Below are 57289 nucleotides of genomic sequence, written 5' to 3'. Positions count from 1 at the left end.
CCCCGGAAGCCATGGCTTCCGGGGCGCCGTCGTGTGCGACTCAGTTGCGGCCGGGCTCCACGATCTCACCCTCGATGGCCCGACCCCCGTCGACCACGACAGTCGGCTCCGCCACCGGCGCATCCGCCGGTGCGGCCGCGCCCCGGCGCACCCGCACCCGCCGCGGCCCGAACAGGTCACCGGCCACCATCGACGACACCCGCCGCTCCGCCGCACGCTGCACCCCGCCGCGCGCCAACCGGCGCACCGGCGGCACCAGCAACAACACTCCCACCAGGCCACTGAGCAGGCCCGGCAACGCCAGCAGCAGCGCGCCGAGCAGCCCGACGAGACCGTCGGTGACCTGCCGGCCCGGCGGCTGCCCGGCCTGCGCGGACGCCTTGAAGCCCCGCCAGGCCCGCATCCCCTCGCGCCGCAGCAGCACCAGCCCGAGCAGCGACGCCGCGAACACCGCCAGCAGCGTCGCACCGAACCCGATCGCCCGTCCCACCGCGACGAACACCACCAGCTCCAGCAGCACCGCCGCCAACAGGGCCAACGGCACAAACCTCAGTCCTCGGCGCATCTCACCCCACTCACCATCCGCGGCGCCCCGACGCGGGCCACCCCGCGCGGGCACCGGCGCCCCGTCCAGCATGACACGCGCCCGCTCAGGGCCACCGGACCTGACCGGTGGGGGTGCCGTGCAGACCCCGCCGCAACGCCACCCGCCGGTCCTGCACCGCCCACGTCGTGATCCGCCACAGCGCCTCCGCCACGATCAACGGACTCATCTTGCTGCTGCCGCGTTCCCGCTCGGCGAACGTGATCGGCACCTCCACGATGCGCGCCCCCGAACGGTGCGCCAACCGCGACAGCTCCACCTGGAACGAGTAGCCCTGCGAACAGACCGACTCCAGGTCGATGGCGTCCAGGGCCGCCAACCGGTACACCCGGTAGCCGCCCGTGGCGTCGGACAACGGCATGCCCAACGCCAGCCGCGCGTACAGGTTGCCGCACCGCGACAACAGCAGCCGCCGCAGCGGCCAGTTCACCACCCGCGCTCCCCCGGTCCACCGCGAACCGATCACCACGTCGGCGTCGCGGGCCGCCGCCAGCAACGCGGGCAGATCCTCCGGGGCGTGCGAACCGTCGGCGTCCATCTCCACCACCGCGTCGAAGCCACGCTCGCGGGCCCACGCGAACCCCGCCAGGTAGGCCGCCCCCAGACCCTGCTTGCCCGCCCGGTGCAGCACGTGCACCCGCCCGTCGGCGCCCGCCAGGGCGTCGGCTACCGCGCCGGTACCGTCCGGGCTGTTGTCGTCGGCGACCAGGATCTCCACCGCAGGCGCGGCACGCCGCACCCGCGCCACGATCCGCGCCACGTTGTCGGCCTCGTTGTAGGTCGGGATCACCACGAGCACCCGACCCACCCCCGGCTGACCGGTGTCCGCCCGGGTACCGGTCGTCTCGCCCACCGTCGCTTCCCCTCCGCCGGCGTACCGGCTGGTGTCAGCCGCCGTGGTGCCGGCGGCGCAGCACGACCGCGCCCGCCAGGGCCGCCACGGCCAGGGCAGCCAACGCCACCTCCGGCCACAGCCCGACCCGCGTGGCCAGGGTGCGCCCGTCGTCCAGCCGCAGCTGCCGCACCACGACCGCTCGGGTGTTGAACCCGGTGGCGTCGCTTACCCGCCCGTCCGGGGCAACGAACCCGGACACCCCGACCGTCGAGGCCATCAACGCCGGCCGCCCGTGCTCCACCGCCCGCAACCGCACCATGGCCAACTGCTGGCGCGCCTCGGCCACGTCGAACGTGGCGTTGTTGGTCTGCACCACCAGCAGCTGCGCCCCACCGGTCACCGTGTCACGCACCACCTCGTCGTAGGCGACCTCGAAGCAGATCACGTCACCGAGCACCGCCACCCCGCTGTCCAGCACCCCCGGCTCGCTGCCCGGCACGAAATCGGCGCGCACCCGGTCGACCTGCTTGCTGACCATCCGGGCCAGATCACGCATCGGCACGTACTCGGCGAACGGCACCGGATGCCGCTTGGTGTACAACTGCGCCAGATCCGGGCCACTACCGGGCCGCCACAGGATGCCCGCGTTACGGACCTGACCGTCGCCCGGGCCACGCAGCACCGCACCCACCAGGATCGGGGCACCGACCGCGTCGGCGGCCTGCGAGATGCGCGCCCCGGCGTCGGTGTCGCGCAGCGGGTCGATGTCGCTGGAGTTCTCCGGCCACACCACCAGGTCGGGGCGGGACCGCACACCGGCGGCCACCTGCCCGGCCAGCTCGATCGTGGCGTCGACGTGGTTGTTCAGCACCGCCTGCCGCTGCGCGTTGAAGTCCAGGCCGAGACGCGGCACGTTGCCCTGCACGATCGCCACCGTCACCGCGTCGCCGCCCCCCACGGCCGCCACCGGCACCAGCAGCCCCACCACGGGCACCGCGACCGCCCCGGCGCTCAACGCGGCCACCGGCACCCACCAGCGCCGCCGCCCGCCCCACGGCCGCCACAGCGCCGCCACCAGCAGCCCACCGGTCAACGCCACCGCGAACGTCACCAGCGGCGCCCCACCCCACGCGGCCAGCCGCAGCAGCGGCGAGTCACCCTGACTGAACGCCAGCCGCCCCCACGGGAACCCGCCGAACGGCGTACGGTCGCGCAGCGCCTCCTGCCCCACCCACAACACGCCGGTCACCGCCGGCCAACTCCACCGCACCCGGTCCACCAGCGGCGACACGTAGGCGCCCGCCGCGCCCAGCAGCGCCAGGTAGCCGGCCTGCAACAGCGACAACAGCACCCACGGCAGGTAGCCGGTGTGCAGGTTCGTCCAGCTCAACAGCGGCGCGAACAACGCCACCCCGGTCAGGAAGCCCAGCCCCGCCCCGGCGCGCAGCCGACGCCGGTGCGTCGCCGCCGCCAGCAACGCCACCCCCAGCGGCGCCAGCGGCCACAGCCCGTACGGCGGAAACGCCGCCAGCAACGCCAGGCCGGCCGCCACCGCCATCGGCGCGGCCACCCGCAACGGCAGCGCCCCCGCCCGAGCTGCGGGCCGGTCGTCGTCCCCGGTCGCCGCCGGTCGATTCCCCACGATCACGGGCCGAAGGCTACCCGCCCGTACCGCCACAGCCCCGCCACGGCCCACCCGGCCGCTCTGCCGCCCGCAACGGACACCGGACACAAATCGGGGCGCGGCTCGCGCCGCGCCCCGATGCTCCCAGGCCCTTCCCGGCCGGTGGGGCGAGAATGAGCTGCGCCGACCTTCGGACCGACCCGACGCGGACTGGCTGCCCCCGCCTGGCCGTTGTCTACTGGCCGTGCACCTCACCCTGCCCGTACACCGGTAACCGCGGCCGGTTCGCGCCGCCCCGCCGACCCCCGCCCGCTGGACCTGGCCGCCGCGACGCACTGCTCACATGTCGCTCGGCCAGCGGACGAAGGGACGAAGCGAACAACAGCCGCTTCCCGTAGTAGGACTCAAAGACGGTACGGCGTAGACCCCCGCCGCTGTCAACCCACCCGGGCCTGTCGTGTGATGTACCACGGCGTGTCGCGTCGGCGAGTCTCAATCCGTGCCCAGGTGCCGCCGCAGCAACGCCACCGCCGCCACCGGATGCTCCGCCGCCAGCAGCCCACCGGCGGCCAGCACGTAGTCGACGTCGACTACCGGCCGGGCCGCGCGCGGCAACGGCCACCCACCGGCATGATCGGTCAGCACCGCACCCAGCACACCGGCCGCGTCCACCGGCGCGGCGTGCCGCAACACCCCACCCGAGCCCACCAGCAGCCGCACGTCACGCAGGTCCCGGCCGGCCCGCTCACCCGTCGCGGCACCCCGCGCGTGCCGCCGCAACGCCACCGTCGCCGCCAACGCCGCGATCCGGGCATCCACCGCACGCTCCGCCTCCCCCGCGGGCAGGAAACCCGGATCGGCGGCCCGCGCCGCCGCCCCCGCCGCCAGCGCGTCACGCTCCGCGTCGGTGAGCAACCGCTCCTCCGCCGCCGCCCGCACCACCCCCGGCGCGCTCCACCGCATACCCAGATCACCCTCGACCGTACGGGCCCGCCACAGCGACCCCGCCACCTCCCGCCCCGGCCCCGTCGCCCGCTCGTCCGGCGTCAACACCGAGTACACGTCCGTGGTGGCGCCCCCCACGTCCACCACCACCAGATCACCACCCAGCGCGTCGGCCAGCACCTCCACCCCGGTCAACACCGCGTCGGGGGTGGCCGCGCGCACCAGCCGCGCGAACCGCGACCCCCGCGACAACCGCTTGCCACCGATCACATGCCGCAGGAACACCTCCCGGATGGCCGCCCGCGCCCCCGCCGGCGCCAACACCCCGATGCGCGGCAACACGTTGTCGGCCACCGTCACCGGCACCCCCGCCGCCGCCAGCACCGAATGCAACTCCTCGCGCACGTCGACGTTGCCCGCCAACACCACCGGCACCCGCCAGCGGGCCCGCGCCAGCCGCGTCGCGTTGTGCGTCAACGTCTCGGCGTCCCCGCCGTCGGTGCCACCCACCAGCAGCACCACGTCCGGGCGGGCCGCCCGCAACCCGGCCAGGTCCGCCGCGCCGAGCCGGCCCGCCGCCACGTGCACCACGTTCGCGCCCGCCGACAGGCCCACCCGCCGGCCCGCCTGCGCCGTCACCAGCCGCTCATAGCCGACGACCGCCAACCGCAGCCCACCACCGGCCGACGAACACACGTACCACGGCGCGTCGCGCACACCAGCCAACCCGGCGGTCGCCGCCACCACCGCCGCGTCCAGGCCGTGCAGCACGTCCGTACCGACCGTCGTCGGCGCCGACGACGCACCCACCAACGCGCCGACGTCGAGGTCCACCACCGCCACCTTCGTGTACGTGGACCCGACGTCGGCGCAGACCGCGTACCTCACGCCGCGGGGGGAACGACCACCGTGCCGGTCGCCGTGACCGCCACCACCGGCTCGTCGAGCACCTCCGCCGCCGACTCACCCCGATCCGGACGCCCCCGACACACCACCGCCGCCACGAAGTCGATCGTGCGGCTGCGCGTACCCACCCGGGTCACCGTCGCCGTCACCTCCAACACGTCGCCCGCCTTCATCGGCGCCCGGAACTGCACATCCGAGTACGACGCGAACAACCCCTCGTCACCATCGGTGCGGATACACACCTCCGTGGCCACGTCCCCGAACAACCCCAACGCGTACGCCCCGTCGACCAGGTTGCCCGCGTAGTGGGCATGCGAATACGGAACGTACCGCCGGTGTACGACCGTCAGACCCACCCGGGAATCACTCATGCCTTCGCCTTCTTCTCGATCAACGCGTGCACCAGGAAACTCGCCACCTCACCCGGAGTCGTCCCCCGGCCGAAGATCCGATCCACGCCCAACTCACCGGCCATCGTCTCGTCGAAACGCGGCCCACCCACGATCAGCAGCGGCCGACGCCCCGCCGGCATGGCCTCCCGGAACGCCGCCGACATCTCCCGCGTGTTGTGCAGATGCGCGTCCCGCTGCGTCACCACCTGCGACACCAGCACCGCATCCGCCCGCTCCACCCGGGCCGCCTCCACCAACTCCGGCACACTCACCTGCGCCCCCAGGTTGGTGACCTTCAACTCCCGGTAGTACTCCAGGCCCTTCTCACCAGCGATGCCCTTGACGTTGAGGATCGCGTCGATGCCCACCGTGTGCGCGTCCGTGCCGATGCACGCCCCCACCACCGACAACTTGCGCCGCAACCGCCGCTTCACCACCGCGTTGACCTCCTTGGCGCTCAGCAGCGGAAAGTCCCGCTCCACCACCTGCACCGCCGACAGGTCCACCAGATGGTTCACCCGCCCGTACACCACGAAGAACGTGAAGCCCTCGCTCATCGGCTTGGCATGCACCAACATCGCCGGGTCCATGCCCATCTTGTTCGCCAACTGCACCGCCGCGCCCTCGGCCCGCTTGTCGTGCGGCACCGGCAACGTGAACGACACCTGCACCATGCCGTCGCCCGTGGTGTCCCCGTACGGCCGCACGATCTTCTTCCCGGCGGCCCCGCCGCCAGCCTCCACGGCACTCACGCGGCCGCCCCTTCCAGGATCTCCGTGGCCGGATTGAAGTAGCCAGCCTCGTGCGCGGCCACCCCGGACAGGCCCTTGCCCCGATCCGCCGGCCGCTTCATGATCCCGAACGTGCCCTCGGCGATCGCCGTCAACAACGACTGCTCACCGATACGCTCCAACAACTCGACCGCCTCCGAGAGCACCCGGCTGGCCCGCTGCTGGATGAACCCACCCGGCGCCGGCACGAAATCCTCGTGCAACCCACCCGCCGCACCCAGCACGTACCGCACGTTCTGCAACGCGATGTCCCGGTCCGACAACCACGGCGTCACCACCGCCTCGGTCATCATCCCCACCAGCAGGATCCCCTGCCCGGTCATCGTGCCCACCAGGTTGAAGAACCCGTCCAGCAGATTGCCCCGAAACACGTCACCCGTCATGTGCTTCGTCGGCGGCATCCACTTCAGCGGCGCGTCCGGAAACAACTCCCGCGCCAACAACGCGTGCGCCAACTCCAACCGGAAAGACTCCGGCACATCCGGGTTGATCTCGAACGCGTGCCCCAGACCCAACTGCCAGTCCCGCAACCCCGCCTCGTGCGCGAAGAACTCGTTGAGCAGCTGCGACACCGTCACCGTGTGCGCCTCGTCCACCGCGTCCGCCGTGGTCAGGTAGTTGTCCTCACCGGTGTTGATGATGATCCCCGCCCGCGCGTGCACCTGCCGCGAGAACCGCTGGTCCACGAACGTCCGGATCGGATTGATGTCCCGGAACAGGATCCCGTACATCGAATCGTTCAACATCATGTCGAGCCGCTCCAGGCCGGCGAGGGTCGCCATCTCCGGCATGCACAGCCCCGACGCGTAGTTCGTCAACCGCACGTAGCGGCCCAACTCCCGCGACGACTCATCCAACGCCGCCCGCATCAACCGGAAGTTCTCCTGCGTCGCGTACGTGCCCGCGAAACCCTCCCGCGTCGCACCCTCCGGCACGTAGTCCAACAACGACTGCCCCGTCGACCGGATCACCGCGATGACGTCCGCACCCGCCCGCGCCGCCGCCTGCGCCTGCGGAATGTCCTCGTAGATGTCCCCCGTCGCCACGATCAGATAGATCCACGGCCGCTGCTTCGGATCCCCGAACCGCTTCACCAGCCGGTCCCGCTCCGCCCGCCGCCGGTCGATCGCCCGGATCCCCGCACCGACCGCCCGCCGCGCCGCCTTCCGCGCCGCCGTGGCCGCCTTACCCGTCGGCACCTCGAACCGCACCGACCCCGCCGCCGCCTTCTGCGCCAGCAACGTCACGTCACCGAGCTGCTCCCGGGCCAACGCGTCGAACACCGGCAACGCCACCCCGTGCCCCAACCCCACGTCCGCGACCACCGCGTCCACGAGCCGGTTCACCCACGGAATCCCGTCCGGATCGGCACCGGAAACCCCGGCCAGCCGCAACACCGCACGCTCCACCGACACCGTCGTGTGGCTACGCGCCAGATCCACCACCGGCTGACCCGCACGGCGCGCCAACTCCCGCGCCCGCGCCACCAACCGCGGATCCAGACCAAGCTTGCCCGTCACACCGTCACCCCACCCTGCCCCGCGACGGCGCCACACGCCGTACCGATGGATCGCTCGCTCACGAAGACCCTTCCTCGAAGATCACGTCACCACGCAACACGGTGCGCCGACACACCGGCAACGGCGTCGGATCCTGCGGACCACGCGCCTCCGGATCCGCCGCCAACAACACCGGCAAACCCCGCTCCACCCCCGCCGGCGTCGACCACACCGCGAACGTCGCCGGCGCCCCCAACGCCAACACACCCTCGTTGTCCAGCCGCACCGCCCGCCACCCACCACGGGTGTGCGCCGCGAACGCCGCCCGCACACTCATCCGCTGCGCCGGACTGTGATGCCACACCGCCGCCCGCACCGAACCCCACGGATCCAACGGCGTCACCGGCGAATCCGACCCGAACGCCAACGCCACCCCCACCGCGTGCATCGCACCCATCGGATTCGACTCCAACGACCGCGCCAAGCCCAACCGCGACTCGTACATCCGACCCGCGCCACCCCACAACCGGTCGAACGCCGGCTGCATGCTCGCCACGATCCCGTACTCCACGAACCCCGCGATCAACCGCTTGCTCATGATCTCCGCATGCTCGATGCGGTGCCGCGCCGCCCGCACCCGATCCGTGCCCAGCCGCTGCGCCGCCCCCGCGAAACCCTCCAACACCGTCGCGATGGCCGCGTCACCGATCGCGTGGAAACCACCCTGCACACCGTGCGCCGCACAGTCCAACAGATGCTCCCGCACCTGCTCCGCACTCAGATAACCGTGACCACACCCACCGTCACCATCCAGGTAGTCCCGCGACACGTGCGCCGTACGCGACCCCAACGCCCCATCGGCGAACAGGTCACCACCCGCACCCACCGCACCCAACTCCCGCGCCCGCGCCGCACCACCCAACTCACCCCAGTACCCGTACACCTCCGCCACGCCGTCACCCGACAACGCCAACAGGCCCGTGAAGTCCTCCTCGTCGGAGATCTCCGGACCACCACACTCGTGCACCGCCGCGACACCCAACGACGCCGCGTGCCCCAACGCCGCCCGCTGCGCCGCCACCCGCTGCGCCCGCGTCACCGACGCGAACGCCGCCGCCCGCACCACGTGGTGCGCGTCGCGCCGCAACCACCCCGACGCGTCGTACCCCACCGCCGACACCACCTGCGGACACGCCGCCAGCAACGCCGCCGACACCAACGCCGAATGGATCGACGCCTGCGACAGATACACCCGCCGCCCCCCGGCCGCCCGGTCCACCATCGCCGCGTCCGGCAGCTCCGACACCGGCCAACTCGACTCGTCCCAGCCGTGCCCCAGCACCACCGCGTCCGACGGCAACCCCGCCGCGAACCCCGCCACCGCGTCCAACAGCTCCGCCGCCGAACGCACCCCCGACAGGTCCAGCCCCGACAACGCCAACCCCGTGTCCGTGGCGTGCACGTGCGCGTCCACGAACGCCGGCGTCACCAACGCCCCGTCCAGATCCACGACCCGATCGGCGGACGGCGCGTCCGCGTCCACCCCCAGCCAGGAGATCCTGCCGTCGGACACCAGCAGAGCCGTCGCGCTCGGATCGGCCGGGCAGTGCAGCGTCCCGCCGCGGTACAGAGTCGAGGGGTTCGTCATGACCATCAGTCTGCCGCGAGTCGCGCCTCGAACAACGCCCGCACCCCCGACTCCGACCGCAGCAGACCGAGCGCGAACTCCGCGTGCCCCGGCACGTAACCGTTGCCGACCAGCATCGTCACGTCCGCCGCCAGGCCCTCCGCCCCCAACGCCGCCGCCGCGAAACTCGTCGCCATCGAGAAGAACACCACCGTGCCGCCGTCCGCCGTCGCCAGCACCGCGCCGTGCTCACAGCCCGGCACGTCCACGCACACCACCGTCACGTCCGCCGGCGCCCCCAACGCCGTCGTCACCGCCGTCGACAGCGCCACCGGATCCCGGGCGTCGGCCAACGCCACCGCGTCCGCCAGCCCCACCGCCGCCAGCGCGTCCCGCTCCGCCACCACCGGCACCACCCCGACCGTACGGGCGGCACCCGCCCGCCGCGCCGCCGCCAGCGACAGCGACCCGCTCTTGCCCGCGCCACCGATCACCGCCACCCGCACCGGCGTCGGATCATCCGCACGCTCCCGCTCCGCCACGTACCGCGACACCACCCGCGCCGTCAACGCCGGTGCCCCGCACACGTCCAGCACCGCCAGGGACAGCTGCGGGTCCAGGTCCGCCGGCAGCACCGCCGCGATCGACCGGGCGAACAGGATCGCGTACCCGTCACACGGCACCTGCTCGCTGCGCCCGTCCCAGCGGGCCAACCCGTCGAGGACCGCCAGCGGCGTCAACGTCAGCGACACCAGGGTCGCCACCCGCTGCCCCGCCCGCAGACCCAGCGGGGACCGCCGCCCCGCCTCCTCCACCGTGCCGATCAGCATCCCGCCCGACCCCGTCACCGGGTTCTGCATCTTGCCCCGCGCGGACACGATCTCAAGCACCTCGGCGCGCACCGCGTCGCCGTCCCCGCCGTGCTTCTCCCACAACTGCCGGAAGCTCGCCGCGTCCAGGTTCAACCGCTCCACCCGGATACGCACCTCGTTCGGCGCGATCTCCGGACTCGCGTCCAGCCGCCACGCGGCCTGCGGCAGCACCCCCGCCGGTTCGACAACGCGGTGCAGACCCACCGGTGACGTCACGCCGACCTCCCCCTGTCACGCCGCTCGAAGCCCCGGCCAGGGCTCGCGTAGCGGGAAAACTTCCGGCAGACTAATTTCTTCACCGAATATTTTCCAGTAGCCTTCGGGATCGCTGATCAACCCGCACCACTTCGAGGAGGGGCCGTGACCCAGACCCAACCGGTGGAGACCCTGCCCCCGCCCCACCCCGCGCCGGTCGCGGTACCCACCGCCGGACAGCCCTACGAATACCGCCGCGCGCCCCTCGTCGAGCCCGACTGGACCCGCTTCCCCGGCTGGCGCCACATCACCCGCGAGCAGTGGGAGAACGCACAGTGGCAGCGCGTCAACTGCGTCAAGAACATCAAGCAGCTGCGCACCGTCCTCGGCGACACGGTCGACGAGACCTTCTACGCCGACCTCGAGGCCGACCAGAAGGCCCTGGCCACCATGTCCATGCTGGTGCCGCCCCAGATGATCAACACGATGGTGCCGTTCGCGCCGATGACCACCGAGGCGCTCCTCGCCGACCCCATCCGGCGCTACATGATCCCCGTCGCCTCCGACCGGCGCACCGACTGGCCCTCCCACCCGTACGCCAGCCGCGACTCCCTGCACGAACACGACATGTGGGTCGCCGAGGGCCTCACCCACCGCTACCCCACCAAGGTCCTCGCCGAGCTGCTCTCCACCTGCCCCCAGTACTGCGGGCACTGCACCCGCATGGACCTCGTGGGCAACTCCACCCCCGCCGTCGACAAGCTCAAGCTGACCCTCAAGCCCGTCGACCGCTACGACGCCCACATCGGCTACCTCAAGGCCCACCCCGGCGTCCGTGACGTCGTGGTCTCCGGCGGCGACGTCGCCAACGTGCCGTGGAAGAACCTCGAGTCCTACCTGATGCGGCTGCTGGAGATCGAGACCATCCGCGACATCCGGCTCGCCACCAAGGCCCTCATGGGCCTGCCCCAGCACTGGCTCCAGCCCGACGTCGTCGAGGGCCTCGAACGCGTCGCCCGCACCGCCGCCCGACGCGGGGTCAACCTCGCCATCCACACCCACGTCAACCACGCCCAGTCGCTCACCCCGCTGGTCGCCCGGGCCGCCCAGACCGCCCTCGACGTCGGCGTACGCGACGTACGCAACCAGGGCGTGCTCATGCGCGGCGTCAACGCCACCGCCCCCGACCTGCTCGACCTCTGCTTCGCCCTCCAGGGCGAGGCGGGCATCCTGCCGTACTACTTCTACATGTGCGACATGATCCCCAACGCCGAGCACTGGCGGGTGCCGGTCTGGCACGCCCAGCAGCTCCAGCACGACATCATGGGCTACCTGCCCGGCTACGCCACCCCGCGCATCGTCTGCGACGTGCCCTTCGTCGGCAAGCGCTGGGTGCACATGCTCACCGAGTACGACCGCGACCGCGGCATCTCGTACTGGACGAAGAACTACCGCACCTCCATCGAGTCCGCCGACGCCGAGGCGCTCAACAAGCGCCACGCCTACTACGACCCGATCGACACCCTGCCCGAGAGCGGGCAGCAGTGGTGGGCCGAACACCGCAACGACTGACCAGCCCGCGACACCGTCACCCCCGGAGCCGACCACCGGCCCGGGGGTGACGCGTTTCCGGGCCCCGGCCCCACCAGACCGCGTCTCGGCCTCCACCACTCCCCCGGCCGGTACGGACCGCCGGCACGCCGCGTCCGGTCCGCTGCGACCCCCTCCTCGTTGCCGCCGGCCTTGGCCAGCCTTCGAGTCGTTCTCACCTTGCTGCCTTGCCGTCTGTGCGGCGGCCCGCACACCCTCTAAGGCATCCTAGGACACTAGGTGAAGATGGGAACGGATCGTCTGGTTGACTGGACGGATGGGAGAGCTACTGCTGATCCGGCACGGCGAGACCACCTGGAGCGCCAGCCGCCGGCACACCTCGTACACCGACCTCGAGCTCACCCCCGACGGCGAGCGGCAGGCCCGCGCCCTCGGCCGGTTCCTCGCCGGCCGGCGCTTCGCCGCGGTCCTGACCAGTCCCCGCGCCCGGGCGCTGCACACCGCCCGGCTGGCCGGCCTCACCGTCACCGTCACCCTCGACGACCTGGCCGAGTGGAACTACGGCGAGTACGAGGGGCGCACCACCGCCGACATCAGCGACGACCACCCGAGCTGGTCCATCTGGACCGACGGCTGCCCCGGCGGGGAGTCCCCCAACCAGGTCGGCGAACGCCTCGACCGGGTGCTCGCCCGGGTCCACCCGCTGCTCGACCGGGGCACCGTCGCCCTCGTCGGGCACGCCCACAGCCTGCGCGTGCTCGGCGCCCGCTGGGTCGGCCTGCCGCCCTCGGCCGGCGGGCTGCTGCGGCTGGACACCGCCACCGTCAGCGTGCTCGGCCACGAGCACGGCCGACGGGTCATCCTGCGGTGGAACCAGCCGGTTCCCCCGGCGCCCGGGAACGCACCCGAACGTGGGGCTCGGCACTGATCTTCGGCGGCCGGTTCTCGTACGGCGTCGACAGCACCACGGTCGTGCGGGTGGTGACGTTCGCCGCCGTACGGATCTCCTGGAGCAGTCGCTCCAGGTCCGCCGGGCTGGCCACCCGCACCAGCAGGAGGTAGAAGTCCTCCCCCGCCACCGAGTAGCACGAGTCGATCTCCGGCAGGTGGGCCAGCCGCTCCGGCGCGTCGTCGGGCTGCGACGGGTCGAACGGCCGGATCGCCACGAACGCGGTAAGCGGCAGCTCCAGGGCCTCGAAGGAGACCCGGGCGGCGTACCCCTTGATGACGCCGCGCTGCTCCAGGCGGCGCACCCGCTGGTGCACGGCGGAGACCGACAGGCCCACCCGCTCCGCCAGATCGGTGTACGACAGCCGACCGTCAGCGGTCAGCGCGGCGATGATGGCGCGGTCGATCTCCTCCACGGCGTGCAACCTACCGGGAAAACCGCGCCACGGCGACGACGCGGCCCGCCGGCGCGACGCGGCACACGCGCCGGCCGGCGGGGCGACGCCCGTCAGCCCTTCGCCAGCGCCCGGGAGATGACCAGCCGCTGGATCTGGTTGGTGCCCTCCACGATCTGGAGCACCTTGGCCTCGCGCATGTAGCGCTCCACCGGGTGGTCGGCCACGTAGCCGGCCCCGCCCAGCACCTGCACCGCGTCGGTGGTCACCCGCATCGCCACGTCGGTGGCGAAGAGCTTCGCCTTCGCCGCCTCGATCGAGTACGGCCGGCCGGCGTCACGCAGCCGGGCCGCGGCCAGCATCAGCGCCCGGGCCGCCGAGATCTGGGTCGCCAGGTCGGCGAGGGTGAATCCCAGCCCCTGGAAGTCGATGATCGCCGTGCCGAACTGCTGGCGTTCCCGGGCGTAGCCGACCGCGTAGTCCAGCGCCGCCTGGGCCAGCCCCACCGCGCAGGCGGCGATGCCGAGGCGCCCCGAGTCGAGCGCGGACATCGCGATGGTGAAGCCCGCCCCCTCCCCGCCGATCAGCCGATCGGCGGGGACCCGGGCCGAGTCGAAGGCGATCTGCGCCACCGGGGAGGCCCGCAGCCCCATCGTGCGCTCGGCCGCCTGCGGCGCGATGCCCGGCGTGTCGCGGTCGGCCAGCAGGCAGGAGATGCCCTTCGGGCCGGGGCCGCCGGTGCGGCAGAAGATGTTGTAGAAGTCCGCCACCTGCGCGTGGGTGATCCACGCCTTCGTGCCGTCGACCACGTAGGCGTCGCCGTCGCGTACGGCCCGCGTGGTCAGCGCGGCGGCGTCCGAGCCACCCTGCGGCTCCGACAGGCAGTACGCCCCGAGCAGCTCCCCGCCGATCATGTCGGGCAGCAGCTTGCGCTGCCCGTCGGTGCCGAACTGGGCCAGGGGGTAGCAGGACAGGGTGTGCACGCTGACCGCCTCGGCGACCGCGAGCCAGCGGCTGGCCAGGATCTCCAGCACCTGGAGGTACACCTCGTAGGGCTGGGCGGCGCCGCCGTGCTCCTCGGCGTACGGCAGGCCGAGCAGGCCGGCCCGCCCGAGGGTGCGCAGCACCTCGCGGGGGAACTCCGCGCGCTCCTCGAACCCGGCGGCCCGTGGCGCCAGCTCCCGGTCGGCGAGTTCGGTGGCGAGGTCGAGCAGGTCGTGGGCCTCGTCGGTGGGGAGGATCCGGTCGACAGTCATAGCGCGATGAGCTCCGTGGGGGTGGTGTTGAGCCGTTGCACGCCGTCCGTGGTGCAGACGACGATGTCCTCGATGCGGGCGCCGTGCCGGCCCGCCAGGTAGATGCCCGGCTCGACGGAGAATGCCATCCCCGGCTCCAGCGGGCGGGCACTGCCGGCCACCACGTAGGGCTCCTCGTGGCCGTCCAGGCCGATGCCGTGGCCGGTGCGGTGCAGGAAGGCCGCGCCGAAGCCGGCGGCGGCGATCGGCTCCCGGGCCGCCGCGTCGACCTCCTCGGCGGTCACGCCGGGGCGGACCGCGGTCACCGCGGCGCGCTGGGCGGCGTGCAGCACCGCGTAGTAGTCGACGAACTCGGCCGGCGCCGGGGCGCCCGCGACGTAGGTGCGGGTGCAGTCGGAGCGGTAGCCCGAGGGCATCGTCCCGCCGATGTCCACGACGACGGGCTCGCCGGCGCCGATCGGACGCTCGGAGGTGCCGTGGTGCGGGCTGGCGCCGTTCGGGCCGGCGGCGACGATCACGAAGTCCACGCTCACGTGGCCGGCGGCCCGGATCGCCGCGGCGATGTCGGCGCCCACCTCCGCCTCGGTGCGTCCCGGCCGCAGCCACTCCCCCATCCGCCGGTGCACGGCGTCGATCGCCGCGCCCGCCTCGGCCAGCGCCGCGATCTCGGCCGGGGACTTGCGCAGGCGCATCTCGCGCAGCACCTCGGAGGCCAGCCGCTGGGCGGCGCCGGGCAGCGCCGCGCGCAGGGCCAGGACCTGCTCGGCCCACATCCGGTCGGCCAGCCCGACCGCCGCCACCGGTCCGCCGAGGGCGGCGACGAGCAGCGGGTACGGGTCGCTGCCGTCGGCGTGGTCGACGATGCGTACGCCGGTGGCGGGCGCCGGGGACGCCTCGGCGGCCGGCCGCTCCAGGGTGGGCACGATCAGGGTCGGCTCCCCCTGCGCGGGCAGCACCAGGCAGGTGAGCCGCTCCCCCTCGTGGGCGTCGTAGCCGGTCAGGTAGCGCAGGTCGGAGCCGGGGGTGAGCAGCAGCGCGTCCAGGCCGGCGGCGGCGGTGGCGCGCTGGGCGTCGGCCAGCCGTCGGGGCGGATACAACTCGTCGGATGCCACCCGGTCAGCTTAACGGTCGTTCGGGGGTGCCCCCAGCCCGCCCGGCTCCGGGGAGCGCTCTCCGATCCATCGAGCGTCGTCGTTGACGGCACAGTTAACACTCCTTAGGATTTGGCTGCCTCGAGGATGTCCGCCCGTCCCACCCGTACGCCCGCCTTCCGGCGCCGGTCGCCGACGCGGGCGGCACGGCCGCCGCAACCCGCCCACGGGAAGGCCCCCGATGCCCTCATCGCTGCCCCGCCTCAGGTCGGCCCTCGCCGCCGGCCTGCTCACCCTGGCCACCGCCGCCACCACCCTCGCCCTGGCCCCCGCCCCCGCGCAGGCCGCCGCGCTGCCCGACGGCTTCCGCAGCGTGGGTTACCTGCCGTCCTGGACCGGCGACGTCAACGCCGTGCAGTACGCCAAGCTGACCCACGTCAACTACGCGTTCGTGCTGCCCAACGGCGACGGCACGCTGCGCCCGGTGGAGAACCCCGCCAAGCTCTCCCAACTGGTGTCCCGAGGCCACGCCAGCAACGTCAAGGTGTCGATCGCGGTCGGCGGCTGGAACAACGGCGACGACTCCGCCTTCGAGGCGCTCGCCGCCAACGCCGGCACCCGCACGACGTTCGTCAACAACGTCGTCAACTTCGTCAACCAGTACGGCCTCGACGGCGTCGACATGGACTGGGAGTATCCCGACCCGGGCGCCTCGGCCACCAACTACACGGCCCTGATGCAGCAGCTGGCCGGCGCCCTGCACAGCCGGGGCAAGCTGCTCACCGCCGCCGTCGTCTCCGAGGGCTGGTACGCCGAGGGCGTGCAGCCCGCCGTGTTCGGCCACGTGGACTGGCTCAACATCATGGCGTACGACGGCGGCAGCCCACACGCCAACTACGACTGGTCGATCAACGCCGTCAACTACTGGAAGTCCCGGGGCCTGCCCGCCCACAAGGCGGTGCTCGGCGTGCCGTTCTACAGCCGGCCCGGCTACCACACCTACGCCTCACTGGTCGCCATGGACCCGGCCAACGCCAACCGCGACTGCACCAGGGTCGGCGGGACCCAGCAGTGCTACAACGGCATCCCCACCGTCAAGCGCAAGACCCAGTGGGCCATGGCCAACGCCGGCGGCATGATGAACTGGGAACTCAGCCAGGACACCACCGGGGCGACCTCCCTGGTCAGCGCCATCTACGACACGGCCACCGGGGGCACGACCCCGCCGCCCGTCGGGCGGACCGGCCCGATCACCGGGATCGGCGGCAAGTGCGTCGACGTGGCCGCCGCGAACACCGCCAACGGCACCGCCGTGCAGCTCTACGCCTGCAACGGCACGAACGCCCAGAGCTGGACGGTGGGCACCGACGGCACGCTGCGCGCCCTCGGCAAGTGCGCCGACGTGGCCAGCGGCTCCACCGCCAACGGCGCCAAGGTGCAGCTGTGGGAATGCAACGGCACCGGCGCCCAGGTCTGGCAGGCCCAGTCCAACGGCACGCTACGCAACCCGCAGGCCGGCAAGTGCCTCGACGCCACCGGCAACAGCTCCGCCGACGGCACCCGGTTGCAGATCTGGGACTGCTTCGGCGGCGCCAACCAGGTCTGGCGGCTGCCCGCCTGAGCGGCGCGCGGGGCCCCGTCACCGCACCGACGGGACGGGGCCCGTCACCGCCCGTCACCGCCGCCGTCGGCCCGGCCGCCCGCCGTCAGTCGGCGCCGTCCGCCCCCGGCGGCAGCGCGGCGGCGAGCCGACGGACCCGGTGCGCGTGGGTCAGCACGTCCACGCTGTCGACGTACTGGTCGACCGCGCCGAGCGGCGCACGCGCGCGCAGGGCCGGGTCGGTGACGGCGGCGCGTAGCGCGGCGGCGAGGCGACCCGCGTCCAGGACCAGGAACGGTCGGGCGTGAAACGGCCGGGGCCGGGCGCGCACCGGCGCCGCCAGGCCGGTGTCGTCGGTCCAGGCGGCGACCGCCGCCAGCGCCCGGACCAGCCCGTCCTCCCGCTCCCGCCAGTCGGCCGGGCCGAGCGCGTCGGCCAGGGCCGCGACGACGGGCGCCGCGTCCGGCAGCCGGGCGAACACCGTGCCGAGCCACTTGTCGTACGGGGGCCAGCGGCGGTGCAGCAGCAGGCCGAGCCGCATCAGGTCCCGGGCCAGCCCGGCGGCGACCATCCGGCTGCCCAGCTCGTCGCCGCTCTCCGCGCAGCGGCCGGGCAGGTGCTCGGCCTGCGCGACGCGGGTCCACGCGGCGGCGAGCACGTGCCGCCACACGTCGTCCGGATACCACGCCAGCGCCGCCCGGGCTGCGGTCAGCGCGCCGTCGAGGCCGTCGTGGAAGATCGCGCCGCCGGTGACCTCGGCCAGCCGCTGCGTCGGGGTGGCCAGCCAGTCGGCCGTGCCGACGCCGCCGGCCGGGTCGAAGCCCAGCCGGTCGTGCCACCAACCGCCCAGCTCGTGGACCGTGACGCCGTGGCGGCTGCCCGCCCGGTCGGCCACCCCCAGCCTGCCGTGCCCGGTGAACCGGGTCGGCCAGCCGAGGAACTCCGCCGGCAGGTCCGCGTCCAGCGCCGCGCTCAGGGCCGGGATGCGCGCCGCGTCGCTCGCGGCGACGAAGAGCTGCCCCCGCGGGCCCCAGTCGTGGTCGGTGGAGCGCGGGGTGTCCAGGCCGAGCAGTTCCGAGCCGCCGTCGAGCAGGCCGGCCGCGTACGGCAGGTCGGGAAGGCGGCGACGCAGGATCGGCGCCAGCACCTCGTCGTGGAACCGACGGCCCAGCGTCAGGCCGGCAACGAACGTCACACCGGCAAGTCTGCGCCCGGGGCCGGCGCTCCCGCAGCCCGGTTCCGCCGCCGCCGGCCGTACCCGCCGATAGGCTGGGCGCGGACGGGCCGCCGACGGGAAGGAGCGACCGCCGTGGCAGCGACGGAACCCGAGCGCGCCGCGACCCGACGTCGCCGGCTGCTCTGGGCGGGCGTCCTCGCGGTGGCAGGGCTGGTGCTGCTGGTCGTCGGCCTGACCGTCGCCGACGGCACGGCGGCCTGGCTCGAGGTGGCGGCCGCCATCGTGCTGCTGCTGGTCAGCTACGGGCTGCAGTACGTGGCCCGCCGCGAGGCGCTGTACCGCGACGACGACCGTCCCTGATCCGCCGCGCCGTGCCCCCTGATCGTCGGTGGGGTGTGCCAGGCTGTCGGGCGTGGCACACCGACCTCCGATCCTGCTCATCGACGCGCCCAGTCTCTACTTCCGGGCCTACTTCGGCATCCCCGAGTCGGCGGCCCGCGCCGCCGACGGCAGCCCCGTCAACGCGGTGCGCGGCTTCCTCGACATGCTGGCGAGCCTGATCCGCACCCGCCGACCCGACCGGATGGTCTGCGCGATGGACCACGACTGGCGGCCCGACTGGCGGGTGGCGCTGCTGCCGTCCTACAAGGCGCACCGGGTGGCCCCCGAAGGCGGCGAGGTGGTGCCCGACACGCTCAGCCCGCAGGTCCCGCTGATCCTGGAGGTGCTCGACGCCGTCGGGATCACCCACGTCGGCGCGGCCGGCTACGAGGCCGACGACGTGCTCGGCACCTTGTCGGTGACGCAGCCGGCGCCGGTCGAGGTGGTCTCCGGCGACCGGGACCTGTTCCAGCTCGTCGACGACGCCCGCCCCGTGCGGCTGCTCTACGTCGGGCGGGGCGTGGCCAAGCTGGACGACTGCGACGACGCCGCGGTGCGCGCCCGCTACGGGGTGCCGGCGAACCGGTACGCCGACTTCGCCGCCCTGCGGGGCGACCCCAGCGACGGGCTGCCCGGAGTGGCGGGCGTGGGCGAGAAGACGGCCGCCCGGCTGGTCGAGCGCTACGGCGACGTGGCGGGCATCCTGGCCGCCCTGGACGACCCGGGCTCCGGCTTCGCCCCCGGGCTGCGCACCAAGCTCGCCGCCGCGCGGGACTACCTGGCCGTCGCACCGAAGGTGGTCCGGGTCGCCCTCGACGTGCCGCTGCCCGAGCTGCCCACCGCGCTGCCGGCCGCCCCGGCCGACCCCGACCGGCTGCTGGAGTTGGCGGGCGAGTGGAACCTGGCCGGCTCGGCTCGCCGCCTCGTCGACGCCCTCGCACAGCGGGCCTAGTCCGCCCCGACGGGGCCGGAGCCCGGTCGGGGCCCGGCGCTCAGCGTGGCGGGTCGTTCCGGCGCGTCGGGAACGGGGCGCCGGGGCTGCCGAGCGTGGAGCGGGCCCGCAGCCCCACCGGGTCCGGTGCCGCCACCGCCGTGGCCTCGGCGGGCTCCCTCTCCCGCAGGCTGCCGACGTACGCCGCGGCGGCCCGGTCCTCGGCGGTGGGGGCGGCCAGCAGCGCGTAGACCAGCCCCACCACGCCGAGCACCACCGCGAGGACGATCGGCACGAGCAGGGTGCTGACGCCGGCGCCGGTCACCTCGCTCTGCCGGGTGTGCGGGTGCACCGACATGGCGCTCATCCCGGTGAAGTGCATGCCGTTAACCGCGACGCCCATCAGCAGCGCCGAGCCGACGATCGCCAGCCCCCGCCGGACGGTCATCGCCAGCCAGAGCGCCACGGTGGCCGCGACCACCGCGATCACGACGGAGAGCACGACGCGCGTCGTGTCGTAGTCGATCCGGCCGTTGAGCCGCATGGCGGCCATGCCGGTGTAGTGCATCGCGGCGACCCCCGCGCCGGTGAACAGGCCCCCGGCGACAAGCCGTACGGCGGAGAACCGCCCGGTGCCGACGATGGCCAGGCCGATGCCGACCGCGACCACCGCGATGAGGGCGCTGGCCACGGTGATCGGCACGTCGTACCGGATCCGGGTGCCCTCGACGGCGAAGCCGAGCATCGCCATGAAGTGCATGGTCCAGATGGCCGTACCGCCGATGGCCCAGGCCGCCAGAGTGCCCCACCAGGCGCGTTGGCCGGCGCTGCCCGCGGTGCGGATCCGGCTCGCGCAGATCAACCCCAGGGCCGAGCCCAGCACCGAGAGCGCGTAGCTGAGAGCGGGGGTGATCCACCCGTACTCAAAGTGATTGATCTCCGCCATCGCGGCCTTCCTCGGATCGATTACCGGCGCGTAACCGCGCGCCGCAGCAATGATCGAGGATGCTCCCACCAGGCACGACGGCACCCCCCGCACAACTCGGGGGGTGCCGTCGTCATGACTGTGCGATGCGTCGCTTTCGAGCGTCAGTCACCGACGGTGACGATCAGGCGGTGGCGTGGTAGGCCAGCACGCCCCGGTTCACGGCCCCGATCGCCTGCCGGGCGGTCGACCTGAGTTCCGGCGAGGCGCCGCCTGAGTCGGCGAGCTGGCCGAGCAGGTCGACCACCTGCCGCGCCCACCGGACGAAGTCGCCGGCCGGCATCTCACCGTCGATCTCGTGGCCGCTGCCGAGGACCTTCGCGAGCGCCTCGCCGCGGGCCCAGCGGTAGACCGGCCAGGCGAAGCCGAGGTCGGGCTCCCGGGTGCCGGTGAGGCCCCGGGCCGCCTCGTCGGCCTCGATCTCGCTCCACAGCTTGAGCGTCTCGTCGACCGCCTCGGCCACCGGGCCGCGCGGCAGCGACGCCCGCTCGTCGACGTCGCGGCGGGCCTCGAAGACCACCACCGAGACCGCCGCCGCCAGTTCGGCCGGGGAGAGCCCGTCCCACACGCCGCGTCGTAGGCACTCGGCGACCAGCAGGTCGGCCTCGGTCCAGATCCGGCCGAGCATCCGGCCGGCGTCGGTCACCGTCCCGTCGGGCGTCAGGTAGCCCCGGGCGGTGAGCAGGGCCACGATCCGATCGAACGTGCGGGCCAGCGACCCCGTCCGACCGGCCACCCGCTGCCGCAGCTCCTCGGTGTCCTTCTCCAGGCGGCGGCGCCGCTCCGCCCAGCGGGCGTGCTCCTCGCGGTCGGGGCAGGCGTGGCAGGGATGCCGGCGCAGCTCGGTGCGCAGCTGGCTGAGCCGGTGGTCCTCGCCGACCGCCTGCCGGGAGCGGCCTCCCCGCCGGCCGCCGTGGCGGTCCAGCCCCGTGCCGCTGACCTCGGCGGCCAGGTCCCGCCGGGCCGCCGGGGACCGGTGGTTGAAGTGCTTCGGCACCCGGATGCGCGCCAGCACCTCGGCGGGGGTCGTGAAGTCGCCGGGGCTGACCCGGCCCGCCCAACGGTCCTGGGTGAGCACCAGCGGCCGGGGCTCACCGAAGCCGCCGGTCGCCGGGTCGAGCACGACGGCCAGGCCGGCCCGCCGACCCGACGGCACACGGATCACGTCGCCGACCCGCAGCCGCTCCAGCGAGGCCACCGCGGCGGCCTTGCGCTGGCTCTGCCCCTGCCGGACGATGGCCCGCTCCCGGTCGCCGATCGCCACCCGCAGCGCGAAGTATTCGTCGAAGTCGCCGTGGTGGCAGGCCGCCTCCGCGCCGTACGCCTCGATGGTCTCGGTGTTGCGCTGCACCTGCCGGGCCAGGCCGACCACCGAGCGGTCCGCCTGGAACTGGGCGAACGAGGACTCCAGCAGCGCGCGGGCCGGCTCGGCGCCGACGGTGCCGACCAGGTTGACCGCCATGTTGTACGACGGCCGGAAGCTGGACCGCAGCGGGTAGGTGCGGGTGGAGGCGAGACCGGCCACGTGCCGGGGGTCGGTCTCCGGGGACCAGACGACGACGGCGTGCCCCTCGACGTCGATGCCCCGCCGGCCGGCGCGTCCGGTGAGCTGCGTGTATTCCCCCGGCGTCAGGTCGACGTGCGCCTCGCCGTTGTATTTCACCAGGCGCTCCAGCACGACGCAGCGGGCCGGCATGTTGATGCCCAGGGCGAGCGTCTCGGTGGCGAAGACCGCCTTGACCAGGCCCCGGACGAAGAGCTCCTCCACGACCTCCTTGAACACCGGCAGCATGCCGGCGTGGTGGGCGGCCAGCCCGCGCTCCAACCCGTCGAGCCACTCCCAGTAGCCGAGGACGGTCAGGTCCTCGCCGGGAATGGCGGTGACCCGCGACTCGACGACGCGGCGGATCTCCGCCCGCTCGTCGGGAGAGGTCAGCCGCAGGCCGGCGGCGAGGCACTGCTGCACGGCGGCGGCGCAGCCGGCGCGGCTGAAGATGAACAGGATGGCCGGCAGCAGGCCCTCGCGGTCGAGCCGGTCGACGATGTCGGGGCGCATCGGGCCACGCCAGCGGGGCCCGCGCCGCCCGGCGCCGGGGCCGGCGCTGCGGCCCTCGCCGAGCTCCAGTCGGCGCATCGTGTCGCGGGTGTAGCGCAGCAGCTCGGGGTGCACGTCGTGCTTGCGGGCGGCGTCGGCGTCGTGGAACAGGTCGAACATGCGCTTGCCGACCAGCATGTGCTGCCACAGCGGCACCGGGCGGTGCTCGCTGACCACCACGGCCGTCTCGCCGCGCACGGTGACCAGCCAGTCGGCGAACTCCTCGGCGTTGGACACGGTGGCCGACAGGGAGACCAGCGTGACCGAGGCGGGCAGGTGGATGATCACCTCTTCCCACACCCCGCCGCGGAAGCGGTCGGCGAGGTAGTGCACCTCGTCCATCACCACGTACGCCAGGCCGTCGAGGGTGGTCGAGCCGGCGTAGAGCATGTTGCGCAGCACCTCGGTGGTCATCACCACCACCGGGGCGTCGCCGTTGATGGCGTTGTCGCCCGTGAGCAGCCCGACCTGCGCGGCGCCGTAGCGGTCGACCAGGTCGTGGTACTTCTGGTTCGACAGGGCCTTGATCGGGGTGGTGTAGAAGCACTTACGCCGACGGGGCGGGGCCGCCCCGGCACCGGTCGCCGGCGCGTCGCCGTCGGCGGGCGCCGGGGTGCCGCGCAGCGCCAGATGCACGGCGAACTCGCCGACCACGGTCTTGCCGGCGCCGGTCGGGGCGCACACCAGCACGCCGCTGCCCCGCTCCAGCGCCTGGCAGGCCTCCCGCTGGAAGTCGTCGAGATCGAACCCCAGATCGAGGGCGAACTCGTTGAGTGCCGGGAACTGTGAGGCCTGCGCGGCCCGGCGGCGCGCCGCGGCGTACCGCTCGGCGGGGCTCGACATGTCTCCAAGATTAATGCGTGGCGCCGACAGTCACCGGGCAAGGCCAACCGGCAGCCGGGTCGGGGGCGGTCGGTAGGGTGCACGACGTGCCGGATCATGCCGAACCGCCCCACGCCCCGCGCGGCGCCGACGACGCCGTCCGTCCGGATCCGTCCCGCCGGCCGGTGGAGGCGGTCCTGCTCGACTTCCACGGCACCCTGGCCCAGGTGGAGGAGCCCCGGGAGTGGGTCCTCGCCGCCGCGGCCGCCTGCGGGGTGACGCTGGAGCGGATGCGGGCCACCGCGCTGGCCGACCGGTTGCTGACCGCCGGCCGGGCGGGCGGGCCGCTGCCGACCCGGGTGCCGCCCCGGCTGACCGAGCTCTGGGCCGACCGGGATCTCTACCCGCACGCCCACCGGGGCGCCTACACGGGGCTCGCCGAGACCGTGGACGCGGGCATCGAGGGCTTCGCCGAGGCGCTCTACGAGCGGGTGCTGGTGCCCGAGGGTTGGGTGCCCTACCCGGACACCGCCCCGACCCTGGCCGCGCTGCGCGCCGGGGGCGTACGGGTCGCGGTGGTCAGCAACATCGGCTTCGACATCCGGCCGCACTTCGAGGCGTGGGGGCTGGCCGGGCTGGTCGACGCGTTCGTGCTGTCGTACGAGGTGGGACGCTGCAAGCCGGACCCGGGCATCTTCCTGCGCGCCTGCGGGATGCTCGGCGTCGACCCGGAGCGGACGCTCATGGTGGGCGACACCCCGGCCGACGCGGGCGCCGTGGCGGCCGGGTGCGCGGCGCTGGTGCTGCCGGCCGCCGAGGCGGGCCGGGCCAACGGCCTGGGTGCCGTGCTGGACCTGGCCGGGGTCGGCGAGCAGAGCTAACAGGACGTCGACAGCACCGTTAACACGCGGTGCTAACGCGAGGACGTTATCGTCGCTGTCATGATCACCGAGACGTCGCCCCGGGACCGGATCGTCCGGGCCGCCGCAGCGCTGCTCGCCGAGGGGGGCCGCGAGGCGGTCTCCACCCGGGCGGTCGGCCGGGCGGCGGGAGTGCAGGCGCCCACGATCTACCGCCAGTTCGGCGACATGCGGGGGCTGCTGGACGCGGCGGCCAGCTACGGGTTCGCCGCGTACCTGCACGCCCAGGCGGCCGGCGACCTCGCCGGCGACCCCGTCGACGACCTGCGCCGGGGCTGGGACCTGCACGTCGGCTTCGGGGTGACCAACCCCGCGTTCCACGCCCTCATGTACGCCGACCCGCGCCCCGGCGAGACCCCGACCGCGACCCGGGTCGCCGCCGACATCCTGCGCCAGCTCGTGCAGCGGGTGGCCGAGGCGGGCCGGCTGCGCGCGGGCGTCGACGAGGCGACCGAGATGCTGCACGCCACCGCGTGCGGAGTGACCCTCACCCTGATCCGGACCCCGCCCCCGCAGCGCGACCCGGCCCTGTCGACCCGCACCCGGGAGGCGGTGCTCGCCGCACTGGTCAGCGACTCCGCCGCCGCCCGGGCGACCTCCCGGGTCGACCGTCCGCTCCGGCACGCGGTGGCACTGCGCGCCGCCCTGGACACGCTCACCACGGACCTCACCACCGCCGAACGCACCCTGCTGGCCGAATGGCTGGACCGCATGACCAGATCCACCCCCTGACCCCCCCCCCCCCCCCCCCCCCCGCCACGGCGGTGGGTCAGCGAAGGAGGCGCAGGGCGGCGGGGGCGGCCGTGACGGTCAGCGGGAGGGCCAGGGCGCGCTCGCCGTCGGCGTACGTGGTGATGCCCTCGGCGCTCAACTCGACCGTACGGGCGAGGTAGCTGCGCACCAGCGGGTGCGCCACGTGGGTGCCCCGGTAGATGCGCGGCTTCACCCGCATCAGGGTGCGCCGGTCGAAGCCGCCGCCCACCACCACGTCGAGCAGGCCGTCGGTCGGGTCCGCGTTCGGGCAGATCCGCATGCCACCGCCGTAGCTGGCGCAGTTGCCCACCGCCACCAGCACGGCGTCCACCTCGTGCGCCACCCCGTCGAGGCGCAGGGTGTAGCGGCGCGGGCGCAGCCGGGCCAGCTCCACCAGGATCGCCAGGTCGTAGCGGCGCGGACCGCTCGGCCAGCGCATCCGGTTGGCGCGCTCGTTGACGATCGCGTCGAAGCCGGCGGCGAGCACCGCCCCGTACCAGCGCTGCGTGCCGTCGGCCCCCGTCATCCGGGCCAGGTCCACCGGGCGGGTGCGGCCGTCGCGCAGGGCCGCGGCGATGACGTCGGCGGCGGCGAGCGGGTCGGCCGGGAAGCCGGTGTCGGCCGCGAAGTCGTTGCCGGTGCCGGCGGGCACCGGACCGAACGGGACGGCGGTGCCGGCGACCGCCTGCACCGCGCGGTGCACGGTCCCGTCGCCGCCCACCACGACCAGGGCCGACGCGCCGTCTCGCACGGCCGCGCGGCAGGCCGCCTCGGCCTCGTCGGCGGTGCCGGCGCGCAGCGGGCGTACGGGCCGGCCGGCGGCCGCGAGCCGGTGCAGGACCTGCGGCAGCAACCCTCGGTACCGGCCCCGGCCCGCGGTCGGGTTGGCCAGCACGGCGACGGGCCCGTCGCCGGCGACGGAGGGGTGATCGTCTGCGGTCACGGCGAGCACCGTACCGCCCCCGGCCGGGCGGGGGCACCGCCCACCGTGCCGCCGGTCACCCGTCGGCTGGGCACCTCACGCCCCGGACGCAACTGACTTTTGTCATGGCCGACCGTGCGGCACGCATTCGTCGTCATGACTGAACGCACTGGAACCGCCATTGCCCGAACGGACAGACTCGTATCCGTCGGCAGGCCGGGCACATCGGCCGAACGACAGAGGCATCGACCGAACAGCGGAGGGAGTCGTCACGGTGGACGAGCGTTACGACAGCTACTGCGCCGCCGACCGGCTCTTCTACGATTCCCTCGGCAGCGCGGTCGAGCAGCCCACGTTCGCGGCGGCGCAGCGAGCCGTACCCGACGGCTGGCGCTCCGAGCCGCTCGACGACTGGCTGATCTACGCCCCCGACGGCGGCACGCTGCCCCAGCAGGGCTGGAAGATCCACGTGTCGGCGACGCTGGACAACGCCGAGCGGGTGCTCGACACCATCTGGGACTACTGCGTACCGCGGGGCCTGTCCTTCAAGTTCCTCCGCGGCCCGCGCACCCTGCTCCTGCGCAACTCCAAGTACGCCTCCCGGGCGGCCAGCGGCAAGTTCGTCACCGTGTACCCCCGCGACGACGCGGAGCTGGAGCTGGTCTGCAAGGAGCTCGACGAGCTGCTCACCGGCGAGGCGGGGCCGTACATCCTCAGCGACCTGCGCCACGGCGCCGGCCCGGTGCACGTACGCTACGGCGGCTTCGCCGCGCGCTACTGCCACTCCCCCGACGGCCAGGTCGTCCCGGCGATCGAGGACGACACGGGCACGCTGGTGCCCGACCGCCGCGACCCGGTGTTCCACGTGCCGTCCTGGGTGACGCTGCCCGACTTCCTCAGCCCGCACCTGGCCGCCCGCAACGCCACCAGCACGAACGAGGTGCCGTACCGGATCGAGAAGGTCATCCACTTCTCCAACGGCGGCGGCCTCTACGTCGGCCGGGACGTGCGGACCGACGACCAGCTGGTGCTGAAGGAGGCCCGGCCACACGCCGGTCTCGACGCCGACGGCACCGACGCGGTCGCCCGCCTGGCCCGGGAGGCAGACGCGCTGCGCCGGCTGGCCGACCTGCCGCAGGTGCCCCGGGTGCACGACGAGTTCGCCCTCGGCGAGCACCGGTTCCTCGCGCTGGAATTCATCGAGGGCCGCCCACTCAACAAGGTCCTGGTCGACCGGTACCCGCTGATCGACGCCGACGCCACGGACGCCGACCGCGCCGACTACACCCGCTGGGCGCTGGACGTGCACCGGCAGGTCGAGGAGGTCGTCACGGCGATCCACGACCGCGGCCTGGTCTACGGCGACCTGCACCTGTTCAACGTCATGGTCCGCCCGGACGACCGGATCGCGCTCGTCGACTTCGAGGTCGCCGCGCCGATCGACGGCCACCGCCGGCCGGGCCTGCGCAACCAGGGCTTCGCCGCGCCCCGGGACCGCACCGGACCCGCCGTCGACCGGTACGCCCTGGCCTGCCTGCGGCTGGCGCTGTTCCTGCCGCTGACCCAGCTCGTCCGGCTCGGGCCGGACAAGGCCGCGCACCTCGCCGACGTGATCGCCGCGCACTTCCCGGTGCCGAGGGAACTCCTCGACGACGCCGTACGGGAGATCACCGGCACCGCCCCGGCGGACGCCGCAGGGGCACCCGACCTCACCGTCGACGTCGGGCCGGCCCACCGGGACCGGCTCGCCCGGGCGATCCTCGCCAGCGCGACACCCGACCGGGACGACCGGCTCTTCCCCGGCGACATCGAGCAGTTCCGCAGCGGCGGGCTCAACCTCGCCCACGGCGCCGCCGGCGTCCTGTACGCCCTGCACGTCAGCGGCGCCGGACGGTGGCCGGAACACGAACAGTGGCTGGTCCGCCACGCCACGGCACCCGCCTCCGGCACCCGGTGCGGCTTCTACGACGGCCTGCACGGCGTCGCGTACGCGCTGGAGGCGCTCGGCCGCCGGCAGGACGCCCTCGACGTGCTCGACATCTGCCTGCGCCAGCCGCTGGACGGCCTGGACCACAGCCTCTCGGGCGGCCTCGCCGGCATCGCGCTCAACCTGGCCGAGCTGGCCGGACGCACCGACGAGACGGCCCTGCGCGACGCGGCCTGGCGGGTTGCCGAGCGGGTGGTCGACCAGCTCGCCGACGACCCGGGGCCGGACATCAGCGGCGGGCGCAACCCGTACGCCGGGCTGCTGCGCGGCCGCACCGGACCGGCGCTGCTGCTGGTACGGCTGCACGAGCTGACCGGCGACGAGGCCCTGCTGGACCACGCCGCCACGGCCCTGCGCCAGGACCTGCGCCGCTGCGTGGTACGCCCCGACGGCGCGCTGGAGGTCAACGAGGGCTGGCGCACCATGCCCTACCTCGGGCAGGGCAGCGTCGGCATCGGGCTGGTGCTCGACGAGTACCTGCGGCACCGCGCCGACGAGCGGTTCGCAGAGGCCAGCGCCGGCGTACGCCGCGCCGCCCGGTCACCGTTCTACGCGCAGTCCGGCCTCTTCGCCGGACGAGCCGGCATCATCGCCTACCTGGCGGCGCACCCCGACGATCCGGAGCTCTGCCGCGAACGCGACGCCCAGGTGGCCCGGCTGGCCTGGCACGCCCTGCCCTACCGCGACGGCACCGCCTTCCCGGGCGAGCAGTTGCTGCGGCTGTCCATGGACCTCGGCACCGGCACCGCCGGCGTGCTGCTGGCGCTGGCCGCCGCGCGGCCCGACGACCCGGTGAGCCTGCCGTTCCTCGCGCCCCTGGCGGGCGCCCCCGACTCCCTCGCCTCGGCGAGGGTGACCGATCCATCCGATCAGCACGGAAGGAGGTGACACGACATGGCGCTTCTGGACCTCCAGGGCCTCGAGATGGCCCCCGCCGACCGCACGGGCGGTGGCAGCCGGGCGAGCCTGCTGCTCTGCGGCGACAGCTCGCTGTCCGTCACGACCTGCAACTGAGCCGGACGCCCTCAGCGGCGACATCCAGCACAGGACCATCCGACCGAACAGTACAGAAGGAGATGATCGACATGGCGCTTCTCGACCTTCAGGGCATGGAGATGGCCCCCGCCGACCGCACCGGCGGCGGCAGCAACGCGAGCCTGCTGCTCTGCGGCGACAGCTCGCTGTCCGTCACGACCTGCAACTGACCAGGTCATCACGCGAGGCCCTGGGCGGATGTACGTGTCCGCCCAGGGCCGCACGTCTTCTGCGGGAGGACCGATGCGGACGCCGACCGGCTCAGACCGGCTGCTGCGGCGGGTGGTCCGCGACGGCGGCGGATGGACGGTCCTGCTCGGCGCGGTGGCGCTCACCGGCGCCGCCGCCGAACTCGCCCTGCCCGCCGCGCTCGGGCTCGCGGTCGACGCCGCCGTCGCCGGCGACGGCGGCGCCTGGTGGCCGGCCGCCGCCTGCGGCCTGATCGCCGTCCTCATGCTCACCGACATCCTCGGCGACGTGGCCAGCGGATACGGCGCGGCCCGGGCCACCGCGCGGCTTCGCCGGCGCCTGCTGCGTCACCTCTTCGCCTGCGACGTGCGCACCGTCCGCCGCCATCCGGTGGGCGACCTGGTCGGTCGGCTCGTCGGGCAGGCCGCCGACGCCGGGCAGGCGGGCACCGCCGTGGTGTTGGGCGTCGTCGCGCTGCTCCCTCCGGGCGGCAGCGTCGTGGCGCTCACCCTGCTCGAACCGCTGCTCGGCCTCACCCTCCTCGGCGGGCTGGCCCTGCTCACGCTGCTCATGCGGGCCTTCGTCACGGACGCCTCCGCCGCCGTGGCCGGCTACCAGCGCGTGCTGGGGGACATCGCCGGCCGGCTGCTGGAGGCTCTCGGCGGCGCCCGCACCATCGCCGCCGCCGCGACCGTCGACCGGGAACGCGACCGGGTGCTGGCGGCCCTGCCGGAACTGCGCGGGTACGGCCTGCTCGGCTGGCGGTTGCTGGCCAGGGCGAGCGCCCGCACCGCCGCTGTCGGCCCGCTGCTCCAGGTGGCCGTCGTGGCCGTCGGCGGGTACGCGCTGACCGTCGGCTGGCTCAGCCCCGGCCAACTCGTCGCCGCCGTGCAGTACGCGGCCCTCGGCGCCGGGCTCGGCGCGGTGCTGGCCACCCTGAACCGCCTCGTCCGCGCCCGCGCGGCGGCCGGCCGGATCGCCGAGCCGCTGGCCCACCCGGTACGCCCCGACGGCACCGAGCCGCTGCCGCCCGGGCGGGGGGAACTGCGGCTGCGCGGGGTGGGCGTACGCGCCGACGACGGGCGAACGGTCCTCGACGGGATCGACCTGACCGTACCGGCGGGCGCCACGCTGGCCGTCGTCGGCCGCTCCGGCGCCGGCAAGTCGACCCTCGCCGCGGTGGCCGGCCGCCTGCACGACCCGGACAGCGGCGAGGTGCTGCTGGACGGGGTGCCGCTGCGCCGGCTCGCCCCGCCCGCGCTGCGCCGGGCCGTCGGCCACGCCTTCGACCGGCCCGTCCTGGTCGGCGAGACGGTGCACGACGCGATCGGGCTCGGCCTGCCCGCCACGGCGGCACGACCGCCCGCCGACGCCGCCCCGGCCACCCCGGCGGTGCTGGCCGCGGCGCGCGCGGCGCAGGTCGCCGACGTCGTCGCCCGGCTGCCCGAGGGCTTCCGCACCCGGCTGGCGGACGCGCCGTTCTCCGGCGGCGAGACGCAGCGCCTCGGGCTGGCCCGCGCGTTCCCCGCCGAGCGGCTGCTCATCCTCGACGACGCCACGTCCAGCCTCGACACCGCCACCGAGCATCGCATCGCCCGCGCCGTGGCGACCGGCGCCGGCGGCCGTACCCGGCTCGTGGTGACCCACCGCGCCGCGACGGCGGCGGCGGCCGACCTGGTGGCGTGGCTCGACGGCGGGCGGCTGCGGGCCGTGGCGCCGCACCGGCGGCTCTGGTCCGACCCGGCCTACCGGGCGGTCTTCGCGCCCGGCGGGGACGCCCGATGAGCGGCTCCGGCGTACGCCGGACCACCTGGGCGGCGCTGCGGGCCCGCCGCCGGGCGCTGGGCCGGCTGGCCGCCTGGTCGGCCGTCGAAGCCCTGCCGGCGCTGCTCGGCGGCGCGCTCGTGGCCCGGGCCGTGGACCGGGGCTTCCTGGCCGGCCAGTTCGGCACGGGGCTGGCCTGGCTGGCCGGGCTCGCCGCGGCGGTACTGGTCGGCGCGGCGGCCAGCGGCCGGGTGTACCGCAGCCTCGGGGCCGTGGTCGAGCCGTTCCGCGACGACCTCGCCGCCCGGGTGGTGTGGGGGGCGCTGCGCGACGCCACCCGGGCCGGCGGCCGGGCGGACAGCGCCGCCGTGGCCCGGCTGACCCATCAGGTCGAGGTGGTCCGGGACACCTTCGGCGGGCTGCTGCTGGTGGTCCGGGGGTTCCTGTTCACCGCCGGCGCGGCGCTGCTCGGCCTGTTCGCCCTGGCCCCACCGCTGGCGGGCGCGGTGGCCGCCCCGCTGCTGGTGGGGCTGACCGTGTTCGCCGCGTCGCTGCCGGCCATGGTGGCGCACCAGCGGGCGCAGGTGAACGCCGGCGAGCGGCTCGGCCGCTCGGCCGCGTCGGCGCTGGCCGGGCACCGCGACGTCATGGCCTGCGGCGCGCAGGAGCGCGTGGTGTCCGACGTGGACCGGCGGGTCACGGCGCAGGCCGACGCGGAGCGGACGCTGGCCCGGATGGCGGCGCTGCGCAGCCTCAGCCTCGGGGTGGGCGGCTGGCTGCCCGTCGTGGTGCTGGTGCTGGCCGCGCCGTGGCTGGTCCGGCAGGGGCTCAGCGCCGGGGCCGTGCTGGGCGCGCTGGTCTACGTCACCACCGGCCTGCAACCGGCCCTGCACGCCGTGGTGCAGGGCGTCGGCGGGGGCGGTCTGCGCTACGCCGTCACCCTGGACCGGATCCTGCGCACCAGCCCGCCCCCGGGGCCCGCTCCCCTGCCGTCCACCCGCCCGACGACCGACGGCGCCCCGGCCACCGACGGCGACGCCGGCCCGGCGACCCGCTCCGACGCCGCGTCGTCTCCCCTCGCCGCCGGCCCGCCGACCAGCACCGGCCCGGCCGGGGAAGCCGGCAGCGTGCCGCCGGCGGTCGCGCTACGGGGGTTGACCTTCCGGTACGGCCCGCACGCCCGCCCCGTCCTGACCGACCTCACCCTGACCATGGCGGCCGGCGAGCACGTGGCCGTGGTGGGGCCGAGCGGCGCCGGCAAGTCCACCCTGGCCGCGCTGGTCGCCGGGCTCGTGCCACCGGAGTCCGGCACGGTCCACCTGGCCGGCGTGCCGACCGCCGGCACCGCGCCGCAGGAGCTGGCCCGGCTGCGGGTCCTCCTGCCGCAGGAGGCGTACGTGCGCACCGGTTCCCTCGGCGACAACCTGCGCTACCTGCACCCCGGGGTGGACGACGCGACGGTCCTGGCCGCCGTACGCGCCCTCGGCGCCGGTCCCCTGCTGAGCCGCCTCGGTGGCCTCGACGCCGAGCTGGACCCCGCCGCCCTCTCCGCCGGGGAGCGTCAACTCGTCGCCGCGGTCCGGGCCTACCTCGCCCCCGCGCCACTGGTGATCCTCGACGAGGCGACGTGTCACCTGGACCCGACCCTGGAGGCGACCGTCGAGCACGCCTTCGCCCACCGGGGCGGCACCCTGGTGGTGATCGCGCACCGGATCAGCTCGGCGACCCGCGCCCGCCGGGTGGTGGTCTTCGACGGCGACCGGCCCCTCGTCGGCACCCACGACGAGCTGCTGGTCCGCTCGCCCGTCTACCGTGAGCTGGTCGGGCACTGGGAGGACGTGGCACCACCGGCCCGCGTGCCGCTCGGCCGGCCCTGAGCACCCGCCGACGCCACCGTTCCCGGGCCAGGCGTCGATCCAGGCGCGGCTGCGACGGCGGTCCGGTCGCGGGTGCCGGGGCGGTCGTCAGATCCAGCCGGCCTCGCGGGCGACCCGCACGGCCTCCACCCTCGTGCGCGCGCCCGCCTTGCGGGCGATCCGGCCCAGGTGGTTGCGTACGGTCCCCGGGGCGAGCCCGAGCGTCCGGGCGACCTCCACGACCGGCGCCCCGGCCGCGGTCAGGTCGAGGATCTCGGTCTCCCGCGAGGTGAGCGGGCTGTCGCGGCCCAGTGCCGCCATCACCAGGTCGGCGTCGACCACCGACTCGCTGCGGGCCAGCCGCCGGATGCCGTCCACCACCCGGTGCGGGGAGACGTCGCTACCGAGGATCCCGACGGTGCGCCCCGGCACGAAGACCCGGTGCAGGCTGCGTGCCCGGCGTCGGTCGGCCAGCACCAGCAGCGGGCACCTCCCCGCCACCCCCGCATCGCCGATGAGGTCGAGGTCCACGACCGCGACGTCGGGACGCTGCGTTCGGACCGCCGGCGGCAGGTCGTCGCCCCGGTCCAGTTCGGCCACCACGCTGATGTCCGCCTCGGCGGCGAGGACGAGCGACAGTGCGCCACGGACCAGGGCACCGTCGAGAGCGAGCAGCGTACGGATCACCGTCGATCCTCCGGAAACGTCGTCAGACAGATCACGGACCGTCAGAATTCAAACACGGCACGGCGCTCTCCGCTCGGCGAGCGCGGCGACCGTCCAAGCCGGACGAAGGACGCGGCGACGCTGGCGCCCGGGCCGGGGCGGCCCGCTACAGCCAGCCGTCGCGTCGGGCGCGCCACACCGCCTCCATCCGGTTGCGCGCGCCGGTCTTGCGCATGACCGCCGACAGATGGTTGCGTACCGTCCCGTGCGCCAGGTAGAGCCGACGGGCGATCTCCTTGAGCGGCAGGCCCTCCGCGGCGACGCGCAGCACCTCCACCTCGCGGCGCGTCAGCGGGCTCGACGCGGGCCGTAGCGCCGTCACGGCGGCGTCCGCGTCGATGACCTTCCCGCCGGCCGCGAGCTCCCGTACGGCGCCGACCAGCGCCTCCAGCGAGGCGTCCTTGCCGACCAGGCCCCGTACGCCGGCGGCCAGCAGGTCCCCGATGAGCTGCTGGCTCCACCGCCGCCCCATGGCGAGCACGGCGGTGTCGGGCATGGCATCGGTGATGTGGGCGACGACCTGGACCGGGTGCGGGGCGTCCGGCGCCAGGTCCACCAGCACCACGTCCGGCCGGTGCCGACGCACCAGGGCGGGCAGGTCCTCCACCCCGGTCACCTCGGCGGCGACCTCGATGTCCTCCTCGCTCGACAGTGCCGCGCACAGGGCGGTGCGCAGCAGTCCCATCTCCTCGACAACGACGACGCGGATCAACGCGTTAGCTCCGATCTGGGGTGCGGGGGCGGCGATCGGTCCCGTGGACGGGACCCGGCAGGCCGGCCGGAGGGAACGGCTGGATCAAGTGGCGCGGCAGACGGCGATCGGACGGTCAGGGGCGTTCGGGCGGCCCGGCGCACCGGGATGCGGCCGGAGGGGCCGGACGACCGCGCGGGTGGGCCGCCGGGACTCAGCCGGGGCGGGCACTCACCCCGGGAGACCGGTCGCCAGGGGCGAGCAGCGGCCCGCCGTCAGTCCTCGTCGAGCGCACGGCGGACCGGGCGACGGACACGCCGCACCCCCGTGGCCGGGAAGTGGTCTCGACCCCGGCCACGGGTGGACGACGAAACGTCGGGCGACGCACTGGACAGCGACCTCCCTCGTCAGGCACGTCGACACATCGTAAAGATCTGCTTACCCGATTGCAGCTCGTGGATGCCTCGTGACGGATTGCCGACTGCGGGCTGACGGCTGGCGCGGCATGCGTTAAGGGCGCCAACGGAACAAGCCCCCCGGCGAGGGAGGGCTTGTTCCGTGCGGCACGAGGACGACCGGCGGTCAGGTCATGTCGTCGTAGCGGCGGTCGATCGGTGCCGGCGCGGCGACCGGCTCCGGGGCGGTGATCGGCGCGCTCGCGTCCACCCGCTGCCCGGCCTCCACCGGCTCGGGGTCGAGCGTCAGCGGCGAGACCTCGTCGTCGTCGATGCCGGCGTAGATCTCCTTGCCGCGTCCCTTGCGCTTGTCGTTGATGAACGCCACCCCCACGGCGACGAAGTAGAGCAGCGACAGGCAGAGCGCCAGCAGGGTCATGCCGAACGGGCCGGGGTCGGGCGTGGCCACCGCCGCGAACGCGAAGCAGATGAAGACCACCGCCCGCCACCAGCTGAGCAGCCGGCGGGCGCTCACCACCCCGGTGAAGTTGAGCATCAGCAGGGTGAGGGGGAACTCGAACGCCACCCCGAAGAGCAGGATCATGTTCGTGACGAACGAGATGTAGCGGGTCACCTCCAGCTGCGAGTCGGTGCCGGTGACACCGGCCTCCAGCAGGAAGGCCAGGCCCTTGTCCACCACGAGGAAGGCCAGCACCGCGCCAGCGGCGAACAGGGGCGCCGCGATCGCCACGAAGACGTACGCCCACTTGCGCTCGTGCCGGTGCAGGCCGGGCGCGATGAACGCCCAGAGCTGGTAGAGCCAAACCGGCGCGCCGATGATCAACCCGATCCAGAGCGCCAGCTTCAGCTTGAGGACGAAGCCGTCGGTCGGCGCGAGCTGGAGGAAGTTCTGGCACTCACCGTCGACGACCATGCCGGGCAGCCGGCAGTATGGCTGCTTGAGCAGGTCGAACGCGGGCTGCGCGAGCACGAAGCCGATGATCAGCCCGAACGCGATGGCCAGGGAGGCGCGGAACAACCGGGTGCGCAGCTCGCGGATGTGCTCGATGAGCGTCATCGAGCCGTCGGCGGCCCGCTCGAAGTTGCTCGGGCCGCGCTTCTTGAGGGCGAAGGCCACGGGTCTCGGGCCCTTCGGTCAGTTGTCGCGGACGCGCTGCGCCGGGTCGTTGACCGGGGGTGCGTACGGCTGCTGCTGCGGGGTGACGTGGGGCTGCTGGCCGGCGGGCGGCGGCGCGTACGGCTGGCCCTGGACGGTCTGCGGCGGGAGCGGCTGGTAGCCGGACTGCGCGTCGGCCTTCTCCGCGAGGTCGCGGTCGTCGTCGTGCAGGCTCTTGGTCTCGGCCTTGATGATCCGCAGCGACCGGCCCAGCGAACGGGCCGCGTCGGGGAGCCGCTTCGCGCCGAAGAGCAGGATCAGCACGACCACGAGTACGGCGATGTGCCACGGCTTGAGGGCACCCATGGGAAGCTCCAGTCGCTCTGTGTCGTCGTGAGGGGTGTACCGCAGCCCATCGTACGTGCGCCGACGGCCGTTGCCACCCGCCGGGTGGTGGTGGTTCGTCCCGGCCGGTGAAGTCTTGACCAACACGGAGCGTCCCGTCAACCACCTGCCGCCGGATCGTTCCTGCGTGCAACCGGGCCGCTTCGCGCAGGAACCGGGCACCGACCGATCAGCCGCCGCGTTTCGCCTTGATCACGGCCATCCGCCGCTGGGCGGTGTCGAGCTGCTCCTGGAGGGCCTCCGCCCGCGCCTGGAGGGTCTCGGCGGTCGCCCGCAGCGCCTCCGCCTCACCCGCCCGGCGTTGCAGGGCCACGGCCGCGCGACGCAGTCGGGGCAGCCGCGCCAGCACCGGCCGCAGGGCCAGGACGAACACGACGAGCGCGAACAGCACCACCGCGAGCACGATCCACTTCACCACGGCGGCCAGCCTACTGGGTGCCCGCGGGCACCGCCGGGTCGGCCGGCGACACCGCCCGCGCCGTGGCCACGACGCCCGCCGGCCCGCGCGGTGCGGCCGGCGCCGGCGAGGCGTACGCGTCGAGGGCCGCGACCGCCGCGGCCCGGACCTGCTCGGCCAGCTCGACCGGCGCGACCACCGCCACGTCCGGACCCAGGCCCAGCACGAAGCGGCGGGCCCAGCCCAGGTCGGTGACCCGCAGCGACACCAGCCAGTGGTCGCCATCACCGGCCTCGACCCGCTCGCACGGGTAGTACTCGGTGAGCCACCGCTCGCCCCGGCCGATGCGCAGGGTGATCAGCGGCAGGTCGGGCGACGGGCGGAACACGCCTTCGGTGAGGTCGTGCGGGCGGGCCTGCGGCGGCACGACGGCCCGCTCGTCCAGCTCGGTGACCGCGTCGATGCGGTCGGCCCGGAACAGCCGCACCGCCTCCGCCCGGCGGCACCACGCCTCCACGTAGGCCCGCCCGCCGACCATGAGCATGCGCAGCGGATCGACGACCCGCTCGGTGGTCTCGTCCCGCGCGGCCGTGTAGTAGGTGATGCGCAGCGCCCGGCCGCTCTCGACGGCCGACCGCAGCTCCTCCACCCGCCGGGTGTCGGCGGGCAGCCGGACCTCGACCGGTGCCGCCACCAGGTCACCGGCCGCGTGCTCGATCTTCGCGAGGGCCCGCTCGACGGCCTCCCGGTTGGTCACCCCGGGCGTCTCGGCGAGCATCCGCAGCGCCACCACCAACGCGAGGGCCTCGTCGGGGGTGAGCCGCAGCGGCCGGTCGATGCCGGCGTCGTAGGTGATCGTCACCCGGTCGCCGTCGAAGGCCATGTCGATCAGGTCACCCGGGCCGTAGCCGGGCAACCCGCACACCCACAGCAACTCCAGGTCCTCGCGCAGCTGCCGCTCGGTGACGCCCAGGTCCCCCGCCGCCTCGGCTAGCTCGATGCCGGGCCGGGCCAGCAGGTAGGGCACCAGGTTCAGCAGCCGGGCCAGCCGGTCGGCCGAAGCGCGGGAGCCGCCCCGGGCGGCCGGGCGGGTCACCGGACACCCCCGGCGACCGCGAGGTCCTCGTGCCGCGCGGCGATCTCCTTGAGTCGCTGGATCACCGCGTCACGCACCTCGGGGGGATCGAGCACCCGCACGTCCGGACCGTAGCCGACGAGCTGCCCGGCGAGGACGTCCGCGTCGGCGTACGGCAGCACCAGCCGGTCGCCGTCGGGCCCGGCGGTGACGCCGACCGCCCAGCGGCGCAGCCCGGCGGCGCGCCCGGCGGCGACCAGCACGGTGGCCCGCCCGGTGCGTTCCGCCGGCCCCGACCAACGGGCCACGTGGCTGATCAGGTCGACCCCGGCCGGCGGCTCGTAGCCCCCCGGGGCGCCGGTCGCCCGGACCGTGCCGACCACCCGGGACAGCCGGAAGCAGCGCGTCGCCGCGCGGTCGAGGTCGTGCCCGACCACGTACCAGCGGCCCCGCCAGCAGACCACGCCCCACGGCTGGAGGCGGCGACGGGTCGGGTCGTCGCGGTCGGGGACCCGGTAGTCGAAGCTGACCTCGCGCCGGTCCCTGGCGGCCGCGGTGAGCGGCGCGAACGCCGGGTCCACCGTCACCATTGGCTCCAGGCCCAGCGTGGCCTGCGGATCCACGTCGACGCCGGCGGCCCGCAGCTTCGCCAGCCCCGAGGAGGCGGCGGCGGCCAGGCCGGCGTGCTGCCACAGCCGGGCGGCAATGCCGACGGCGGCGGCCTCGTCCGGTTCGAGGGGGATGTCGGGCAGCGCGTACTCCCGGTGGGCGATCCGGTAGCCGGGCTCCGCGTCGAAGACGCTGGCCGTCCCGGTCTCCAGCGGCACGCCCAGCTCACGCAGCTCGGCCTTGTCCCGCTCGAACTTGCGCTGGAAGGCCTCGTGGTCACGCGCGTCGTCCGGATCGTGCTCGTAGCCGGGCACGGTCGCGGCGATCTGCGCGGCGGTCAGGAACCGTCGCGTGGACAGCAGGCAGATAACCAGGTTGACCAGGCGTTCGGTGCGGGTCCGCGACACGCGGTAGACGCTAGCAGCCCACGCGCCGCGCCCGTGCACCCACGCGGGCAGGACGTGGGGCGCGTCGCGACCGGCCGGCCCCGCCGTGCGCCGGGCGGCGGGCCGGCGACGAGCGGGAGTCGGACGGCTCCGGCGGCTGACCCGCCCCGGGCGCGCCCGGGGCGGACGGCGACGCTAGCGTGCCGGGCATGGTGCGATGGCGGTCGGGAACGGTGACGGCGCTGCGGCGGCAGTGGACCGGGGCGGTGGAACTGGACGTCGACCTGCCCGACGGCGCCACCGTACGGGCCCTGGCCTATCCCGCGCTCGTCGGCCGGCCCGAGCCCGGCGACCGGGTCCTGCTCAACGCCGGCGCGCTGCTGATGGGCCTCGGCACCGGCGGGTACGCCCTGGTCGTCGCGCTGCCCGACCGGCTGCCACCGGACCCACCGCAGGCCCTCGACAGTCGCGACGCCGGCCACCTGGTCAAGGCCCGCTACACCCCGTTGCAGCCGATCCTGCTCGGCGTCGACGAGGAGGCCTCGCCGCACCGGGAGGTCATGGCCGCCGCCGACGACCTGGCCGGCCTGCCCGTCGTCACCGCCGACCTGCACTCCGCACTACCGGCGATCCTGGCCGGCATCCACGCCGACGCCCCCGCCGCCCGGGTGGCGTACCTGCTGACCGACGGCGGCGCCCTGCCGGCCTGGTTCTCCCGCACCCTCGCCGGGCTGCGCGAGCACCTCGTCGGCACGGTCACCGTCGGCCAGTCCTTCGGCGGGGACCTGGAGGCGGGCACCGTGCACAGCGGGTTGCTGGCCGCCCGGCACGTCCTGGGCGCCGACGTCGCGATCGTCGCCCAGGGGCCGGGCAACCTGGGCACCGGCACCCGGTGGGGCTTCTCGGGGGTGGCCGTCGGCGAGGCCGTCAACGCCGTCGCCACGCTGGGCGGGCGCCCGGTCGGCTCGCTGCGGATCTCCGACGCCGACCCCCGGCCCCGGCACCGGGGCGTGTCGCACCACAGCCTCACCGCGTACGGCCGGGTGGCCCTCGCCCCCGCCGAACTGGTGGTGCCCGACGGCCTGGCCCCGGCGCTGGCCGGCGAGGTGGACGCGGCGCTGGCGCCGCTGGCGGCGCGGCACACCCTCGTCCGGGTGCCGACCGACGGGCTCGACGCCGCGCTGCGGGCCGCGCCCGTCGGACTGTCCACCATGGGCCGGGGTCTCGACGCCGACCACGCCTACTTCCTGGCCGCCGCCGCGGCCGGCCGGCACGCCGCGCGCCTGCTGACCTGAGCTGCCCGACGCCCCCGCCCGCGACGCTGCTCCACGCGCGCGCGGGGGCGGGCGGCTCGACGGCGGGCCGATCGCCCGACGGACCGGCCTCGACGGCGCGCCGGGGCGGGCCCGACGGCGCTGCGGTCAGCTCGTGCCGTAGCCGTAGCGCACGATGTGCTCGGCGGTCCGCTCGTAGACCCCCGGGTCCTCCGGGGCCAGCGTGCCCAGCCCGTCGACGTACCGGTTGAACATGCAGAACGCCGCCGCGATCAGGACCGTGTCGTGGATCTCCAGATCCGTCGCGCCGGCGACCCGGGCGGCCTTGACCAGCTCCGCCGTCACGTCACGGCCGCTGCGCTGCACCGCGCCGGCGATCTCCAGCAGCGCCCGCAGCTTGTCGCTGACCTCGGCGGTCGCCGGATCGGCGCGCACCTGGTCGACCAGCCGCATGCCCGAGGGGAGCTGCGCCGCCGCGAACGCCGAGTGCGACGCGCAGCAGAACCGGCACTCGTTGAGCCCCGACACGTACGCCGCGATCAGCTCCCGCTCGCCGGGCGTCAGCGTCGGGTGCGGGGCGCGCAGCAGCGTCTCCGCGAGCTCGTTGAGCGGCTTGGCCGTCTCGGGGCGGAACCGCATCGGACCGTTGATGCCCGGATGTGCCCGCTCGTCGAGACCAAGGTCGATGTGTGCCATGCCGCCACCCTCCCTGTCGCCACCACGCGGCGTGCGCGGCCGGTCACCGGAAACGCCGAACGGCACCACGGTTGCAGTTCCAACGGGGGCGCACAACTTCGAGATTGCGGCGTCGCCGCGCCGGTACGACCACGGGCCCGCAGCCGTGCCCGGTCGGCTACCGCAGGGTGTCGGCGTCGCCGCGCCGGCAGCGGCTCAGACCAGGAAGATCAGGGCCAGCCAGGCGCCCACGATCAGCACCAGCGCGAGCGCCAGCACCCAGGTGGGCACCGTGTACTCGCCGCGCCGGTTGCGCTCGATCTCGGCGCGGATCTTCTCGCGGCGGCGCTCGGCCCAGTTCTGCCGCTGGCGGCCGCGCTCGGGAGGTTCGGAAGTCGTCATCGCGCGGTCAGCCTACCGGCCCCGGCCCGGACGGCGCTCAGCACCACCCCGGGCCGGCGTCGGCGTCACATGCTGGCGATCAGCCGCTCCACCCGCTCGTCGTACGCCCGGAACGGGTCCTTGCAGAGCACGGTGCGCTGCGCCTGGTCGTTGAGCTTCAGATGCACCCAGTCGACGGTGAAGTCGCGCCGCTTCTCCTGGGCGTGCCGGATGAACTCCCCGCGCAGGCGGGCCCGCGTCGTCTGCGGCGGCGTCTCCTTGGCCTCGAAGATCTCCGGGTCAGTCGCCACCCGGTCCACCTCCCCGCGCCGCTCCAGCAGCCCGTAGAGGCCCCGGCCGCGACGCAGGTCGTGGTAGGCGAGGTCCAGCTGGGCCACCCGCGGGTGCGACAGCGGCAGGTCGTGCTTGCGCTGGTAGCGCTCGATGAGCCGCAGCTTCGTCACCCAGTCGATCTCGCGCGACACCGGCTCCAGGTCGCCGGTCTCCACCGCGCGCAGCACCCGGCCCCACAGCTCCACCACCCGCTTGGCGGTCTGGTCACCGCCACGCCGCTCCACGAACTCGGTCGCCTTGGCCAGGTATTCCTGCTGGATCTCCAGCGCGCTGACCTCCTTGCCGGAGGAGAGCCGCACCTTGCGCCGGCCCGTGATGTCGTGCGAGACCTCGCGGATCGCCCGGATCGGGTTCTCCAGCGTCAGGTCACGCATCACCACCCCCGACTCGATCATCCGCAGCACGATGTCGGCGGTACCGACCTTGAGCAGCGTGGTGACCTCGTTCATGTTGGAGTCGCCGACGATGACGTGCAGCCGGCGGTAGCGCTCCGCGTCGGCGTGCGGCTCGTCGCGGGTGTTGATGATCGGCCGGCTGCGGGTCGTCGCCGACGAGACGCCCTCCCAGATGTGCTCGGCCCGCTGCGACAGGCAGTAGACCGCCCCGCGCGGCGTCTGCAACACCTTGCCCGCCCCGCAGATCAGCTGCCGGGTGACCAGGAACGGGATCAGGACGTCGGCCAGCCGGCCGAACTCCCCGTGCCGCGACACCAGGTAGTTCTCGTGGCAGCCGTACGAGTTGCCGGCCGAGTCGGTGTTGTTCTTGAACAGGTAGATCTCGCCCGCGATGCCCTCGTCGTGCAGCCGCTTCTCCGCGTCGACGAGCAGACCCTCCAGGATCCGTTCGCCGGCCCGGTCGTGCGCGACCAGGTCCACCACCGAGTCGCACTCGGGGGTGGCGTACTCCGGGTGCGAGCCGACGTCCAGGTAGAGCCGGGCGCCGTTGCGCAGGAAGACGTTGCTGGACCGACCCCAGGACACCACGCGGCGGAAGAGGTACCGGGCGACTTCGTCGGGGGACAGCCGCCGCTGCCCACGGTAGGTGCAGGTGACGCCGTACTCGGTCTCGAGGCCGAAGATTCGCCGCTCCATGATGAGACATTAGCCGCCCGAGGCCCCAGATGGGCAGCGCACACCGCGCCCGTCTCACACCGGGCGCCCGCCGGCCGTCCCGGGGAGCCCGCCGCGCGGCCGATCGCGCGGGCTCGCTCCCGATTCCCGTACGCCCAGGCGTCCCAGGTGGACGCTGACCGCCGAAAGCACCTGGACGGCCGGGCGCAGGGCGCCGAGGCGGCGGAGGCCCCGTACACCGGCCTGCGCAGACCCCCTTGGACACCCGGCGCTGGCAGTCGCCGACCCGGCCGGGCGCAGATCCGCACCAGGACGGCGCGGACGGCGGACCGCGCGGACCATGTGAGGCCCGGATCGCCGACTCCTTGTCGGCCCGAGGGCGGAACGCGGGCGAGGCGGAGTACGGGTCGGGCGGCGGGCGCGGGTCCGGGCGAGCGGTCGTTCGGGCGTGTCGACGCCCCGACCGCCCGCCCGGCACGTGCCTCCGCTACGCCTCGGGGGCCTCCTGGCCCTCCAGGTCCGCCGAGCCGGCCGACGTGGTGGGCTTCTTCCCCTCCTGGCTCGGCGAGGTGGGCGTCTCCGGACGGGCCGACACCGGCTCCTCGGCCTTGTCGCCGTCGAGCAGCGCGGTCAGCGCGGCCCCGGTGATCCGGCGGAACGTCCGCCCCACCCGGCGCCGGTCCAGGACGGCCACCTCCAGCTGGTTGGCGGCGATGGTACGGGCGGCGCCGCCCTCTCCCCCGACGCTGCTCAGCGCCTGCATCGCGACCTTCACCGCCTCGCCCAACGACATGTCGGGACGGTGGTGCGACTTCAGCACGCCGGTGATCGCCTCGGCCTGCCCACCCATGGCCATCCGGCCCGGCTCGTCGTTGACGGAGCCGTCGTACGTGAGCCGGTAGAGCTCGTCGTCCTCGGCGGTGGTGCCGACCTCGGCCACGCAGATCTCCACCTCGAACGGCTTCGACTGCTCGGTGAAGATGGCACCCAGGGTCTGCGCGAACGCGTTCGCGAGGGCCCGGCCGGTGACGTCACGCCGGTCGTAGCTCAGGCCGTTCAGGTCGGCCATCCGCACCCCGGCACGGCGCAGGTTCTCGAACTCGTTGTAGCGGCCGACGGCGGCGAAGCCGATCCGGTCGTAGATCTCACTGACCTTGTGCAGGGCGCTGGAGAGGTTCTCGGCGACGAAGAGCACCCCACCCTCGTAGCTCAGGACCACTGCGCTGCGGCCCCGGGCGATGCCCTTGCGGGCCAGCTCGGAGCGGTCGCGCATGATCTGCTCGGGCGAGGCGTAGAACTGCATGGCCACGGCGGCGGTTCTCCTTAGGGAGCGGTGCTGACGGCTGCTGACTGCTGCGGGCGGGAGCGGATCAACCGCCCGGGTTCTCCATCCGGCCGGAGACCACGCTCTCGGCGATCGCCGACATCTCCTCGTCGGTGAGCCGGTGGGTGCCCTCCGCCGTCGCCGTCATGACCACCGGGTAGATCCGTCGGATCAGGTCCGGGCCGCCGGTCGCGGTGTCGTCGTCGGCCGCGTCGTAGAGCGCCTCCACCGCGAGCCGGACCGCCTCGTCGATGGAGAGCCCCGGCTGGAAGCGCTTCTTCAGCGCCGACCGGGCGAACAGCGAGCCGGAGCCGATCGCGTCGTAGCCGGTCTCCTCGTAGGGGCCGCCGGTGACGTCGAAGCTGAAGATGCGCCCGGCACGCGCCGGGTCCTTCGCGGCCAGGTCGAACCCGGCGAAGAGCGGGATCACCGCGAGACCCTGCATCGCGGCGCCCAGGTTGCCGCGGATCATCGAGGCGAGGCGGTTGGCCTTGCCGTCGAGCGAGAGCATCGCGCCCTCGATCTTCTCGTAGTGCTCCAGCTCCACCTGGAACAGTCGCATCAGCTCGATGCCGATCCCCGCCGTGCCGGCGATGCCGACCAGGGAGTACGCGTCGGCCGGGTGCACCTTCTCGATGTCGCGCTGGGCGATCAGGTTGCCCATGGTGGCCCGTCGGTCGCCGGCCATCACGACGCCGCCGGCCGCCGAGATCGCCACGATGGTCGTCGCGTGCGGCGCCATGTCGGCGGCCATACCCGGCGGCAGGGGCCGGCGGCCGGGCAGCATCTCGGGGGCCACCTTGCTCAGGAACGAGGTGAAGGAGGACGTCCCCGCGTTGGTGAACACATCTGGTAGACGCCCGGATGGATCAAAACCCGCTGCCACGTGGTTCCTCTCAGATATGTGATCGCCTCCGCCAGCCGCGACTGATCGTCACGGAACTGGCCGAGACCACCGTTGCAGTTGAAGCACAATATCTCGCGCACCCACCCGGTGCGATGATCGTGGTCGAGATGTTGGGGATCCGGTGTGCCACAGATCGCGCGCACCCCGCCCTGCTCGGCCAGGAGCTCCTGGAATTCCTTCTCGCCGATGCGGTAGCGCCGCCGCAGGTGGTACTCGCGGTTCCCGCCGTACAGGCGCTGCTTGGTCTCTCGGGTCCTGGCGTTGTGGCAGGGCTTGCAGTAGCTGTGCCTGCCACTGCTCTTGGTGGTGCGTGAAACTCGTCGACGGGCTTGATCTGCTCGCAGTCCGGGCACCACTTGAGCCCTTCGCCGACCGGGGTGGCCGACCGCTTCTGCGGCCCGATGCCACGCCTGCGGCGGCTCGCCGTCGAGCGAGCCGCCGCACACGACTTGCAGTAGTAGGCGAGCCCGTCCGCCCGTCGCCGGTTGCGATGGAACTCGACGGCGGGCAGCAACCGGTCACACTGGGGGCATACCTTGTCCGACAGCCGAGGCGAATCGGACATATGGCATCACTCCCCCCCTTTCTGCACGTAACCGCGCACGAATTCCTCGGCGTTCTCCTCCAGGACGGAGTCGATCTCGTCGAGCAGGTCGTCGACGTCCTCGGTGATCTCGGCGTGCCGCTCGGCGACCTCCGGGTTCGCCTCGGTGGTGACGTCCTCGATCTCCTCGCCCTGACGCGACTTGCCCGACTGCGACTGCCCGCCGCTGTCACGAGTGGCCATTGCTGCCTCCTCCACGATCGCCCTGCGATCAACTTACCTCGCGCAGGCGACGAAAAGCCCGCCGCGCGCCGGCTTCGGCACACGGCGGGCAATCGGCGACGACGCCTCAGCCGCCGGTGAGGGTCTCCAACAGGTCCTTAGCGCTGGAGCAGCGGTCGAAGAGCGCGCCCACGTGCTTGCGGGTGCCGCGCTCCGGCTCCATCATCGGCACCCGCACGAGCGACTCCCGGCCGACGTCGAAGATCACCGAATCCCAGCTCGCCGCGACGACCTCCGAGGCGTACTGGGCCAGGCATCGGCCGCGGAAGTAGGCCCGGGTGTCCTCCGGCGGCTCGGTCATCGCCGTACGCGTCTGCTCGTCGTCGAGCAGCGTCTTCATCGCGCCCCGGGAGACCAGCCGGTGGTAGAGGCCCTTCTCCGGGCGGACGTCGGAGTACTGGAGGTCGACCAACTGGAGCTTGTGCGAGCCCCAGCCGAGCTGCTCGCGCTCCCGGTAGCCCTCCAGCAGCCGCAGCTTGGCCACCCAGTCCAGCTCGTCGGCGCAGAGCATGACGTCGCGGCCCAGCCTGTCCAGCACGCGCTCCCAGCGGGCGAGCACGTCGAGGGTCTGCTCGTCGGCGTCGGTGCCGTAGCGGTCGTCCACGAAGGACCGGACCCGCTCGTAGTAGGCCCACTGCACGTCCAGGGCGGTGAGCCGCCGCCCGTCGCGCAGCCGCATCCGGTGCGTCAGGGACGGGTCGTGGCTGACGGCGCGCAACTCGCTGACCGGGTCGGCGATGCCCAGGTCGGGCCCGAGCGCCTTCTCCTCGATCATCGTGAGGATCAGCGCCGTGGTGCCGACCTTGAGGTACGTGGAGATCTCCGACAGGTTCGCGTCGCCGATGATGACGTGCAGCCGGCGGTACTTGTCGGCGTCGGCGTGCGGCTCGTCGCGGGTGTTGATGATCGGCCGCTTGAGGGTGGTCTCCAGCCCGACCTCGACCTCGAAGAAGTCCGCACGCTGGGAGATCTGGAAGCCCGTCTGCCCGCCGTCCTGGCCGATGCCGACCCGCCCGGCGCCGCAGACGATCTGCCGGGTCACGAAGAACGGCGTCAGGTACGCGACGATGTCGGCGAACGGCGTCTGCCGGCGCATCAGGTAGTTCTCGTGCGAGCCGTAGCTGGCACCCTTGTTGTCGGTGTTGTTCTTGTAGAGGTGGATCGGCTGGGTGCCGGGGATGGTGGCGGCGCGGCGGGCCGCCTCGGCCATCACCCGCTCCCCCGCCTTGTCCCAGCGCACCACGTCCAGCGGGTTGGTCACCTCGGGCGTGGAGTATTCCGGGTGGGCGTGGTCGACGTAGAGCCGCGCCCCGTTGGTGAGTATCACGTTGGCCAGCCCGAGGTCCTCGTCGGCGAGTGCCTCGGCCGGGTCGTAGGCGGCGCCCGAGTAGGTGAAGCCGCGCGCGTCCCGCAGCGGCGACTCCTCCTCGTAGTCCCAGCGGGCGCGGCCGCCCCGGTTGAGTTCCGGGCGCGCCCCGTAGGCGTTGACCACCTGGGAGGAGGTGACCATGGGGTTGGCCCCGGCCTGGCCGGGAACGGAGATGCCGTACTCGACCTCGGTGCCCATGATCCGTCTTACGCTCATCGACCTACCCGCTTCGCTCGCCCGACCCGGTCCCCCGTCACGTCGAGCGTAGTCGGCCGCGCGGCGGAAGGGGGCGCGGCGGACCGGGGCGACGGGGCACTGAGGCGGGCACGGACGGCACGGGGCCCGTGACGCGTCGCGTCACGGGCCCCGTGCCGGTTGTCCGTCAGAGGTACTGGCCGGTGTTGCTGGCGGTCTCGATGGACCGCCCGGCCTCGGTGCCCTTGCCGCCGGAGACGAGCGTGCGGATGTAGACGATCCGCTCGCCCTTCTTGCCGGAGATGCGGGCCCAGTCGTCGGGGTTGGTGGTGTTGGGCAGGTCCTCGTTCTCGCGGAACTCGTCGACGCAGGCGTCGAGGAGGTGCTGGAGGCGTAGGCCCTTGCGTCCGGAGGTGAGGAACTCCTTGATGGCCATCTTCTTGCCCCGGTCGACGATGTTCTGGATCATCGCGCCGGAGTTGAAGTCCTTGAAGTAGAGGACTTCCTTGTCGCCGTTGGCGTAGGTGACCTCGAGGAAGCGGTTCTCCTCGGTCTCCGAATACATCCGCAGCACGACCGCGTCGATCATCGCCGCGACGGTGGCCTGGGGGTCGCCGCCGTGCTCGGCCAGGTCGTCCGGGTGCAGCGGCAGCCCGGAGAGGATGTACTTGGAGAAGATGTCCTTGGCCGCCTCGGCGTCCGGCCGCTCGATCTTGATCTTCACGTCGAGTCGGCCGGGGCGCAGGATCGCCGGGTCGATCATGTCTTCCCGGTTGGAGGCGCCGATGACGATGACGTTCTCGAGCCCCTCGACGCCGTCGATCTCGCTGAGCAGCTGCGGGACGATGGTGTTCTCCACGTCGGAGGAGACGCCGGAGCCGCGGGTCCGGAAGATCGAGTCCATCTCGTCGAAGAACACGATCACCGGGGTGCCCTCGCCGGCCTTCTCGCGGGCCCGCTGGAAGATCAGCCGGATGTGCCGCTCGGTCTCGCCGACGTACTTGTTGAGCAGCTCCGGGCCCTTGATGTTGAGGAAGAAGCTGGTGTGCTTCTCCTTGCCCTCCCGCTCGGCGATCTTCTTCGCCAGCGAGTTGGCCACCGCCTTGGCGATCAACGTCTTGCCGCAGCCGGGCGGACCGTAGAGCAGGATGCCCTTCGGCGGGCGGAGCTGGTGCTCGCGGAACAGGTCGGCGTGCAGGAAGGGCAGTTCCACCGCGTCGCGGATCTGCTCGATCTGCGAGTGGAGGCCACCGATGTCGGTGTAGTCGACGTCGGGCACCTCCTCCAGGACCAGTTCCTCGACCTCGCTCTTCGGGATCCGCTCGTACGCGTACGCCGAGCGGGGCTCGATCATGAGCGAGTCGCCGGCCCTGATCGGCGAGCCGATCAGGGTGTCGGCGAGGTGCACGATGCGCTCCTCGTCGGAGTGCGAGACCACCAGGGCCCGGTCGCCCGGAGCGCCGTCGGGACCCGCGAGGATCTCCTTGAGCATCGCCACCTCGCCGACCCGCTCGAAACCGAACGCGTCGACGATGTTGAGTGCGTCGTTGAGCAGGACCTCCTGGCCGCGCCGCAGCTCGGCGACGTCCAGCGAGGGTGAGACGGCGACGCGGAGCTTGCGTCCGCCGGTGAAGACATCCACCGTGCCGTCATCGTGCCGCGCGAGGAAGACGCCGTAACCACTCGGCGGTTGCGCGAGGCGGTCGATCTCCTCCTTGAGCGTCACGATCTGCGCGCGAGCCTCCTTGAGGGTGCTCACGAGCCGGTCGTTGTTCTCGGTCAGCCGCGCCAACTGTGCCTGGGTGGCCGCCAGCCGCTCTTCGAGCTGCCGGACGTGTCGGGGGCTTTCGGTCAACTTGCGCCGCACCAGAGCGAGTTCCTCTTGAAGGAACGCGACCTGCGTGGAGAGATCGTGGGCCTCCTTCTCCCACCGTGCGGCGCGCGAGTCCGCGTCGTCGCTGCGTGCCACGTCCCACCTCCCCGGGGGGCTTGAACGTTCTGCCCTAACACTAGCCGCTATGAGGCCGATTCGGTCCCACGCAACGCCCTCGTCACCGAACCTTGATCGCGAAGGGTGGCCCCGGGGGCCGGTCCGGGCGTTCGGGTACCGTCGGTGCGTGGGTCGGGAGAACATGGGGGGTGCGCCGTGGCGGAGGTCGTGACGGATCAGCTGCAGGTCTGGGTTGACCAGGATCTCTGCACGGGCGACGGGCTCTGCGTGCAGTACGCGCCCGAGGTCTTCGAGTTCGACGTCGACGGGCTCGCCTACGTCAAGGGCTCCGACGGTGAGCTGCGGACGGCGCCGGGCAGCCGGGTCGACGTGCCGGAGCACCTGCGCCTCGAGGTCATCGACTCGGCGAAGGAGTGCCCGGGCGAGTGCATCCACGTGGTGCGCGGCAGCGACGGCGTCGAGGTGGCCGGCCCGGAGGCCGAGGAGGACTGACGGCGGCGTCCTCCCGCGCCGCCGGGCACGGGAGGACGCGGACGGGCCGGAAGTCGACCGGACCGAAGGACGACCGGCCTCGGGGACGACCGCACCGCCCGGCCGCCCCGGGGGGTGACGCGGGCGTACGGCTCAGAGCATCGGGCGGCCGACCACCGAGGCGACCAGGCGGGCGAACTCCTCCAGCCGGGCGATCTGCCCCGCGCCGCCGTCGTCGAGGGTCTTGCCGAAGCGCAGCGCGTCGTGCCGGGGCCCGCCCACCGCCTCGTCGCTGGGCGGGGCCTCGTCGAGCGAGGTGAGCAGCAGGTAGACGTCGATGCTGTCGACCCGGATCCCGCCGTCGTCGTCGCGGGTCAGCCGGCGCCGGCAGCCGACCTCGGTCACCGTGGAGATCGGCACCACGCGCAGCGACGAGGTCATCGACCCCGGTGGCCCCTCCCCCGGCGGCACGTCCTCACCGTGCCAGAGGACGAGCCGGCTGCCGTCGCAGACCACGACCTCCTGCCACACCCCGTTGACCTCGTTGACGAAGCGTTCCAGGGTGAAGCCGAGCACCGACGCGCCGCGCAGCACCCCGCCGAGCGCCTCCAGCGCGACGTCGGGATCGCGCAGGTAAGCCCGGGCCGCCGATTCGAGGTCCTGGTAGGGCGACCAGTCCGGGAACACCGCCGGCAGGTCGCCCCCGCCGAAGCCGGGCTGGCTCATTCCACCTCCCCGTGCCCGGCCCGCCGGCACGCGCCGACGGGCGGGATCCGTCCGTTCACTCCTCGTCGCCCCGCCGCGCCGTCACGGTCGTTCCGCGTCCTCGGTCGCCGCCTGCCGGGCCTGCCGTGCGGCCTCCGCCTCGCGCAGCGCCTGGCGGCGTTCGGCGTACGCCTCGGCGCCCTTGCTGGGCTTGCGGCGCCGCGGCGGCGCGGTGACGCCGGGGGCGAGCTTACGCGCGGAGACCAGGAAGGCGGTGTGCGCGATCATGCGGTGGTCCGGTCGCACGGCCAGGCCCTCGGCGTGCCAGTCGCGCACCAGCGACTCCCAGGCCCGCGGCTCGGTCCAGCCGCCGCGCTCGCGCAGCGCCTCGACCAGCTCGGACAGCTGCGGGGTGGTGGCCACGTAGCCGATGAACACGCCGCCGGGCACGAGGGCCCGCTCGACCATGTCGAGGGTCTCCCACGGCGTGAGCATGTCGAGGATGATCCGGTCGAAGCCGGTCTCGGCGCAGCCGGCGACGTCGCCGACGTGCAGGTGCCAGGCGGGGTGCGGCCCGTTGAAGAACGCCTCGACGTTGCGCCGGGCGATCTGGGCGAAGTCGTCGCGCACCTCGAACGAGTGCAGCTCGCCCCCGGTGCCGACCGCGCGCAGCAGCGAGCAGGACAGCGCGCCGGAGCCGGCGCCGGCCTCCAGGACCTTGGCCCCGGGGAAGATGTCGCCCATGGCGACGATCTGGGCGGAGTCCTTCGGGTAGATCACCTGGGCGCCGCGCGGCATGGAGAGCACGTAGTCCGACAGCAGCGGGCGCAGGGCCAGGAAGGCGGTGCCGCCGCCGGTGGTGGTGACCACGCTGCCGTCGGGCAGACCGATGAGCGCGTCGTGCTCCAGGATGCCGCGGTGGGTGTGGAACGCCTTGCCCGGCTCCAGGGTGACCGTGTGCATCCGCCCCTTGGGGTCGGTCAGCTGCACCCGGTCGCCGGGCCGGAACGGGCCACGGTGCACGGGGGGCAGCGCCGGGGTGTCGGCGGGCACCGGGACGCCCGGGTCGGCCGGGGCGGCGGGGGGAGTTGCGGTCACGTGTTCATCTTCCGTTGAGGTTCGAGGAGCTGAGCCAGATCCGCGATGTGCAGAACGCCCACGACATCTTCGCCTGAGGTCACCACGTACTGCGCGCCCGGGTGGGTCTGCACGGTCTCCATGACACGCTCCCCGTCGAGCCCGACCGGCATCGTCGGCAGGTTGGCCAGGGAGCGGGCGACCGCGTCGACGGCCAGCCACGGGCGGCGTTCGGCGGGCACGGCCTCCGCCGCGGCCGGGTCGACCAGGGCGATCGGCCGTCCGGCGGTGTCGGTGACGACGAGGGCGGCCCCGGGAGCGTTCCCGTCGGCGCGGCGGCGGTGCGCCTCGGCCAGCGGCGTGCCGGTGGGCACGGCGAACACGGGCCGGGCCAGCCGGGACAGGTCGATCAGCGGGAAGCGTCGGCTGATCCGGGCCATCCGGATCGACTGGCCGGCGCCGCGCCACAGCGTGAACGCGACGAGCAGCATCAGCGGCAGCGCCAGTGGGGCCAGGTCACGGGTGAGGGCGAGCAGGACGACCAGCGCGGCGGTGCCGACGGCGACGGCGCGCCCCACCCAGCCGGCGACCTCGGTGCCGCGGTGCCGGTCGCCGGTCGCCGCCCAGACCGCGGCCCGCAGCGCCCGGCCGCCGTCGAGCGGCAGCCCGGGCAGGCTGTTGAACAGCGCGACGATGACGTTGCTCACGGCGAGCTGGAACGCGAGCTGGTTGGCCAGGGTGCGGTCGGGCAGGGCGAGGGTGGCGGCGACCGCGAGCGCGCCGAGCACGGCGGAGACGGCCGGGCCGGCGAGCGACACCAGCAGGTCGATCCGCGGTGTCGGGGCGTCGCGGTCCATCTCGGTGTAGCCGCCGAGCAGCTCCAGGGTGATCCCGCGCACACCGATGCCGTAGCGGCGGGCGGTGAGGGCGTGGCCGAGCTCGTGCAGGAGCACGGAGCCGAGCAGGGAGACCACGAAGCCGAAGCCGATGAGGTAGCCGGCGAGCTGGGACAGGTCGAGCTGGCGGCGGGCGAACTCGGCGTACAGCACGGTCACCAGCAGGGTGAGCAGCACCATCGAGCCGTTGAGGTGCAGCGGCACCCCGCACACCCGGCCCACGGTCAGGCCGCCCCGCGCGTCGGGCCGGCGGCGCGGTCGCCTCGTCTGCTCCATCGGCTCGATGCTACGCGGCGGAGATCATGCGCCCGCGCGGCGACGGGGCCACGCGCCGGCGCGGCGAGGCGATCATGCGCCGGTGCGGCGACGGTGGTGGTGTCACACCGGTGCCCTAACCTTCGGGCATGACGGCGCAACCGGTGACCACGCAGCAGTCCTCGACCCCGGCCGACGTCCCGGCGACCGTGCGGGCCTCGCTGTCGCCGTCGCGGGCGGCGGATTTCAAGACCTGCCCGCTGCTCTACCGGTTCCGCAGCATCGACCGGCTGCCCGAGCGGCCGACGGTCGAGCAGGCCCGGGGCACGCTGGTGCACGCGGTGCTGGAGCGGCTGTTCGACCTGCCGGCCACCGGGCGCACCCCGACGGCGGCCGGTGACCTGGTCGGCCCGCAGTGGGACCGGTTGGTCACCGAGCAGCCGGAGCTGGCGGCGCTGTTCGCCGACGGCGACTCCCCCGCCGCTGCCGAGTTCCTCCGCTCCGCCGCCGCGCTGCTGGAGGGCTACTTCGCGGTGGAGGATCCGCGCCGGCTGGAGCCGGCCGAGCGGGAGAGCCTGATCTCGGCGGTGGTCGACGAGGAGTTGCTGATCCGGGGCTACGTCGACCGGCTGGACGTGGCGCCCGACGGGGCGCTGCGGGTGGTCGACTACAAGACCGGCGGCGCGCCGCGGGAGGCGTTCGAGGCCAGGGCGTTGTTCCAGCTCAAGTTCTACGCGCTGGTGCTCTGGCGCACCCGGGGTGTGGTTCCCCGGGTGCTGCGGCTGCTCTACCTCAAGGACGCGGAGGTCTGCGACTACGCCCCCGACGCCGACGAGCTGCTGCGCTTCGAGCGCACGGTGGTGGCATTGTGGCGGGCCATCGAGCAGGCGACCGCGCAGCAGGACTTCCGCCCCCGGCCGAGCCGGCTGTGCGACTGGTGCAGCCATCAGGCGCTCTGCCCGACCTACGGGGGCACGCCGCCGCCGTTTCCGACCCTGGCGGCGCCGGATCCGCTGCGTGACGCCCGGTCGCACCCCACGCCCCCGGGCGCCGACGAGTGACCCCGAGGCCCCACCCGGCCGGCGCCCGGCGGGGATGAGGGGCCCTCCTCCTGAGGGAGGAGGCCGACCTCACCGTCGGCGACGATCAATCGGGCGGGCTGGCGGATAGCGTCGCGGTATGACTTCGGCCCCCCGGGCGTGGCTGCGCCGGCACCCCCTCGCCGCCGACGCGCTCCTCGCCGGGGGGCTCGTCGTGGCGGAGGTGGTGCTCACCGCGCTGACTCCCCGCGAGTTCTGGCCGGGGCGGCTGCTGGCGGCGCTGGGCTGGAGCGTGGTGTGCGCCGTGCCGGTGGCGTGGCGGCGGGTGGCCCCGTGGGCGGCGGTCGCGCTGGCGGTGGCGACGCTGGCGGTGCCCCTGCTGCTCGGCCCCGCGCCGGCCACGCAGGGCATGACCTTCATGGTGCTCACCTACACGGCGGCCACCGTCGGGCCACCGCGTACGGCGGCCGTGGCGGCGCTGGCGCTGTGGGTGCCGGTCTGCGTCACCAGCGTCCTCGCCCCGCCGCCAGACGAGTTGCTGGCCAACGTCAGTCCCACCTACCTGGTGCTGAACAACCTGCTGGTCGGCGTCGTGTCGTACTCGGTGGGGCGTGCCGTGCACGCCCGCCGGGCCTCGACGGAGGCGCTGCGGGAGCGGGCCCGGGCGGCCGAGGAGAACCAGCGCTCCCTGGCCGAGCGGGCCGTCGCCGACGAACGCCGGCGCATCGCCCGGGAGCTGCACGACGTCGTCGCCCACCACGTCAGCGTGATGGGGGTGCTGGCCACGGGCGCGCGCCGCGTACTGCCGAAGGACCCGGAGGCGGCCGACGGGGCGATCGCCACCATCGAGCAGACCAGCCGGGAGACGCTGCGGGAGATGCGCCGGCTGCTCGACGTGCTGCGTACCGACGCCGAGCCGGCCGCCGACCTGGCTCCCCAGCCGGGCCTCGCCGGCATCGAGGCGCTGGTGGAGCAGGTGCGCGAGGCCGGCCTGCCGGTGGCCCTGCGGGTGGAGGGCACGCCGGCGGTGCTGGAGGAGGGGGTGGCGCTGACCCTCTACCGGATCACCCAGGAGGCGCTGACGAACACGCTCAAGCACGCCGGTGCGGCCACCGCCCAGGTGCTGCTGAGCTTCGACGGGGGCACGGTCGACGTGGAGATCACCGACACCGGGCGCGGCCCCGGGCCGGACGGCGACCGCATCGGGCACGGCCTGGTCGGCATGCGGGAGCGGGTCGCCCTCTACGGTGGTGTCCTGCGCACCGGGGCCCGCCCGGGCGGGGGTTTCCGGGTGTCGGCGCGGATCCCGGTGGAGCCGCGGGGTGCGGCGGCGTGACCGGGGAATCGGGACGGGGGAATCGGATGACCGACACGACGGTACCGGCACGGCCGGTACGCATCCTGCTCGCCGACGACCAGCCGCTGCTGCGTACGGGCTTCCGGATGGTGCTGGGCACGGAGGACGACCTGGACATCGTGGCCGAGGCCGCCGACGGCCTGGAGGCGGTGGAGCTGTCCCGCCGGCTGCTGCCCGACGTGGTGCTGATGGACATCCGGATGCCGCGGATGGACGGGGTCGCCGCGACCCGGGCGATCGTCGACGCCCGCCTGCCGGTGCGGGTGCTGATCCTGACCACCTTCGACCTGGACGAGTACGTGGTGGGGGCGCTGCGGGCAGGGGCGAGCGGCTTCCTGGCCAAGGACGTGCCGGCCGACGACCTGGTGGCCGCGATCCGCACGGTGGCCGCCGGGGACGCGGTGGTGGCGCCGCGGATCCTGCGGCGTCTGCTGGACCGCTTCGCCGACGTGCTGCCCGATCCCGCGGCCGCGCCGCCGCGGACGCTGAGCGCGTTGACCGAGCGCGAGCGGGAGGTGCTCGTGCACGTGGCCCGGGGGCTGTCCAACGCCGAGATCGCCCGGGCGTTGTCGGTCAGCGAGACCACCATCAAGACCCACGTCGGGCACGTGCTGACGAAGCTCGGGCTGCGCGACCGGGTGCAGGCCGTGGTGCTGGCGTACGAGTCGGGTCTGGTGCGCCCGCGCGCGTAGCGCCTCGTCGCCGACGGCGTGTGGGGCGTACCGCCGAGGGTGCCGCGCGCGACGGCGCGGTTGTCGCCGTCACCTACCGTGACCGCGGGGGTCGTCGCGTGGTTGACCCTGACGCGGCGTCACTGTGCAGGATCGGTCCGGGCCGGCGGGAAGGGTCCTCGGCCGGCAGCCGGCTCAGGGGCAACCCTGAGTTGGCGGTGGGGGGCACCCGCAGCGCGAAATCCGCCCCGGCTCCGACCGGAGTCGGACGGATCGCGGCGGGCGGGCACAGATGATGGGACTGCCGTGCCGGACCAACGGGGGCGGCGCGGATCGAAGACAGACGGAAGAGGTAGATGACGTGACCGCGACGGTAGGCCAGCAGGCGCAGGCCGCGGCCCGGGCGAGCGACGTGTGGAAGGTGTACGGCAGCGGCGAGGCACAGGTCGTCGCGCTGCGGGGGGTCAGCGCGGAGTTCGAGCGCGGCCGGTTCACGGCGATCATGGGGCCGTCGGGCTCGGGCAAGTCGACGTTGATGCACTGCCTGGCGGGCCTGGACTCGGTGACCCGGGGCACGGTGTCGATCGGCGACACGAAGGTCACCGGGCTGGGCGACGCGGGCCTGACGAAGCTGCGCCGCGACAAGGTCGGCTTCATCTTCCAGCAGTTCAACCTGCTGCCGACGTTGACGGCGAAGGAGAACATCCTGCTGCCGTTGTCGATCGCCGGCCGCAGGCCGGACCCGGCCTGGTACGACACCGTGATCGCCACGGTCGGGCTGCGGGACCGCCTGGACCACCGGCCGGCGCAGCTGTCCGGCGGCCAGCAGCAGCGGGTGGCGTGCGCCCGCGCGCTGGTCGCCCGCCCCGAGGTGATCTTCGCCGACGAGCCGACGGGCAACCTGGACTCGCGGGCCGGCGCGGAGGTGCTCAACTTCCTGCGCAACTCCGTACGCGAGCACGGGCAGACCATCGTCATGGTCACCCACGACCCGACCGCCGCCGCGTACGCCGACCGGGTGGTCTTCCTCGCCGACGGGCAGATCGTCTCGGAGCTGATCGAGCCGACCGCCGAGACGGTGCTGGACACCATGAAGAAGCTGGACACCCCCACCGAGGTGGGGCGCTGATGTTCCGCGCGACCCTCAAGAGCCTGCTGGCCCGCAAGGTCCGGCTGATCCTCTCCGGCCTGGCCGTGGTGCTGGGCGTCATGTTCGTCTCGGGCGCGTTCGTGCTCACCGACACCCTCGGCCGCTCCTTCGACGCGGTCTTCGCCGACGCGTACGAGGGGGTGGACGTCAACGTCGCCGCCAAGCCGAAGATCGACGGCAGCGAGGCAGAGGGCATGCCGGTGGTGGCCGCGCCGGTGCCGGCGGCCACCCTGGACAGGGTGCGGGCGGTGCCGGGCGTGGCCGAGGCCACCGGCGTGGTCGGCGTCGACGGGGCGCGGCTGATCGGCAGCAACGGCAAGGTGGTGGCCTCGTTCGGTCCGCCGCAGCTGGGCGAGAACTGGACCGGCGAGAGCGATCTGGTGCGACTGCGCGAGGGTCGGGCCCCGCAGGCCGACGACGAGATCGTCGTCAACCGGGCGCTCGCGACGGCCGGCAAGGTGAAGGTCGGCGACCGGGTCGGCGTGCTGACCCTCCAGCCCAAGCAGGAGTTCACCATCGTCGGCGTCTTCGGCTACAGCGGCGACCGGGACTCCATCGGCGGCGCCAACGAGATCATGTTCACCACGCCGGT

53 protein-coding genes and 1 pseudogene (1 of these 54 running past the window's edge) are annotated in these 57289 nt (G+C 73.9%); 19 read left to right on the top strand and 35 right to left on the bottom strand.

Features of this window, described 5'->3' with window-relative positions:
* Positions 1-40: 40 nt before the first annotated feature.
* The 9 genes and pseudogenes from CLT72_RS05715 to kdd all read right to left on the bottom strand — a co-directional run bounded on the left by CLT72_RS05715 (position 41) and on the right by kdd (position 10311).
* A complete protein-coding gene (locus CLT72_RS05715) occupies positions 41-565 on the bottom strand; it encodes an FxsA family protein (protein WP_101409839.1) in 525 nt (174 codons plus the stop codon).
* 85 nt (positions 566-650) lie between these two features.
* Positions 651-1457, bottom strand: a complete 807-nt coding sequence (locus CLT72_RS05710; protein ID WP_101409838.1) for a polyprenol monophosphomannose synthase — start codon at positions 1455-1457, stop codon at positions 651-653.
* 8 nt (positions 1458-1465) lie between these two features.
* Positions 1466-3135 (bottom strand): annotated as a pseudogene (lnt, locus tag CLT72_RS05705) (apolipoprotein N-acyltransferase); the annotation flags it as partial.
* Between the two features lie 420 nt (positions 3136-3555).
* Positions 3556-4896 (bottom strand): glutamate mutase L, encoded by a 1341-nt coding sequence (locus CLT72_RS05700; protein ID WP_101409836.1) that lies wholly within the window; start codon positions 4894-4896, stop codon positions 3556-3558.
* Positions 4893-5285: a 3-aminobutyryl-CoA ammonia lyase gene (gene kal / locus CLT72_RS05695; protein ID WP_101409835.1), complete on the bottom strand. Its 393-nt coding sequence runs from the start codon at positions 5283-5285 to the stop codon at positions 4893-4895. The genes CLT72_RS05700 and kal overlap by 4 nt, the downstream gene beginning before the upstream one ends.
* On the bottom strand, positions 5282-6049 hold the full coding sequence (gene kamE / locus CLT72_RS05690) for a lysine 5,6-aminomutase subunit beta (protein ID WP_374208842.1): 768 nt from the start codon (positions 6047-6049) through the stop codon (positions 5282-5284). The genes kal and kamE overlap by 4 nt, the downstream gene beginning before the upstream one ends.
* Positions 6050-6054: 5 nt before the next feature.
* Positions 6055-7617: a lysine 5,6-aminomutase subunit alpha gene (gene kamD, locus CLT72_RS05685; RefSeq protein ID WP_101409833.1), complete on the bottom strand. Its 1563-nt coding sequence runs from the start codon at positions 7615-7617 to the stop codon at positions 6055-6057.
* A 58-nt stretch (positions 7618-7675) separates the two neighbouring features.
* Positions 7676-9244, bottom strand: a complete 1569-nt coding sequence (locus tag CLT72_RS05680) for an amidohydrolase (protein ID WP_101414958.1) — start codon at positions 9242-9244, stop codon at positions 7676-7678.
* 5 nt (positions 9245-9249) lie between these two features.
* On the bottom strand, positions 9250-10311 hold the full coding sequence (kdd, locus tag CLT72_RS05675) for an L-erythro-3,5-diaminohexanoate dehydrogenase (RefSeq protein WP_101409832.1): 1062 nt from the start codon (positions 10309-10311) through the stop codon (positions 9250-9252).
* A gap of 144 nt (positions 10312-10455) precedes the next feature.
* Between kdd and CLT72_RS05670 the strand changes: the two genes are divergently transcribed.
* Both CLT72_RS05670 and CLT72_RS05665 read left to right on the top strand, forming a co-directional pair.
* Positions 10456-11862, top strand: coding sequence for a KamA family radical SAM protein (locus tag CLT72_RS05670; protein WP_101409831.1), 1407 nt, complete (start codon positions 10456-10458; stop codon positions 11860-11862).
* Between the two features lie 295 nt (positions 11863-12157).
* Positions 12158-12769, top strand: a complete 612-nt coding sequence (locus CLT72_RS05665; protein ID WP_101409830.1) for a histidine phosphatase family protein — start codon at positions 12158-12160, stop codon at positions 12767-12769.
* On the opposite strand, the gene CLT72_RS05660 is transcribed toward CLT72_RS05665, so the two are convergent.
* From CLT72_RS05660 to CLT72_RS05650, 3 genes are all read right to left on the bottom strand, one after another.
* On the bottom strand, positions 12699-13205 hold the full coding sequence (locus CLT72_RS05660; RefSeq protein WP_101414957.1) for an Lrp/AsnC family transcriptional regulator: 507 nt from the start codon (positions 13203-13205) through the stop codon (positions 12699-12701). The genes CLT72_RS05665 and CLT72_RS05660 overlap by 71 nt on opposite strands.
* Before the next feature lie 92 nt (positions 13206-13297).
* Positions 13298-14440, bottom strand: coding sequence for an acyl-CoA dehydrogenase family protein (locus CLT72_RS05655; RefSeq protein ID WP_101409829.1), 1143 nt, complete (start codon positions 14438-14440; stop codon positions 13298-13300).
* Positions 14437-15552: a M24 family metallopeptidase gene (locus tag CLT72_RS05650; protein ID WP_101409828.1), complete on the bottom strand. Its 1116-nt coding sequence runs from the start codon at positions 15550-15552 to the stop codon at positions 14437-14439. The genes CLT72_RS05655 and CLT72_RS05650 overlap by 4 nt, the downstream gene beginning before the upstream one ends.
* Positions 15553-15772: 220 nt before the next feature.
* Here CLT72_RS05650 and CLT72_RS05645 point away from each other — a divergent pair, with 220 nt between their 5' ends.
* Positions 15773-17152: a glycosyl hydrolase family 18 protein gene (locus CLT72_RS05645; RefSeq protein ID WP_101409827.1), complete on the top strand. Its 1380-nt coding sequence runs from the start codon at positions 15773-15775 to the stop codon at positions 17150-17152.
* Positions 17153-17237: 85 nt separating this feature from the next.
* Here the strand turns inward: CLT72_RS05645 and CLT72_RS05640 are convergent, their stop codons facing one another.
* The gene (locus CLT72_RS05640; RefSeq protein WP_101409826.1) at positions 17238-18326 is read right to left on the bottom strand and encodes a DUF4037 domain-containing protein; all 1089 of its coding nucleotides are present in this window, start codon (positions 18324-18326) and stop codon (positions 17238-17240) included.
* Positions 18327-18440: 114 nt separating this feature from the next.
* Here CLT72_RS05640 and CLT72_RS05635 point away from each other — a divergent pair, with 114 nt between their 5' ends.
* Positions 18441-18668, top strand: coding sequence for a DUF3040 domain-containing protein (locus CLT72_RS05635; RefSeq protein WP_101409825.1), 228 nt, complete (start codon positions 18441-18443; stop codon positions 18666-18668).
* A gap of 52 nt (positions 18669-18720) precedes the next feature.
* Positions 18721-19641: a 5'-3' exonuclease gene (locus CLT72_RS05630; RefSeq protein WP_101409824.1), complete on the top strand. Its 921-nt coding sequence runs from the start codon at positions 18721-18723 to the stop codon at positions 19639-19641.
* 40 nt (positions 19642-19681) lie between these two features.
* On the opposite strand, the gene CLT72_RS05625 is transcribed toward CLT72_RS05630, so the two are convergent.
* Positions 19682-20566 carry an MHYT domain-containing protein gene (locus CLT72_RS05625; RefSeq protein WP_101409823.1) on the bottom strand — a complete coding sequence of 295 codons (885 nt, stop codon included), beginning with the start codon at positions 20564-20566 and terminating at the stop codon, positions 19682-19684.
* 163 nt (positions 20567-20729) lie between these two features.
* Positions 20730-23543: a DEAD/DEAH box helicase gene (locus CLT72_RS05620; protein WP_101409822.1), complete on the bottom strand. Its 2814-nt coding sequence runs from the start codon at positions 23541-23543 to the stop codon at positions 20730-20732.
* 86 nt (positions 23544-23629) lie between these two features.
* Between CLT72_RS05620 and CLT72_RS05615 the strand changes: the two genes are divergently transcribed.
* Positions 23630-24403, top strand: coding sequence for an HAD family hydrolase (locus tag CLT72_RS05615; protein WP_101414956.1), 774 nt, complete (start codon positions 23630-23632; stop codon positions 24401-24403).
* Positions 24404-24463: 60 nt separating this feature from the next.
* Positions 24464-25174, top strand: a complete 711-nt coding sequence (locus CLT72_RS05610; RefSeq protein WP_101409821.1) for a TetR/AcrR family transcriptional regulator — start codon at positions 24464-24466, stop codon at positions 25172-25174.
* Between the two features lie 37 nt (positions 25175-25211).
* Here CLT72_RS05610 and CLT72_RS05605 read toward each other — a convergent pair whose 3' ends face one another.
* A complete protein-coding gene (locus CLT72_RS05605) occupies positions 25212-26147 on the bottom strand; it encodes a diacylglycerol kinase (protein WP_101409820.1) in 936 nt (311 codons plus the stop codon).
* Positions 26148-26391: 244 nt separating this feature from the next.
* On the opposite strand from CLT72_RS05605, the gene lanKC reads away from it, so the two are divergent.
* The 5 genes from lanKC (at position 26392) to CLT72_RS05580 (ending at position 32969) form a co-directional block, all read left to right on the top strand.
* On the top strand, positions 26392-28992 hold the full coding sequence (lanKC, locus tag CLT72_RS05600) for a class III lanthionine synthetase LanKC (RefSeq protein ID WP_101409819.1): 2601 nt from the start codon (positions 26392-26394) through the stop codon (positions 28990-28992).
* A gap of 6 nt (positions 28993-28998) precedes the next feature.
* The gene (locus CLT72_RS05595) at positions 28999-29118 is read left to right on the top strand and encodes a SapB/AmfS family lanthipeptide (RefSeq protein WP_013734295.1); all 120 of its coding nucleotides are present in this window, start codon (positions 28999-29001) and stop codon (positions 29116-29118) included.
* A 71-nt stretch (positions 29119-29189) separates the two neighbouring features.
* Positions 29190-29309 carry a SapB/AmfS family lanthipeptide gene (locus CLT72_RS05590; RefSeq protein WP_158241974.1) on the top strand — a complete coding sequence of 40 codons (120 nt, stop codon included), beginning with the start codon at positions 29190-29192 and terminating at the stop codon, positions 29307-29309.
* A 73-nt stretch (positions 29310-29382) separates the two neighbouring features.
* Entirely contained in the window at positions 29383-31113 is a 1731-nt protein-coding gene (locus CLT72_RS05585) for an ABC transporter ATP-binding protein (protein WP_101409817.1), read from the top strand.
* Positions 31110-32969 carry an ABC transporter ATP-binding protein gene (locus CLT72_RS05580; RefSeq protein ID WP_101409816.1) on the top strand — a complete coding sequence of 620 codons (1860 nt, stop codon included), beginning with the start codon at positions 31110-31112 and terminating at the stop codon, positions 32967-32969. Before CLT72_RS05585 ends, CLT72_RS05580 begins: the two co-directional genes overlap by 4 nt.
* A gap of 87 nt (positions 32970-33056) precedes the next feature.
* Here CLT72_RS05580 and CLT72_RS05575 read toward each other — a convergent pair whose 3' ends face one another.
* From CLT72_RS05575 to CLT72_RS05545, 7 genes are all read right to left on the bottom strand, one after another.
* Positions 33057-33635, bottom strand: coding sequence for a response regulator transcription factor (locus CLT72_RS05575; protein ID WP_101409815.1), 579 nt, complete (start codon positions 33633-33635; stop codon positions 33057-33059).
* 145 nt (positions 33636-33780) lie between these two features.
* Positions 33781-34386: a response regulator transcription factor gene (locus CLT72_RS05570; RefSeq protein ID WP_231926109.1), complete on the bottom strand. Its 606-nt coding sequence runs from the start codon at positions 34384-34386 to the stop codon at positions 33781-33783.
* Between the two features lie 561 nt (positions 34387-34947).
* A complete protein-coding gene (gene tatC / locus CLT72_RS05565) occupies positions 34948-35898 on the bottom strand; it encodes a twin-arginine translocase subunit TatC (protein ID WP_101409814.1) in 951 nt (316 codons plus the stop codon).
* Positions 35899-35916: 18 nt separating this feature from the next.
* Entirely contained in the window at positions 35917-36243 is a 327-nt protein-coding gene (gene tatA / locus CLT72_RS05560; RefSeq protein ID WP_101409813.1) for a Sec-independent protein translocase subunit TatA, read from the bottom strand.
* 208 nt (positions 36244-36451) lie between these two features.
* Complete coding sequence (locus CLT72_RS05555) at positions 36452-36700, bottom strand: hypothetical protein (RefSeq protein WP_101409812.1); 249 nt, start codon at positions 36698-36700, stop codon at positions 36452-36454.
* A gap of 10 nt (positions 36701-36710) precedes the next feature.
* Positions 36711-37775: a helix-turn-helix transcriptional regulator gene (locus CLT72_RS05550; protein ID WP_101409811.1), complete on the bottom strand. Its 1065-nt coding sequence runs from the start codon at positions 37773-37775 to the stop codon at positions 36711-36713.
* Complete coding sequence (locus CLT72_RS05545) at positions 37772-38770, bottom strand: helix-turn-helix transcriptional regulator (RefSeq protein ID WP_101409810.1); 999 nt, start codon at positions 38768-38770, stop codon at positions 37772-37774. The genes CLT72_RS05550 and CLT72_RS05545 overlap by 4 nt, the downstream gene beginning before the upstream one ends.
* Positions 38771-38958: 188 nt before the next feature.
* Between CLT72_RS05545 and CLT72_RS05540 the strand changes: the two genes are divergently transcribed.
* Positions 38959-40044, top strand: a complete 1086-nt coding sequence (locus CLT72_RS05540) for a DUF3866 family protein (RefSeq protein WP_101409809.1) — start codon at positions 38959-38961, stop codon at positions 40042-40044.
* A 126-nt stretch (positions 40045-40170) separates the two neighbouring features.
* Here CLT72_RS05540 and CLT72_RS05535 read toward each other — a convergent pair whose 3' ends face one another.
* The 9 genes from CLT72_RS05535 to arc all read right to left on the bottom strand — a co-directional run bounded on the left by CLT72_RS05535 (position 40171) and on the right by arc (position 49093).
* Complete coding sequence (locus tag CLT72_RS05535) at positions 40171-40719, bottom strand: carboxymuconolactone decarboxylase family protein (RefSeq protein ID WP_089000435.1); 549 nt, start codon at positions 40717-40719, stop codon at positions 40171-40173.
* Between the two features lie 195 nt (positions 40720-40914).
* The gene (locus tag CLT72_RS05530) at positions 40915-41100 is read right to left on the bottom strand and encodes a hypothetical protein (RefSeq protein ID WP_101409808.1); all 186 of its coding nucleotides are present in this window, start codon (positions 41098-41100) and stop codon (positions 40915-40917) included.
* A 65-nt stretch (positions 41101-41165) separates the two neighbouring features.
* Positions 41166-42524, bottom strand: a complete 1359-nt coding sequence (gene pafA, locus CLT72_RS05525; RefSeq protein WP_089000437.1) for a Pup--protein ligase — start codon at positions 42522-42524, stop codon at positions 41166-41168.
* A gap of 466 nt (positions 42525-42990) precedes the next feature.
* On the bottom strand, positions 42991-43812 hold the full coding sequence (gene prcA / locus CLT72_RS05520) for a proteasome subunit alpha (protein ID WP_101409807.1): 822 nt from the start codon (positions 43810-43812) through the stop codon (positions 42991-42993).
* 61 nt (positions 43813-43873) lie between these two features.
* On the bottom strand, positions 43874-44713 hold the full coding sequence (gene prcB / locus CLT72_RS05515) for a proteasome subunit beta (protein ID WP_172896527.1): 840 nt from the start codon (positions 44711-44713) through the stop codon (positions 43874-43876).
* A complete protein-coding gene (locus CLT72_RS05510) occupies positions 44632-45090 on the bottom strand; it encodes an endonuclease VII domain-containing protein (protein ID WP_486484187.1) in 459 nt (152 codons plus the stop codon). Before CLT72_RS05510 ends, prcB begins: the two co-directional genes overlap by 82 nt.
* Before the next feature lie 215 nt (positions 45091-45305).
* Positions 45306-45521 (bottom strand): ubiquitin-like protein Pup, encoded by a 216-nt coding sequence (locus CLT72_RS05505; protein ID WP_088993750.1) that lies wholly within the window; start codon positions 45519-45521, stop codon positions 45306-45308.
* Between the two features lie 106 nt (positions 45522-45627).
* Positions 45628-47145: a depupylase/deamidase Dop gene (gene dop, locus CLT72_RS05500; protein WP_101409806.1), complete on the bottom strand. Its 1518-nt coding sequence runs from the start codon at positions 47143-47145 to the stop codon at positions 45628-45630.
* 166 nt (positions 47146-47311) lie between these two features.
* Positions 47312-49093: a proteasome ATPase gene (arc, locus tag CLT72_RS05495; RefSeq protein ID WP_089000441.1), complete on the bottom strand. Its 1782-nt coding sequence runs from the start codon at positions 49091-49093 to the stop codon at positions 47312-47314.
* 177 nt (positions 49094-49270) lie between these two features.
* Between arc and CLT72_RS05490 the strand changes: the two genes are divergently transcribed.
* The gene (locus CLT72_RS05490) at positions 49271-49567 is read left to right on the top strand and encodes a ferredoxin (protein ID WP_089000442.1); all 297 of its coding nucleotides are present in this window, start codon (positions 49271-49273) and stop codon (positions 49565-49567) included.
* A 132-nt stretch (positions 49568-49699) separates the two neighbouring features.
* Here the strand turns inward: CLT72_RS05490 and CLT72_RS05485 are convergent, their stop codons facing one another.
* The 3 genes from CLT72_RS05485 to CLT72_RS05475 all read right to left on the bottom strand — a co-directional run bounded on the left by CLT72_RS05485 (position 49700) and on the right by CLT72_RS05475 (position 52404).
* Positions 49700-50272 (bottom strand): hypothetical protein, encoded by a 573-nt coding sequence (locus tag CLT72_RS05485; RefSeq protein WP_101409805.1) that lies wholly within the window; start codon positions 50270-50272, stop codon positions 49700-49702.
* An 81-nt stretch (positions 50273-50353) separates the two neighbouring features.
* Positions 50354-51349, bottom strand: a complete 996-nt coding sequence (locus tag CLT72_RS05480) for a tRNA (adenine-N1)-methyltransferase (RefSeq protein WP_101409804.1) — start codon at positions 51347-51349, stop codon at positions 50354-50356.
* On the bottom strand, positions 51346-52404 hold the full coding sequence (locus CLT72_RS05475; RefSeq protein ID WP_486484362.1) for a M50 family metallopeptidase: 1059 nt from the start codon (positions 52402-52404) through the stop codon (positions 51346-51348). Before CLT72_RS05475 ends, CLT72_RS05480 begins: the two co-directional genes overlap by 4 nt.
* Positions 52405-52628: 224 nt before the next feature.
* Here CLT72_RS05475 and CLT72_RS05470 point away from each other — a divergent pair, with 224 nt between their 5' ends.
* The 5 genes from CLT72_RS05470 to CLT72_RS05450 all read left to right on the top strand — a co-directional run.
* Positions 52629-53540: a RecB family exonuclease gene (locus CLT72_RS05470; RefSeq protein ID WP_101409802.1), complete on the top strand. Its 912-nt coding sequence runs from the start codon at positions 52629-52631 to the stop codon at positions 53538-53540.
* Between the two features lie 118 nt (positions 53541-53658).
* Positions 53659-54855 carry a sensor histidine kinase gene (locus tag CLT72_RS05465; RefSeq protein ID WP_101409801.1) on the top strand — a complete coding sequence of 399 codons (1197 nt, stop codon included), beginning with the start codon at positions 53659-53661 and terminating at the stop codon, positions 54853-54855.
* Positions 54856-54881: 26 nt separating this feature from the next.
* A complete protein-coding gene (locus CLT72_RS05460; RefSeq protein WP_089000447.1) occupies positions 54882-55568 on the top strand; it encodes a response regulator in 687 nt (228 codons plus the stop codon).
* Between the two features lie 340 nt (positions 55569-55908).
* Positions 55909-56676: an ABC transporter ATP-binding protein gene (locus CLT72_RS05455; RefSeq protein WP_101409800.1), complete on the top strand. Its 768-nt coding sequence runs from the start codon at positions 55909-55911 to the stop codon at positions 56674-56676.
* On the top strand, positions 56676-57289 hold the beginning of the coding sequence (locus CLT72_RS05450; RefSeq protein ID WP_101409799.1) for an ABC transporter permease. Its footprint extends 1939 nt past the window's final position; only the first 614 of its 2553 coding nucleotides appear in the window; its start codon is at positions 56676-56678; its stop codon lies beyond the right edge, outside the window. Before CLT72_RS05455 ends, CLT72_RS05450 begins: the two co-directional genes overlap by 1 nt.

This window comes from Micromonospora sp. CNZ309 (assembly GCF_002846525.1).
The sequence above is the reverse complement of the archived record's forward strand: the minus strand, read 5'-3'. Positions and strand labels throughout refer to the sequence as shown.

Bases quoted from the DNA above. Each gene is read 5' to 3' on its own strand.
- CLT72_RS05620 (WP_101409822.1), bottom strand. From the start codon at position 23,543: ATGTCGAGCCCCGCCGAGCGGTACGCCGCGGCGCGCCGCCGGGCCGCG.
- dop (WP_101409806.1), bottom strand. From the start codon at position 47,145: ATGAGCGTAAGACGGATCATGGGCACCGAGGTCGAGTACGGCATCTCC.
- CLT72_RS05585 (WP_101409817.1), top strand. From the start codon at position 29,383: ATGCGGACGCCGACCGGCTCAGACCGGCTGCTGCGGCGGGTGGTCCGC.
- CLT72_RS05665 (WP_101409830.1), top strand. From the start codon at position 12,158: ATGGGAGAGCTACTGCTGATCCGGCACGGCGAGACCACCTGGAGCGCC.
- CLT72_RS05465 (WP_101409801.1), top strand. From the start codon at position 53,659: ATGACTTCGGCCCCCCGGGCGTGGCTGCGCCGGCACCCCCTCGCCGCC.
- CLT72_RS05460 (WP_089000447.1), top strand. From the start codon at position 54,882: ATGACCGACACGACGGTACCGGCACGGCCGGTACGCATCCTGCTCGCC.
- kal (WP_101409835.1), bottom strand. From the start codon at position 5,285: ATGAGTGATTCCCGGGTGGGTCTGACGGTCGTACACCGGCGGTACGTT.
- tatA (WP_101409813.1), bottom strand. From the start codon at position 36,243: ATGGGTGCCCTCAAGCCGTGGCACATCGCCGTACTCGTGGTCGTGCTG.
- CLT72_RS05595 (WP_013734295.1), top strand. From the start codon at position 28,999: ATGGCGCTTCTGGACCTCCAGGGCCTCGAGATGGCCCCCGCCGACCGC.
- CLT72_RS05530 (WP_101409808.1), bottom strand. From the start codon at position 41,100: ATGACGACTTCCGAACCTCCCGAGCGCGGCCGCCAGCGGCAGAACTGG.
- CLT72_RS05580 (WP_101409816.1), top strand. From the start codon at position 31,110: ATGAGCGGCTCCGGCGTACGCCGGACCACCTGGGCGGCGCTGCGGGCC.
- CLT72_RS05645 (WP_101409827.1), top strand. From the start codon at position 15,773: ATGCCCTCATCGCTGCCCCGCCTCAGGTCGGCCCTCGCCGCCGGCCTG.
- CLT72_RS05475 (WP_486484362.1), bottom strand. From the start codon at position 52,404: ATGGTGCTGCTCACCCTGCTGGTGACCGTGCTGTACGCCGAGTTCGCC.
- CLT72_RS05655 (WP_101409829.1), bottom strand. From the start codon at position 14,440: ATGACTGTCGACCGGATCCTCCCCACCGACGAGGCCCACGACCTGCTC.
- pafA (WP_089000437.1), bottom strand. From the start codon at position 42,524: ATGGAGCGGCGAATCTTCGGCCTCGAGACCGAGTACGGCGTCACCTGC.
- CLT72_RS05540 (WP_101409809.1), top strand. From the start codon at position 38,959: ATGGTGCGATGGCGGTCGGGAACGGTGACGGCGCTGCGGCGGCAGTGG.
- CLT72_RS05610 (WP_101409821.1), top strand. From the start codon at position 24,464: ATGATCACCGAGACGTCGCCCCGGGACCGGATCGTCCGGGCCGCCGCA.
- CLT72_RS05505 (WP_088993750.1), bottom strand. From the start codon at position 45,521: ATGGCCACTCGTGACAGCGGCGGGCAGTCGCAGTCGGGCAAGTCGCGT.
- CLT72_RS05590 (WP_158241974.1), top strand. From the start codon at position 29,190: ATGGCGCTTCTCGACCTTCAGGGCATGGAGATGGCCCCCGCCGACCGC.
- CLT72_RS05680 (WP_101414958.1), bottom strand. From the start codon at position 9,244: ATGACGAACCCCTCGACTCTGTACCGCGGCGGGACGCTGCACTGCCCG.
- CLT72_RS05715 (WP_101409839.1), bottom strand. From the start codon at position 565: ATGCGCCGAGGACTGAGGTTTGTGCCGTTGGCCCTGTTGGCGGCGGTG.
- CLT72_RS05625 (WP_101409823.1), bottom strand. From the start codon at position 20,566: ATGGCGGAGATCAATCACTTTGAGTACGGGTGGATCACCCCCGCTCTC.
- CLT72_RS05470 (WP_101409802.1), top strand. From the start codon at position 52,629: ATGACGGCGCAACCGGTGACCACGCAGCAGTCCTCGACCCCGGCCGAC.
- CLT72_RS05485 (WP_101409805.1), bottom strand. From the start codon at position 50,272: ATGAGCCAGCCCGGCTTCGGCGGGGGCGACCTGCCGGCGGTGTTCCCG.
- CLT72_RS05535 (WP_089000435.1), bottom strand. From the start codon at position 40,719: ATGGCACACATCGACCTTGGTCTCGACGAGCGGGCACATCCGGGCATC.